Consider the following 57224-nt stretch of genomic DNA (forward strand, 5'->3'; position numbering starts at 1 on the left):
CGGATCATTCTTATACCTCCTGACAGCATTCGTCTTTTTATGTGGCGTTTATTTTGCTGCCCTGCAAACTAATGTCAGCGCCGCCGAACATTCAACCCACCCCCGACGATTTACCGCAGATGCCGCGCCCAATAAAAAGGCCGCCTGCCCGAGGGGGCGGCGGCCTTATATAATGTCTTGGCGCGGTCTCAGTCGTCGAGACTGTCGAGATAAGCGATAACGTCCGCCCGCTCAGCACTGTTTTTCAAAGCATAGCTCATGGCAGTGCCGGGTGCATAGGCACCGGGGTTCTCAAGAAACGCATAGATGTTCTCAGGCGACCATGCACCCTCAAGGTCGCCAAGAGCCGCCGTGTACGCATAATCAACCGCGGCACCCTTCTCACGGCCAACCACACCATAGAGATAGGGGCCAACACCGTTTTCGCCGGCGTCAAGCAGGTGGCACGCGCGGCATTTGTTGAAAACCCGCTCACCCTTGCTTGCTTCGCCCGCGGCCAAAATCACCTCGATCGGCACTCCTTCCTCAACCACTTCCTCTTCCGCGCCTGTGTCGATGATATAACCCTGCACGACCTCTTCGCCGTGATCGCCATGAGGAACGCTGGCCTTATAAACGGTCTCAGCCGCATATTTGCCCAGAAGAAAAACAAGCAGAGCCCCGCAAAATGCGCCGGTGATCTTGGTGAGAGTCATCGTGTCGAACATAAATTCCACATCCGTTTTGTGTTGAGTTGCCGCGTATCTATCCGCTTCCCCTCCCTTTGCGCAAGGTATAGTTTGCGCGACCAAACGCCCCTGATCGGGGAAATGCCGGGGAGCGCCGCATGACCAAATCCATTGCTTTTCAGGGCGAGCCGGGAGCCTATTCCCAACAGGCCTGTCTCAAGACCTATCCGGATCTGACCCCTCTTCCCTGCAAAACCTTCGAGGATGCGATTGAGGCCGTGCGCTCGGGTCAGGCCGAGCTTGCCATGCTGCCGGTGGAGAATTCGACCTTTGGGCGCGTGTCGGATGTCTATCATCTGCTGCCGGGATCGGGGCTTCATATCGTGAACGAAGCCTTCGTGCGGGTCTCTATAGCGCTGATGGCGCTGCCGGGGGTGGCGCTTGGGGATGTGACGCAGGCGATGAGCCACCCGATGCTTCTGGGCCAATGCCGCGCATTTCTGGCCGAGCATAGTATAAGGCGTGTCACAGGTGCCGATACCGCAGGCTCCGCGCGCATGGTCGCAGAGCTTGGCGATCCGGGCACTGCGGCTTTGGCCGCTGATCTTGCCGCCGAGATATACGGGCTGAACATTCTGGCAAGCGGGATCGAGGATGAGGGCAACAACACGACCCGCTTTCTCGTCATGGCCCGCAAACCCGACCTCAGCCGCCGGGGCCCGGACGGTATGATCACCAGTTTCGTCTTTCAGGTCCGCAACATTCCCGCCGCTCTCTATAAGGCGATGGGGGGCTTTGCGACCAATGGCGTCAACATGACCAAGCTCGAAAGCTACATGGTGGGCGGATCTTTTTCCGCCACACAGTTCTATGCGGACGTCGATGGGCACCCGGATGACCCTTCTGTTTCAAACGCACTTGAGGAATTGGACTACTTCACATCCGAAGTGAAACTTTTGGGCGTCTACCCGCGAGACCCCAGCAGGGACTGATTTCAATTTATATACAAAGCTTTGAGCGCCCGCGGCACCCTGCCTGCGGGCGTTTTGCGTCACGGAATCCTCTCATGTTAATCACGCGCCCGAGTGCTGGCGTGCACGCGTTTTCACAGGCACGCGAGGTCGGTATCATTGTCCGAAGCGCTCCCCTAAATATTGTTCATGAAGACGGGCAACACCGCCCACACAACATGAAAACAACTAGTTCCTGAAAGGACTTCACAATGCGCTCCATCAGCATCCTCGCCCTCATCGCCGCAACCGCAACACCGGCTCTGGCAACCCAACAAACCGCCATCACACTGGCCCCCACCCCCTACAGCGCGCCTGCAACTCTCGCCGAACTCAGCGTTCAAGAGCGCAACGGCAAACACGCAGAACTCAGCACGCAAGACCGCAAGCCAAACACATTCGCAGAGCTCAGCGTTGAAGAGCGCGCAGCAGGCAACGTCGCCGAATTGAGCGTCCAAGAGCGTAACGACACGTTCGCAGAGCTCAGCGTCGAAGAGCGCGCAGCAGGCAACGTCGCCGAATTGAGCGTCCAAGAGCGTGACAACACGTTCGCAGAGCTCAGCGTCGAAGAGCGCGCAGCAGGCAACGTCGCTGAATTGAGCGTCCAAGAGCGTAACAACACGTTCGCAGAGCTCAGCGTCGAAGAGCGCGCAGCAGGCAACGTCGCTGAATTGAGCGTCCAAGAGCGTAACAACACGTTCGCAGAGCTCAGCGTCGAAGAGCGCGCAGCAGGCAGCTTCGCTGAGCTGAGCGTCCAAGAGCGTAACAACACGTTCGCAGAGCTCAGCGTCGAAGAGCGCGCAGCAGGCAACGTCGCTGAACTGAGCGTCCAAGAGCGTGACACGCGTATCGGCTAAGATACCCCTCGGTTCCGCAGCCTCTTGGAGTGTCCCTCCCGAGGGGCTGCGGACCAAACAGAAAGGCGCGCGGGCCCTCCGGCCTGCGCGCCTTTCTCGTGTTCAGACGAAATCGAAGCGCTCAGCTGCGCTGTGAGTATCGATCCTCAAGTTCGCGCGCATAGGTGGCCATGCGCTGCTCAAACCGCCGGGTCACGCTGGATTTGGCCAGCTTCAGAGATTGCAGCACCAGGCGCGCCCCAAGGTTCTTGGCAGTCACATCCGCCGCAAAGCTCAGCCGCGTGCGCCCGCGCGAGAGCGCCACAAGCTCCACAATCGTGTCAATCGTGACATTCGGCGAGTTGGTGTGAAAGCGCATGATGTTGGGCGGATCGTAAGTGACCATCTCGATCTTCATCTTGCGCCGCTTACCTCGCAGGCTAAAGGACGTGCGCCACCCCATGCCGGGTCCCGGCTCCGTCAGGTCATCGCTGCGCTCCACTTCGGCCCCGCGCCGCAAGGCACGCCGCTCAAGCTGTTCAAAATCCGAAACCTGAGAAAACACGAACTCAATCGGGGCTTCGATATCTTCACGGGCAGAAAAGTTCATGGCTCGGCCTCTTTACGTGCTTTTGTGGGCATTGTCGCCTCAATCCAGCGTCCCCGCAAGCCAGTTGCGCAGCAAAAAATGCGCAATAGCGCCTTCTCGGGCTGGCGCGATCTCTGGATTCTGCCCGGCAAAGGCGTCAAGAATCTCCTCGCGCGTGACCCACATGGCCGCCTCGATCTCGGCCGGGTCGATGGTGATCTCATCACTCAAAGCTTGCCCCGCACATCCCAGCATCAAGGAGGCGGGGAACGGCCAAGGCTGACTGGCGAGATACGTGACCGCGCCCACACGGATACCCGCCTCCTCAAAAACCTCACGGCGCACGGCGGCCTCCATCGTCTCGCCCGGCTCCACAAACCCCGCAAGCAGGGAATACATGCGATCCGGCCACCCCGGTGAGCGGCCCATCAGCACCGAATTGCCCCGCGTGATCAGCATGATCACCACCGGATCGGTACGCGGGAAATGATGCCCGCCGCAGGCCGGGCAGGTTCGCTGCCAACCATCCATCGCAATATCGCTCGCAGCCCCGCACCGCGCGCAAAACCCATGGATGGAATGCCACGCAAAAAGCGCGCGCCCGGTGGCGGCCAGTTCCGCATCGCGCGGAGTGAGGACGACCATCACGCGGCGCAGCTCGGCAAAAACGGCATCAGGCGCGGCGGGATGCACCTGCTCTGTCGGATCAGCGAATTGCGCAAGCGCTACCTCGTCGACACCTTCGGGTGCCCAAAGGCTCAACTCGCGGGCGTAAATCAGCGTGCCCTCTTCGTCCCGGCCCAAAAGGATCGGCGCGCCGGGTGCATCCTCAAACACCCGGTGATCTATCGGCAGGCGTAGCACGGCGCTCAGATCCGCCGTGACCAAAGGCTTGCCCCGCCAAAACGCAATCGCCTGACCGCCTTTGGGATGCACGGTGCCGCGAAGCTCCGCCGCACGGTCAAGCGCCGAGCCGCCAAAAGTCACCGTTTCAGCTAGTTTCATATCCCGCCCCTCGCTTTTTACACCGCCTGACAGAAGCACGGCCCGGCTTCAAGCATGTGCCGCGACACCACAGTGCGGAAAATTCAATCATTCAACCTAGAGGCGATAAAAGTAACCTGATAAAGCCCAAGGACGTGCCAGCCTGTTGCTGCACTAAAATGGACCCGCCCTGCCAACATGACTTCTCAGCGCCCCATGACAAAAACCGTGACCCGCGCCCCAAATGTAACCGCCCATTTGCGGCTGCTTGAGACAACAGATCTACATGCCAACGTCATGCCGTTCGATTACTTTTCCGATACCGATGACAAGCCTTTTGGCCTTGCGCGCACCGCCACGTTGATCCGCGCCGCCCGCGCCGAGGCGCGCAATGTGATGCTTTTTGACAATGGTGATGCGCTTCAAGGCACGCCTCTGGCCGATATCACCGCCCAAGAGGGCAGCGGATGGGACGGCCCCAACCCGGTGATCACCGCGATGAACACCCTAGGATATGATGCGGCTACATTGGGCAATCACGAGTTCAACTTCGGGCTAGCATGGCTTGTGCGCGCGCTGGGGACGGCGCAATTTCCGATCACGTGCGCCAATATCAAACTGGGCATGGCAGAGAGAGCCCTTTTGCCGCCCTACCTCCTACTGAAACGGCAGATTTACGATAATCTGGGCGCGGCGCAGGACCTGACCGTGGGCGTCATCGGCCTTGTCCCTGCACAGATCACCACATGGGATCAGGGGCATCTTCAAGGGCGGCTGACCTCCCTCGATATGGTAGAGACCGCGCGCGATCTCGTCCCCCAACTGCGCGCGGAGGGGGCCGAGATCGTGGTTATGCTCGCCCATACCGGGATTTACGCCGGCCCGCACCACCGTTTCATGGAGAACGCAGCCCTGCCGCTGGCCGCCATCCCCGGCGTCACGGCCATCCTGACCGGGCACAGCCATTCGGTGTTTCCGCACACGGGCGGCGACTGTGATCCGCCGCAACCCACAGGCGCAGCCATCAATCACGCCGCTGGCACGCTCAGCGGCACACCCGCCGTCATGGCGGGCTCGCGCGGCTCGCATCTGGGAATCGTGGACCTCACACTGGAGCGCCGCGCGGGCATGTGGCACGTGAGCGCCCACAGGTCCGAAGCGCGCCCCGTACAGGAGGCCGCATGCTCGGTCCCAACGCCGCCCGATGCGCAAATGCTGCGCGCTGTGGCCCCGGCGCACCGGCTGACCCGCCAACTGATCAGTGCGCCGATTGGCAAGACGCCAACCCCATTGCACAGCTATCTTGCATTGGTGCGGCCCAACCCGGCGGTGCGTCTGATCAACCGTATTCAGCATGAGGTCGCGGCCCGCGCCCTGCACGGCACCGCTGATGCAGACCTACCCCTTTTATCGGCCACGCCCCCCTTCAAAACCGGGGGCCGGAGCGGGCCGCAAAACTACTTCGACATCCCTGCAGGCCCCATCGCCCTGCGCCACGCAGCGGACCTTTATCCCTTCCCTAACACGCTTTGCGCGCTGCGCGTCACGGGGGCGGAACTGCACGATTGGCTCGAACGCTCGGTCATTTGCTTTGCGCAGATCACGCCCGGTGCACAAGACGCGGTTCTGCATGACCCCGATATTCCCGGCCATGATTTCGATGTGATCGACGGGCTGACCTACGCGATCGACCTGACCCAACCCGCGCGTTACGACCGGTTTGGAGACCTGCGCAGCGCCGACCATAACCGCATCCAGAACCTGCGCTACAAGGGCCGCCCTCTTGCCCCCGACGCGCGGTTTATCCTGGCAACCAACAGCTACCGCGCCTTCGGTGGTGGCGCCTTTCCCAAGCCCAAATGTGGCACGGTTGCCTATCAAGGCAGCACGCTCATGCGCGACGAAATCGTAAGTTATCTGAGAAATTGCAACGATCTTGCCCCGCTGCTTGAGGATACGGGCGACCTGCCCACTTGGCGCTTCATCCCTCAACCCGGCACGAGCGTACTACACTGCACCGGCCCGGGCCTGCGCGCATATCGCGACGACATCGCCTCAGTCGACGGCCAGGATCTGGGCCTTTCGCCCGCTGGATTTCTGCGCCTGCGCATCCCGCTCTAGCCCGGTGCGCAGCCCTTGCCAAACGCGCCCGCCCCGCCTATGTAGCTCTCCGAGAGGTTGGCGCGGGCAGGCACCTCGCCAACCCGGTCAGATCCGGAAGGAAGCAGCCGTAACGAGCCCCGCTTGGGTCGTTGTCCAGCCTCTCACCCTATCCCCTCCTAGCGCTTTGCAATAAAACAAATGCCTTGCAAGCAAGGCATTATGTCCATTCTAAGGTTACAAACTTGGTTACAAACGGGGATGGGAATGGCTGGCAATGTTCGCAACATGACCAACCGCAATGGTCGCTATCATGCGCGCCTTGTGGTGCCAAAAGATCTGCGATCAATCATCGGGAAAACTGAGCTTCGCACTCCCTTGGGGGCCGATTGGCGCGAAGCCCTAAAGCTACTACCGGGAGCGATCGCGCAGCTTCAACACCGGATCGCTTTAGCGGAGCGCCAGGCCGGAAAAGGTAAGCCGCGCTATCCTCTTGCGCCCGATCAGATCGCGGCCAACCTCTACACCAGACGCTTGGTCCAAGATGAGCTAATGCGAGAGCACCCTGGCTATGCGTCTACGTCTATCGATGATCGCCTAGTAAGCCGACTGCGCGCGGGAATCGCCGGCAGCGCGACGAACCAGGAGCTTGCCGAACTCGTCGGTGCGCAAATTGAAGTTTTCCGCAATCTTGGTAATCTCGAGGCGGCCCTTGGCAGTAAAGAATGGCGCGATATCGCGCGCGCCCTATGCACCGCAGAACTGGAAGCCCTGGGTCGTGTGGCCGAGCGCGATGAGGGTGATTTTAGCGGCAAACCCACAGCTCCGTTGATCATCAACGCCCAGCCGCCAGAGGACGCCCCTGCCCCTGTAAGCCTCACAAAGCTCTGGAACAGCTATGTTCAGAGCCGGCAGGATCTTGGATACATGGGTGACGGGGGGCGCAGACAAGAACTTGCAGTGAGAAGCCTTCGAAAGTTTCTCCGCCACGACAACGCGGCGAAGATTACCAAGAAGGACATGACGGACTGGGTGGAAGACACCCTGAAGGAAAAGCAGCCCTCAACAATCAACAAGGTCTATTTGCCGACGATTCGCAGCCTGTTCCGATGGGCGACTGAGAAGGACATGATGATTGATAACCCTGCTGCTGGAACAAAGTTGGCGTCGAAACGTGCCGTCCAAAACCGCGAACGTGGGTATACCACAGACGAGGCCACGAAGCTGCTACAGGCTGTGCATTCTTACGAGCCTAAGGTCGGGCATCACGGAAAGGTCATGGAAGCAGTAAAAGTGACCGCCGCAAAGCGCTGGGTGCCTTGGCTCTGCGCTTTCACAGGAGCGCGCGTCGCAGAGATTACGCAGCTTCGACGCGAGGACATCCGCGAAGTGGATGGCGACCTCGTCATCAGAATCACTCCCGAAGCTGGTGGCACGAAATCGGGGCAGTGGCGTGATGTGCCCCTTCATCCTCAGATAGCAGCCCTAGGGTTTCCAACATATCTAGACACGATCAACAGCGGTCCGATCTTCCACAATGCTACAGAGCCGAAGCTCTACCAACGCCACGCCAAGAAACTCGCCAACCGCATCGGTGACTGGCTCAACGAGGAGAAGCTTGTGCCGGGAGGTGTTCAGCCGTCACACGGTTGGCGGCACAGGTTCAAGACGGTCGGCCGCGAGCTGGCAATACAGGATCGCGTTCTTGATGCGATCCAGGGCCATGCGGCCAGAACAGCCGGTGATGCGTATGGTGATGTGACGCTGGCTACAAAGAAGGCATCCATAAAACGCTTCCCCGACTATTCCGTCAAATAGACGGCTCTCTCATTTCTCAGACCACTTCTTCAAGTGCGTCCCGCCACAAATACCCATTCAGAGCGTAGCTATAACTGAAGCAAGCAGCACATGCTGTGTCATTTTAGGAGAGAGCGATGCCGAAGAAACCACATGAAGATACCAAGCTGGCGAAGTATATCGAGCACCGTGTGCTTGAGCTGAAATCGAAAAAGTCCCAGTTGGAGATCGCCAACGCAGCGGGATTCAAAAATCCGAACATGGTCACGATGATTAAACTTGGCTCGAGCAAACTGGCCCTCGATCGTGTGCCGTCGATGGCGCGCGCGCTCGAATGTGATCCCGCATTCCTGATGCAGCTCGCCCTTGAGCAGGCTGTCGGCGACACGGCGGCCCAGGCGATCCTTGATATCTTCGGCACCGCCGTGACGGCCAATGAACAGGTCTGGCTCGAAGAGATCCGCGAGGCGTCCGGGAATAGCGATCCACGTTTGACCAGCAGGTCAAGCGCGGTCCTCAGGGGCATCTTTCGGAGGTGAGTGCCGTGCGTGAGAGCGATGAACTTACAGCCAATGAGAGAGCCTGAATACGCTTCCTGCGGGACGTCAGCCATGATAGCGACCCCAGCCCCACCCTGCGCTGTGTGCAGCTGCTCAGGCGTCTATGTAAGCGGCGCTTTGAGTGAGAGGATTCTCGGTGAGATACCGGCTAGGAATGGCTGCGTTGGGGTGTCTCGCCGGGTCCCAGCCATCACTAGATCGCTGTTGACGGCTTCGACCATGTTGACGGATGTTTACATGACCACCGTTAATCCCATTTTTATGTAAACATCCAAAGGTCCGAGAACCTCTGAAAGGGGCAGAATTGCCCTCCGATGTTTACACTATGTTTACGCTATGTTTACGCTATGTTGACAAAATCCGCCTCAGAACGCGTTTTTTCCCGAGCGCAGGCAACATCAAAAGGTCTCACCGTCAACAATATAAGGCGTTTTGCGTCCAAGTCGGTCGTTGACGCCTCAGAAAAGCACGCTGGAATGTTGCGGATGGCATAAGCCTCGCGCGTTGGGGCCTCAATGAGGGTGTGCTATGCCGCCCATTTTGCACAGCGGATGCGTGGAGCGTAAGATGGAAGGGGGTGGTAATGTGATCCGCAGCGGTCGAGCCGGAAGTCGTCCATAGGAGTCTTCTTATTCGCAGCAAGCCAAGCACTGCGAGCCCTCAGCGTAGCGCCAATCCTCCTTGGCTTCCAAACCTTCGCCAAAGCCTTGACCGTCACCGACATCTGCCGACAGATGGCCACGGCTTGCGCCAACTGGCAGAACTCTTCCATTATCGCTCTGAAGCGTCCACGATGGCCTAAGGGACGTCAGCGCGATGCAGTGTTGCATCTCGCTGCGAGTGTGCAGTTTCGCCTCGCATTCGAAGGCCTCAGTTTAAAGGGCGGAAACCGGAAGTTCGCTGCATTCACGAATGTTGACTTCGTGGCGAGCACAGCGGACTTTCAGTTAAGCTCGATTTAGCGCTCAGAAACAAAGATCGATGTCGCGCCTCAACCAGGTGAATGGCGACTGGGAAATACAATTAGATAGGGGGCGCAATTTGGGAAGGTTCTCAAGCGAGAAACGTTCTTACTGGGAACGAAGGCTCCACGAACTTTTGCGGCCTGTTCCAGCTGAGGATCTTGTGGTTATGAGCTGGGCAATTGAAGCGATGCGAGACGGTTTCGAGGAAGCGGCGCGTCGGCATCTTCAGATGCCGGGCAGCCCGGCTGACCATCAAATTGGTGGCAAGTTTTTCGTGCCGCCTTGGTCGATCGATGCCACCATTCGCGAAAAACTCTTTCTTGGACCCTCAGAGGAAAACGTGAAACGCCTTAATCTGAGGTCGTGGAGTGGTGTAGCCAAGCTGCTCAACGTATATGCGGCATTGTCCAACACTGAGAGCGTCATGGATTATTCGCCGAGCGGTATCTTGGCAGCGATGCCGCGCTTGTTCTGGCCGCAATATGATTGGCAGCTTGGCACGTCGAATATGTTTCGTATCGGACGCGCGTGGCATGTGTATGCGACAGATAAAGGTAAGACTGCCTTCTCTTTAAAATACGGAATTGATTTAGAAGTTTTCTTGAAAATTGCCTTTGGGATCTATGCGGGTAGTGCAGAACACCTCGCTATACGCGCCAAATATCTTTCACCGCTTGGGACTACGAATACGCAATTGCATCAAGTTCGACAGATCATAGGCAATACGCTCGAAGGGCATTACGAATGGGTGAGAAATACCAGCAATCCTGACATCCCCCGAGACTTCCTTCGCAGCGTTACAAAAGAAAATCCCATTTTTGAAATATCTGATGCTAAAGGACGAGCTTATTTAGTTCCCTCGCGGTCTAATCTCATGCTTCGAATTACCGACGGGCTTTACTATGATATCGTATCCGATCCCAACGCGAGACGACGGTCTGGAGAAGCGTTTGAAGATCTCTGCTTGAAATTAGTTCGACATTATAATGGCGCGACCAGATCAGTTGAGCCTGAAAGGAAAACTACATATGGTATGAGTGCGGATATTCTCGTTGAAGACGAGCCAACTTCGACAGGCCTCATCATCGAATGCAAAGTTCGACGAATTCCGCAAAAGGTGTTGACATCACCGAACCCGTTCGGGGACTTTTCTGATGCGTTCGAGGATATTGTCAAAGGCATCGTTCAGATATGGCGAACATATCAAGAGCTCTACAGCACATCACATATGAAAATGGCAGGCATTGTGCTGCAATATGACCCTTGGACAATACTGGGAAGCGCTTTCGTCAGTAAATTATTTTACTACGCCAACGAAAAAGCGAATGCGATAGGTATTCCAGCTAGTGATCGCATACCGGTGGCCATGGTCGGCTATTTTGATTTCGAGAACTTGCTCCGACAGCACGAATACAGCGATATATTCCAAGCTGCCTGCGATTGGTGCCCCGAGAAATTATATGGCTCGGAGTTTGGCGGTGTTTTGAGCGTAAAAAAACAACCCAAGGGGATTAAATCAGCATTTGACTATGGAACGCTTGCCACAGCAGCGGTTCCTTGGTGGGGTAAAAGTCCGGACTGACGGACCGCAACGCAGCACTGCCTAGGTGCCGGAACGACAGCTCCGGGCCGTTCGCTTATTGTTTGAACGGGATGATGTTTGATCCACCCTTAGCGAACGTTGCCGCGCCTTCACTGCGGATTGTATTGAGGGCCTCTTCGAATGCTGCTTGGTCTTCTTCGAAGATATTGTCCCAAACGATGGATGTTCCGTCTTCAGTAACGACTTCAAGCGACCAGCCGTCCCCGCCTTCGAGTTTATAGATATCCACTTTGAATGGTATCCCAGCCTCTACGATGCGCTGCGAGGCGTTGGAAATGACAAGGTTCGGTTTGTGTTCCATCTGACTACCTCGCTGGTCTGCGGTAGATATTAGGAGCTCTGATTACAGAAGCCAATGCCCGCAAAGCGGAATGCGATCGAAATGTCTGATACGAGCAATGAGAGACGGCGACGTGCCGCTCCTGACGCTCCATCGCATGTGCTTTTGGAAGGCGCTTCGACGCGCCAGGGCACTTGCGCGCCTCCGTGGACTTCGATCTTTGGACTACCCACCGCTGATGGGTAGCCATTTAGCCAGATAGCACAAAAGCCACCTAGCTGCGCATTGACCTCTCGAATAGTGTTACTCCATCCGTGAGGTGGACTTGAACCGGCTGCTACATGGTCACGTTCCGGGGATAGGAATGGCTCGATTTCCCGGGAGCCACCGATGACCGCTCCCACGGATCAATCGAAGTCCTAGGTTTTTCAGAGTGATGTTATGGGGATGCGTTCCGGCGCCGCCGCTCTCCGGGTTTCAAAGCTCCTCTAGCCAGTTGCAACATCCAGACGATAAGGGTTGCATCAAGAAAACTGCAGCTCTGGTTTTGCCGTTATGTCGCCAGCCGCATCGCAGATGCTGTTCACCCTGCCGCGCCTCGCTCTTGATGCACAAGCTCCACAGCCGCCACAAGTTCCTGCATGCTAATGCGAAGCCCAGTGCTAAGCGCCTGCCGGGTTGAGAGCGAGGGTTGCCTTCGACCAGTCTCGAGGAACGAGATGAAACGCGCTTAGACATCCGCGCGCTCCGCCAGCTCCTCCTGGGTCAGGCCGGCCTTCTGGCGCGCTTCAAGCAGAGCGGTAGCAAAAGCAGCAATCAGGAGATCATTCTGGCGGTCCATGCGGATAGCCATTCCGCATGGCTTGACAACGGGCCACGAACAGTTGTTCTAGTTTTCGTATGGATGCTTCCAGCATGCCAAAATTCGAGAACCCAAGATCATTCGAGGGCAACGCATGTTGTTGGACGTTTGCTGACGATGACCGGTTCTTAAGGCGTCTCCAAATAAACGCAGGAAAGCTGCAAAATAGCCTCGACAGAGCTTCTCTGTCGAAGACTACCGCTGGCAAGAGAAAGTGCACTATGAGCTACGCTACGATGACGATTGGCGACCTTCTTGGGGATGTTAATGCTCGGTATTTTCTCCCAGCAATTCAGCGTCCTTTTGTCTGGAAGACAGAGCAGATTATCACGCTGATGGACTCCTTGATGAAAGGGTATCCGATAAGCTCGTTGATGTTCTGGGCCGTCGACGAGGATCTCAAGCAAGAGCTCAAGATCTACAACTTTGTAGAGCACTGGAAGCCGGGGATGCAGAACCCGGCTGCTGCGGTGAACGGCCGGGATGTTACGCTGGTGCTTGATGGCCAGCAAAGGATCACGTCACTACTGATCGCGTTACGTGGCAGCTATGCGGAGAAGGCCAAGCACAAGCGAAGCTCAAGCCTCGATGCTTGGTCCGATAAGTCCCTCTACATCGACCTCCTTACAGACCCTGAGTCGGATTACGACGAAGACGACGCTGAGTTCGGAGTGAGCTATGGGCTGAGATTTCATGCTTTGCCACCGCGCAGTGATCATCGGCACCAATGGTATCGCCTTGGTGATATCCTTAATCACCGCAGTCCGGAAAAGCTTGAGGCTTTGATCGAGACAACCTTGGGCAAGGTGCACCACGGCGTGACGCCCTATGAGCGGACACTTATCACATCTACGCTTCGACGTTTGCACGAAGTGATCTGGAAAGACGAGGTCGTCAATTATTATACGGAGGTCAGCACGTCGGTTGACCGTGTCCTTGATATCTTTGTTCGCGCCAATGACGGCGGCACAAAGCTGTCGAAGTCTGATCTGCTCATGTCCCTGATCACGTCCAAATGGGAAAACGGATCGGCGCGGGATGCGATCTTCAGCTTTGTCGATTTTATCAATACCAAATTGCCTCAGCCGAATAAAATCACCAAGGATTTCGTATTGAAATCCTGCCTCGTGCTCTGCGGCTTCGATGTCAAATACAACGTCTCGAACTTCACACTGCAATCCATCGCTGAGATCGAGCGCAACTGGCCTGACATCCGTGACGCGCTTGAGCGGACATTTCGCTACCTGAACGGCATCGGTCTCAACGCCGAGAACCTCAGCTCGCTCAATGCTGTGCTACCGATTGCATGGTTCCTCTATCACGCGCCTGGGGTAACTCTGCGGGGATCGTCGGAGTTTGATTGCAGTAACGGGCGAGCAGTTCAGCGCTGGCTCATCAATAGCCTTCTCATGGGTGTTTTCGCGGGCACTTCCGACCGAACAATTTCGACGGCACGAAAAACGCTGAAGGACGCCAGCTATGACAGTCGTAGTTTCCCCGAGGCCAAGCTCTACCATGACCTTGTCCAAGGTGGCCGGATGACGCAGGTAGACGAGCGTGCTGTCGAAGACCTTCTGGACCTGACCTACAACAAACCTCGAACTTTCCTCGCTCTGTCATTGCTCTATGGCGATCTTGACTTTAGCGGAGCGATGCATCACGTCGATCACATCATTCCACGTGCGCGCGCTGATCGCCGCGTGCTGATGAGCATGAACCTGACCGAAGCACGCATCCGCGAGATTGCAGGGGCAGTAGACAGGCTCGGCAATCTTCAGCTTTTGCCTGGTCAAGAAAATCGCGAGAAAGCTGATCTTCCATTCGAATCCTGGATCACTGGGCGAAGTGAGGCGTATCGCAAACGCCATCTCATCGCTTATGAACCGGACCTATGGACAGCATTGATGCTTCCGGAGTTTGTTCGGTCTCGTGAAAGGTTGATCCGCGAGCGCCTGCTCACCTTAACAAGGCCAGAGGTTTTGGCATGAATGCAGAGCAATTGAAGGCAGCCTGTTTGCAGCGCCTCGATCAGCGTGTCGCTGAACATCCGGCCGGCCACCAAGGAAAGCTGGCTGCGCGTTATCTGATCCGTGCGCGGGACGGAGATGCCATTGAGATCATGTTCGAAAAAGGACCTCGTGGCCCGGCGAACCTGTGGGTTGAGGCGAGCCGAGTGAGCGCGTTTCTCGAGCACACTGACCTTTGCCATCGACTGGCCCCGGCTGCCACGCTTTATGCGGTCAAAGGTGCGAACGGCAAGCCTGTTTACGGACGCCACTCTGCCTTGAAGTCTATGCGAGATCTAGCTCATGCCGACCTGGTCTGTATCCGGATAGAGGCGCTGACAGAGTTGGATCGTTTTCTGGACCACCTGCAGGCTTGAGCTGAGCACACTCCCCGAAAATTCAATACATAAACTGTGTGGAGCTCAGCACGGAGCAGGCTACGCCGTGTCCGCCAGTAGTCCATCCCCCCCCCCACGTTTCTCAGCGCACTTTCCTAGGTTTTGAAAGCAGAGGTCTTTGCTTCGAGGTCATGGATGTTGATGTCCGCCGGCATATTCAGCGAACTTCGAAACATATCCCACAAAAGTCTATTGACTCTCAGTGTGACTGTGACTATCTAAGTGTCACGGTCACAAGGGGGGGGGCTGCACAATGGCGATGACACCTGCTGAAAGAAAAAGACAACAGCGCGAACGCGAGAAGAAGGAGGCTGAGTTGGATCGTCGCAGTGGCGGAGATGCTGCGGCGGAACTCTTTACCATGCCATTTTCAGAGTGGGCGGAGCGGACAGATAGTCTGAGCGATCTGATCCAATATACTGCGCTCGCAGGGTTTGAGCTCCCAATGTTCGACAACGAGGATGACCCCGAGAGCTTCGTGATTGATCGGGAGTTATTCGGCGATGAGCCTCTCTTCGAGAACGCGAAGGGTGCACTTGGGCGCGCCGAGGTCACGATCGGCGTTTTGCAAGACGCCGCGTTGATATTGGCCGAGGCAGTCAATCGCTACAAGGAAGAGCAGATCAGGGCGCGGCTCTCGGAACTCGAAGTCTCTACCGAATTGGATCGCTCAGCTGCGATGAAAGAGGCGGTGCATCTGAACAAGATGCTGGAGCAACTCGACAAGCAGGTTCGCAGGAATTTTCCCCAGTGGAAGATACAGGGCGACTAACGCCCAAAGCCGCGGCCGGCCTGGTGATCAAACTTCCACACCTGACACCAAACCAGACCGCTCATTTCAACGTCTCATCCAGAGGAGAGACATCGTGGTTATCAATATCACTGAAACGCACCATGGCAACCATGCCGGCCAGTCAGGTCGGCTGACAGAAGCAGCGGGGCATGACGATCGTTTGGCAACGCTAGCCGATTATCTTCTCGAAGAACCTTTCAGGGAGAAATTGGACTTCATTGTTAGTGCTCAGAGCGATCAGATGTCGTTTCATCATAGCGACTTTGAAGATTTCGTTGCTGATCACCTGTTGAATGGTGACTGGGAAGAGCAGCGCTATACTCTCCTGGAGCTTGCAGGTCAGATGGAGGGTAATGGTCGGGAATTGCGCGAGATCGTGCTTGCAACACCGGAGTATGCAATCCCCCTGAGAATGGCGAAGGCACATGCGGCTGTGGTCGCAGAGGCTGAAGCTGCGAAGAAGGTAGCGATTGCAAATGCTTACGAAGAAATCGCCGACTTCTGGATAGCAGCGGATAAGCATGAGGGCAGTCTGGCAGATCGCGACGAGAGCTAATTTCAAAAGTTGGATTTGCCAAGCCTACCAGCCCGAGGCGTTCGGTGGTCGGTCAATATCCTTGGGTTTCGCAGAGTCTTTCACCGCTGCGAAACCCATAAGGGGATCGGATTGGGTATCACACTCAAAGCAACACTCCCCCTCTCCACCCACATAGCTATTCACCTATAAAGCTACATAAGGTTGCCGAAGACATGAGCAGGAAGAAGGAAGTCGCTGGATCTCCGCAGCGAGCTGTTCGCGGGCCCGCCTTCGGCTACATCCGCGTATCGACACAAAGTCAGGGCCAGACGGGTATCAGCCTTGAGGCGCAGCGTGGTGCGATCGAGACGTTCTCGCAAGCGATGGGCTACGATCTGATCGAGGTCTTGGATGATGTTGCTTCCGGCATGGGGCCTGAAAGTTTCTGTAGTCGTCGTGGCTTGAGGAGCGCGCTCGAAGCTGCAAACAGCAACAATGCTGTCGTCATTGTCTTGGCTTGGGATCGCCTCACCAGATATTCCAAATTTGAGAACCAACTTCGCAAGATTGCTTTCGACCCCAACAGAGTGGTCTGCATTGAAGAGGTGGAGCTGCGGCAGAATGGTTCGAAGGCAGCCATTCACAAATATAACGAGGTGATGGGCCAAAGGATCTCCTCCGGCACGAAGGCGGCGTTGGATCGGCTTCGATCAAATGGAGTTGTCCTTGGTAACCCTAGCATGAAGACTTCTGTCCAGCCCCTGGGTGCCCAAGCCTATTCGCGCAAATCCACCGATCTCGTTCGCCAGATTGCCGATATGCTGATGGAGTCCGATGATCCGTTTTCCGTGCCGAGTTCGACCGTCGTCATAAAATTGAAAGAAAGAGGCATCCGGACCATGCAAAGCAAAGAATGGACTGCTTCTCGTCTGCGCGAGCCTCTCAAGAAAGCCCGGCGGCTGATTGAAGAACGTGAGGCACCTGAACCGCCTCCCACTTTCGGCATGTTCTGATTGACGCCCGGTTTTGTGGATCCTCTACAGGAGCGCTGTAAGCGCTCAGGGTGAGCTGAAAAGTGTTTGATGAGTCTGTGCGTCAAAAGTCATGCTACGTGTGCCTGGTGCGCGCCCCAGCCAGCCTGGTGACATGTTTGATCAATGTGCGCAAAGGGCTCGTCGGTCGTCGTTCAAATAGGTGAGGTAGGTCGCGAGCGTCCCCGTAAAGGAGCGGCGCGCACCGGAGTGAACCGAACAGCTTTCGGTGCCTGATTTAGTAAGTTTGTCACTGCGGCGTAGGAATACGCAACTGCGACAAGTTGGAGTCGTCGAGATGATCCTCTTTCACGTCCTGATCACCTATGGGCCGAATAACCACAGCGCGTTCTCTCAGCACCCTCAATACAAGGCGCAGATGATTGCTCGCGAAGGTTTGCTTGAGAAATATCCGGGCAAAGATAGCAGGGTCATCTGTGATTATGCGCGTAGTGTCGCTCGGCTGAATGATCTGCCCAATCTTCAGCAGGTTCTTTGTGAGATGCGAGCGCGCGGCGTAGGATTGATCTTCGTCGATGATCTGGCTCGTATTCTTCGCATTGCACCGATCAGCCATCGTGGTCAGCTCATGTCGGAGCTTCAGTCGTTCGCCAAGCACCTCATCTCGCTGAAACATGGAATGCTATTGTCCGAATTTACAGGCACGCAGATTCGCGACCTGACATTGCACGCTGAGAAAATGAAGTTACCCCGCGCACCAACCTCGCCGCGTGATACGTCAGCCGCGCAACATGCATCTGCCGCGGCCAGGTCTCGCAAGGCTCAGCTACTCAATCAGAAGATCAACAATGTTCGGTCGGCAATGGCGAGCGCGGGGAGCAAGATAACGCTCCAAGCAGTAGCAGATGAAGCTAACGCGATCGGGCTGCGGACTTCGGTGGGAGGGGCGTGGACCAGGCAAGCTGTGAAGCGAGCATTGGATGGCCTCGATGAATTAGCAGGAGGCCGTGAGTCACCATCATCAGTGCAGCCACAATCAACTCGATCAAAGCAGGATCATGGGCCGAACGAGGGAAAATAGTTCTGGTGTCTTGTCCGTCTCCACAGGACATCAGCGACCGCTTCCTTCTTACGTCAACGAAATGGCTTTCTTTGCACATTACCCGCCTCTAATGTTAACGAAACACAGTTTCTTCAACATGAGGCAGCGGACATGTTAACCTCTTCCTACAATCTGCCTCCCCTTCCCCCTTCCGTTGACCTTGAGACTGTGCCTGTCCTGAAGGCGCTCGCAGCCGCGAACCGTGCCCTGGCAGAACTCAAAGGTCGCGCCGCCTCTATACCCAACCAGGGCATCCTCATTGACACCTTGGCGCTGCAGGAGGCAAAGGCCTCCTCGGAGATCGAGAACATCGTCACGACGCAAGACGAGCTCTTCCAGGCGGACCTCTTTCCCGAGGGTCCTCAATCTGGCGCCGCAAAGGAGGTGGCCCTCTACCGGGACGCAATCAAGCTTGGGTTCGAACGGCTTCACGCCACAGATGGCCTCATCACCAATGCCACCATCATTGATATGTTTCAGCTCCTGAAAGGGCGTTCTGACGGTTTTCGCTGCACTCCCGGCACCGCGCTGAAGAACGAGGCTACGAACGGCATCGTTTATGTGCCGCCCCAGGATCGGCGCGAGGTCGTGGATCAGATGACCGCGCTTGAACGCTTCGTGAATGACGACGAGATCAGCGATCTCGATCCGCTCATCAAGATGGCGATCATTCATCACCAGTTCGAAAGCATCCATCCCTTCCCGGATGGCAACGGCCGCGTCGGGCGTATTCTGAATGTGCTCTATCTGACCAAGTCCGGCTTGCTCGACATCCCGATCCTCTACCTCAGCCGATACATCACGTCGAACAAAGGCGACTACTATCATCACCTGCAAGCGGTGAGAGACGAAGACGCGTGGGAAGAGTGGATCCTCTACATGCTGAATGCCGTGACCGAGACCTCGAAAGAGACACTATTCTTGATCGAGGCGATCCGCGGCCAGATGTCGGATTACAAGCAGCGCCTGAGAAACGAGCTGCCAAAAATCTACAGCCAGGACCTGCTGAACAATCTCTTCCGGCACCCCTATACCCGGATCGAGTTCATGGTGACGGATCTCGGTATCACCCGGCAGACTGCATCGAAATATCTTGAGACGCTCGCGGCGCATGGTTTCGTCGAAAAGCACCAGGCCGGTCGCAGCAACTACTACATCAACGTGCCTCTGGTTTCGCTCTTCATGGATGGGAACAAATAGCGTCAATCGCCTCTTGCGAGTGCCACCTAGCTGACCCATCCTGCACAGAGAAATATGGGGCAGTCATGAACAACAGCGACATCAAGAACTTGGGTAGCTTCGTCTGGTCAGTGGCGGAACTCCTCCGGGGCGACTTCAAGCAGTCCGAGTATGGCAAGGTGGTGCTGCCCTTCGTGGTGCTGCGGCGGCTCGATTGCATTCTGGAGAAAACCAAGCCCGCCGTTCTAGAGATGGCGGGTTCCCTGCCCAAGGACATGGATGACGAGGCACGCGATGCGCTTTTGTCCGGCGTCGTGGGTGAGAATATCCGGCTCTACAACGAGTCGCGGTTCTCCTTCGCGGCGCTCAAAGGCCAGGACCCCAAGGACATCCACCGCAACCTGCTGGACTACATCACCAAGTTCTCCAGCAACGTGCGTGACGTCTTTCTCGACAAGTTCCTCTTCACCGACCAGCTCAAGCGGCTGAGCGATGTCGGGTTGCTCTACCAAGTCTTCGACCGGTTCACGCAGATCGATCTCCACCCGGATACCGTCTCCAACCTCGAGATGGGCTATCTCTTTGAGGATCTGATCCGCCGCTTCTCGGAAATCTCCAACGAGACGGCAGGCGAGCATTACACGCCGCGCGAGGTGATCCGGCTCATCGTGTCGCTCCTGCTGATCAACGACCGTGAGGCGCTGACCGGCAGCGGTGTCATTCGCCAGGTCTATGACCCCGCGGCGGGCACGGGCGGCATGCTCTCCATCGCGGAGATGGAGATGAAGGCGCTCAACGAGCGCATTCGCGTCGAGCTCTTCGGGCAGGAGCTGAACCCCGAGTCCTTCGCGATCTGCAAGTCCGACATGCTGGTCACCGGCCACAACCCCGAGAACATCGCCTATGGCAACACGCTGACCCAGGACGCGCACAAGGACCGCCGATTCCACTACATGCTCTCAAATCCACCCTATGGCGTCGACTGGAAGAAATACGCCGACCCGATCAAGGACGAGGCCGCCGAGCAGGGCATGTCCGGGCGCTTCGGGGCCGGGCTGCCGCGTATCTCGGACGGGCAGCTCCTGTTCCTCCAGCACATGATCTCCAAGATGCGCCATGACGAGCAAGGCTCGCGCATCGGTATCGTCATGAACGGCTCGCCCCTCTTCACGGGCGGTGCCGGGTCCGGCGAGAGCGAGATCCGTCGCTGGATGCTGGAGAACGACTGGGTCGAGGCGATCATCGCCCTGCCGACCGATCTCTTCTACAACACCGGCATTCAGACCTATGTCTGGCTGCTGACAAACCGCAAGGACCAGGTGCGACGCGGCAAGGTGCAGCTGATCGACGCCAGCGGCGAGCGGTTCTGGAAATCCATGCGAAAGTCGCTCGGCTCCAAGCGCCGCGAGATCACGCCCGAGGCCTGCGATCAGATCGCGCAGATCTATGCCAAGATGTTGAACGGCGATGGTGACTGGGGTGACGTCTCCAAGATCTTCGCCACGACCGATTTCGGCTATCGCGAGATCCGGGTCGAGCGCCCCCTGAAACTGGCCTTCGAGGTCACGCAAGAGGGGCTGGAGGCCCTGCGCGAGGCGAAGCCCTTTGCCAAGCTCGACGAGGACGCGCGCAGCGCCATTCTGGAGTCGCTGGAGAGCCATCTAGCCGGTGAGCGGTGGGTGAGCCGCCCCGCCTTCGATAAGGCGCTCAGCGACTCGCTCCGGGCCTCTGGTGCGAAGATAGCTGCCCCGGTGCGCAAGGCGATCCTGAGCGCGCTATCGGAGCGTGACGAGGAGGCGGAGGTCTGCACTGATGCCAAGGGCAATCCCGAACCCGATACCGATCTGCGCGATCACGAGCTGGTGCCGCTGGACCAGGACTGGCGAGACTACGTGAAGCGCGAGGTGCTGCCCTTCGTCCCCGACGCCTGGGTGGACGAGAGCCATACCGACGCCCAGGATGGCGGCGTTGGGCGTGTCGGGTATGAGATCAACTTCAACCGCTACTTCTACAAATACGTGCCGCCCCGACCGCTGGAAGAAATCGACTCCGAGTTGAAGGCGCTGGAAGCGGAGATCGCTGGCCTGTTGCAGGAGGTGGTGGAGTGACAGACATAATGACACTCGCGAGCCCTCCTGACTGGCAACTCTATCGCCTAGGTCAGCTGTTCCGCGAGCGCAAAGAAAAGGGCAGTGACAAAGACTTCCCACCACTCTCTGTCACGATGAGCGGGATCGTTCCGCAATTGGAAACCGCCGCGAAGAGCGACGATGGCGAGAATCGCAAAGTAGTCCGCGTCGGTGACTATGTGATCAATAGTCGCTCTGACCGCAAAGGCTCAGGTGGTGTATCCGCGCATGAGGGCTCGGTCTCGCTGATCAGCATCGTTCTTGAGCCGCGAAATATCGACCCTCGCTTTGCACACCATTTATTGCGTTCGCCCGCGTTCCAAGAAGAGTTCTATCGCTGGGGACATGGTATTGTCGCAGACCTTTGGACGACGCGCTACGGCGATATGAAAAACATTAGGTTGCGAATACCCGACCTCGCGACCCAACGCCAGATTGCCGACTTTCTGGACCGTGAGACCGCAAGGATAGACCTGCTGGTCGAGAAAAAGCAGCGGTTGGTGGGGTTGCTGGGGGAGCGTTTCAACGCAAGAAGGAATAGCGTATTTCGGCAGATACCTAATTCACAATATCGCCCACTACGCTGGTTACTCACTCGAATATGCGATGGTCCATTTGGTTCCGGTCTGACATCAGCTCACTATACAGACACTGGAGTTAGGGTTGTCCGCCTGCAAAATATCAAGGACGGCGGGTTCGCGGACGGAGACGCCGCCTTCATCTCAGAAGAACACTACACGACGTTAGGCGACCACGATGTCAAAGCTGGCGATTTGCTAGTCGCAGGATTAGGCGACGAGAAGAACAAAGTTGGTCGCGCCTGCATCGCTCCGGATGGACTTGGTCCGGCGATGGTCAAAGCAGATTGCTACAGGGTTCGTTTGAAAAGAAATCTGATCTCTCATCATTTCGTCGCTGAATACTTGTCCTCCGATGAGAGTTGGCCACAAATCGATGCACTTGCCAAAGGTGTAACGCGAAGCCGCCTGAACCTAGAGTTGGTTCGCCGCATCCGCGTGCCAGTTCCACAAATGGAACAGCAAAACAAAATCATCGAGCAGGTAGCTTGTGAGAGAAGTGTGTTCTCATCGGCGTCGGCACGCATCATAGCGTCCATCGCCCGCCTCAAAGAATACCGCTCCGCCTTGATCACAGCCGCTGTCACGGGGCAAATCGACGTATCGACCCACGCCAAATCCGGCACCTTCGACCGCCGCCTCGACGCCATCCAAGAGAAGATAGGCGCATGACTGACACAAGGCTGCGACATGGAGTGGCGCAATGAAAAAGCGTGGCGGATATATTGGCGGGTCTACGCTTATCCAAGGCGGTTCGGACTGGTTCGGACGGGATCAAATTGGTGTTGACCCGGAATCTGGTGAAACTGCTGAAGAAAGAAGAAAGCGCAAATTTATAGAAGCGAAGCGTGAGATCGCAAAGAAGAGACGGGATGCTGAAAAAGAACGAAAAATTCGAGAGTTTGAGCGCCTCAACTTCTCCGTGGGCGGCCCGAAGAAAACAGAGTGTCAGAAACGAAAAGATGCTCTGCTCAGGCAGCAACTGCTGGAAAACTATGTCCGCGATGATGAAGAGCGGCAACGAAAGAAGGAAGAGAGAGATGCGCGGATGGAGCGTGTCGCCTTTGAGGTTCGGAAGATGAAACCCGCAATAGACCCTTCCAAATCCACGCGCGGCGTAGTGAAGGGAAAAAAATGACCACCACCCACACCTCCGCCGATATCCACCAGGAGAAAGTCTTCGAGGCGCACATCGTCGCCTGCCTGACCGCCGACCAAGGATACGTCCAACGCGACTGCGTGGCGCACTACGACGTGGCCCACGCGCTCGACACCGAGCTGCTGTTCCGCTTCCTCAAGACCACGCAGCCAGAGGCATGGCAGACCCTTGAAGACCACTACAGCGCCCAGTCCGAGGCTGAAGTGCTCAAGAGGCTCGACAAGGCGCTGAAGGAGAACCCCACCCATGTTGTGCTGCGCGAGGGCATCAAGCTGGTGCCCAACATCCGCTTCGCGCTCTGCTTCTTCAAGCCCGCCTCGAACCTGAACCCCGACCTCACCCGGCTCTTTGAGGCGAACATCCTCTCGGTGATGCGCCAGGTGCATTACAGCGCCAAGGACCCGAAGAAATCCATCGACATCGTCACCTTCGTCAACGGCATCCCCGTCGCGACACTGGAGGTGAAGAACCTGCTAACGAAGCAGAACGTCAAGCACGCCGAGAAGCAGTATCGACAGGACCGCTCCCCGGCGGGCGAGCCGCTCTTGACCTTCAAGCGCGGTGCCATCGTGCATTTCGCGTTGGACCAGGACAACGTGTCGATGACCACCCGGCTAATGAACGGCAAGACGCGCTTCCTGCCTTTCAACCGAGGCCGGGATGGCGGTGCCGGCAACCCTGATGTGCCGAATGAGAACCGGGTCGCCTATCTCTACAAGGATCTGCCCGAGGGTCGTGCGGTCTTCTCGCGCGAGGTGCTGCTCGACCTGATCGGGCGCTTCATCCACCTCGAACGCTCGGATGGCAAAGAGGTGCTGATCTTCCCGCGCTTCCAGCAGTTCGATGCCGTGAGGAAAGTTCTGGCCGACGCGCGGATGCAGGGCGCCGGGCAGAACTACCTCATTCAGCACAGCGCTGGGTCGGGCAAGTCTAACACCATCGCCTGGACTGCGCATCAGATCATCAACCTGCATGATGAGGAAGACCAGCCGCTCTTCGACACCGCGATCATCGTGACCGACCGCTTGGTCCTGGACCGGCAGTTGCAGAACACGATCGGCGGCTTCGCTCAGACCGAAGGCGTGGTGAAGAAGATCGACGGCACATCCCGTGATCTCAAGGACGCGATCCTGAAGGGTGCGCGCATTATCATCACGACGATCCAGAAGTTTGGCACCGAGCACTTGGCGACGATCTCGGGCCAGGCCGGGCGCAATTTCGCGGTGATAATCGACGAGGCACACTCCTCGCAATCCGGTAAGGCCGCCCAGGCGATGAGCGACGCGCTGACGCGCGACCCTACCAGCTCCGACGAAATCGAGGACATGGTGCTGGCCTTCCAGAAGGCACGGGGACCGCAGAAGAACATCTCCTTCCTCGCGTTCACTGCGACGCCTCGCAACGTGACGCTGGAAAGGTTCGGGCGCATCGGCGCGGACGGTAAGCCCCACCCGTTCCACCTCTACTCGATGCGCCAGGCGATCGAGGAAGAGTTCATCGTCGACGTGCTCAAGAACTACATGACCTACAAGGCGTATTATCAGCTCGAGAAGACCATCGAGGACGATCCGGCTTTCAAGGGGCGCAAGGCGCAGTCGCGTGTCGCGCGCTACGCCTCACTGCACCCCACGGCTATCGATCAGAAGGTCGAGGTGATTGTCGAGCATTTCCGTCGCCACGTCGCTAGGGAGCTGGCCGGACAGGCGAAGGCGATGATTGTCACGCAGAGCCGCGAACACGCGCTGCGATATTGGCAGCAGCTGACCCGTTACATTGAAGACAAGGGGTATAGCGGACTGAAGGCGCTGGTGGCCTTCTCGGGCGATCTGACCGTCGATGGCAATGTCTGGACCGAAGCGACAGCCAATGGCTTCGCTGAGACCGAACTTCCCAAAAAGTTCGATAGGGGCGAATACCAGGTCCTCGTCGTTGCCGAGAAGTATCAGACCGGGTTTGACCAGCCCAAGCTCGTAGCGATGTATGTCGACAAGAAGCTCGCCGGACTGCAGGCCGTGCAGACGCTTGCCCGGCTGAACCGCAGCTATGGGAAAGACAAGCCCACCTACGTGCTCGACTTCCAGAACACGATGGAGGACATCCGGGAGGCGTTTGCCCCGTTCTTCGAGACGACCGCTCTGGAGGAGCGCACCGACCTCAATCAGATCTACGATCTGGAGCAGCGCATCACGAATGCCACCTATCTCCATCAGGACGAGGTAGAGCGCTTCGCGGATCAGTTCTTCAAAGGTGATTTGACGACGCAGGACCGGCTGGCGCTCGAAGGCACCGTGCGCCTCGCTGTAGAGCGCTTTAAGCTTGATGAAGACGAGGCGCAGCAGGAAGAGTTCCGGCAGCTCTTGAAGAGCTTCCTGCGCTTCTACGCGTTCGTAGCGCAGGTGGTGTCGCTTAACGATGCTTGGCTGGAAAAGCTCTACGCATACTCGGCTTGGCTCTCGCGCCTGCTGCCGTCACGTGATGTGCCGGCTGACATTACCATTACAGATGATATGCTGACCCTGTCGGCCTTCAAGCTCCAGAAAGGAGAAGAAGGCAGTGCCTCCCTCGTCGCCGGGCAAGTCACCGCGCTCAGCCCTATCACTGAGTTCGGCGCCAACCCCTATACCGAGGAGGAAGAGCGGTCACTTTCGGAAATCATCGACTCTTTCAACGAGCGGCATGGGACAAGCTTCTCGCGCGAGGACTTTCTCCGCTTCGAGCGCGTCACGCGTGACATCATGGATGAGGATATGACTGAGATGGTCCGCAACAACCCGGCCGACGTCGTCTACAACGCCTTCTCGCAGGCGTTCTTCCAGGGCATGGTCAAAATGTTCCAGAACGACAATGAGATGCGCAACATCGTCATGACCGACAAAGACGCGCGTGAGCAGGCAACACGGCACTTCTTCAAGAGGGCGCAGAGAACGGCTCGGAAGGGATGACCGCCCCTGTCGTCAAAGTCCTTAGCGTTGTCATATGAGAAGCTGCCAGCCGTGCAAGCTAAACTCTTTTCGAGGTATACTAATGTTCCAGATTGACCGCTCCACCAACCGCCTGCGCAAGCTTGAACGCCCCAACTTCTCGGAGGTTGGCGTCCGTGAACGCGACCACCTGCAGGAATGGCTCGCCTCCATGCCTGAGGCGCTTTGCGAGGCTATGGGTGAGGATGAAGGCGGCCTCCTGATCATTCAAAAAGAGTTTGACGGGTTCCAGGACACTCGAGAGCGGCTCGACTTACTGGCGCTCGATAAGAACGGGCAACTGGTGGTCATCGAGAACAAGCTGGATGACTCGGGCCGCGATGTCGTTTGGCAAGCTTTGAAGTATGCAGCCTACTGCTCGCAGCTGAACAAAGAGAACATCATCGAGATCTTCCAGCGATATCTGGATCGCCACGGTGACGGCCGCAACGCATCTGAAGCGATATGCGAATTTCTCGAGGTAGACACGCTGTCTGACGTCGCTGTGAACGAGGATAATAATCAGAGGATCGTCTTCATCGCAGCGAAGTTCCGCAAGGAGGTAACATCAACGGTCCTCTGGCTGTGCGGTCATAAGATCGACGCGCGGTGCATCAAGGTGGTGCCCTACAAGTTCAGTGGCGAGCTTCTTGTAGACATTCAACAGGTGATCCCGCCGCCTGAAGCAGCTGATTACATGGTTCGCATGGCCGAAAAAGCGACCGAAGAAAAATCCATGAAAGGCGCACAAAGGAAAAGCCACCAGATCCGGTTGGCGTTCTGGGCTCAAGCTCTTGAGCAACTGAGTAGTCGAGGCTCCCAGCGGTTCCAGAAAGTGAGTGCGTCCAAGGACCACTGGATCAGCTGCGGCACTGGTATCGGGGGCTGCGCTATGGCACTCGTCTTGGCGCAGACGGAAATCCGGGCGGAGTTCGTGATGCAGCGGTCCGATGCCGAGCAGAACAAGTGGCTTTTCGATCAGCTCCTGGCCATGCGTGAGGAGATCGAGGGCAGTGCCAACATGTCGCTGAACTGGGATCGGAAAGAAAACGTAAAGCGCTGTTTCATCCGCACATCGCTGCCCATCGATACATCCAATGAGGAAAATTGGCCGGAGATGATACGCTGGGCTTGTGAAACCTACGAAGCTATCGAGAGCGCTGTCGTGCCACACCTAAATAGTTTGAATGTCCGTTTGCAAGCCGGTGAGGCATCAACCTGATGGCCTGGGTCTCGGAGTCGGATCTCGAAGATCTCATGATGGAGAAACTGGCAGGGCTCGGTTATGCCCGTGATCCTCCATCCGGGTGACTATGAGCAATGGCTGGAGGGCGACGCCAACGAGGCACATGATCTCTTGCGGCCCTACCCGGCAGAGGCCATGCGGGTGATCAAGAGCGGCGAGACTGAGCTACAAGATAACCTCTTGTGATCGGCGCATCGGTGAGTTTTGTGCTTGGCAGGCTATCAATCCCTTTCAAGTAGAAACTTGAACAGCCGAGCGGCAGGGCCGTTTTGTGCCTTTGATGTGACCTGCGCGATGAACAGCTGCTTTTCCAGATGCATTCCTTCGAGCCTCGCTATTGCCAGAGAGCCAGACGCGATTTCGCTGCGCACCGCTGTTTCTAGGACGATTGACGCTCCAAGTCCGGCGGCGACGCCGCGCTTCACCGCCTCGGTCGAGCCTACATTGCCGATGGTGTCGAGATCTTCTGCTTGGGGCCCGAGTGCTTCTGTCAGAAGGGTGCCGGTCCCGCTTCCGCGTTCGCCGCCCAGTATCCTGAGCGTTTTGAGTTCGGCAAAGGTGATAGCGTCGCGCGCGGCAAATGGGTGATTGGGTGGCAGGATGACGATCATTTCATCGCTGATCCAAGGCGCCACCGTGACGGCGGGGTGAGAAATTGGCCACTCCATCGCGGCGATGTCGATCTCTCCGGCTAGCAGCATTTGCGCAACGCGGGGGTTGGGCGCCGCGATGACTTCCCATTGCATCTGCGATGATGTCTGTTTGAGAAAGGATGCCAGCGCATCCGGCATGAAGTATGATGCGATGTTGCCGCTGCATCCGATCTTGAGCGACTCGGATAAAACGGCAGCCTGCGCCCTTTGGGTGGATGTAAGAACCTGCTGTGCATGTGGAAGCAGTCGCAGCCCTGCGTCTGTCAGGCGGCTGCCGCTATGGCTGCGCTGGATCAGGGGGGCGCCCAGGGCCTCTTCCAGTTTCTTGATATGTTGAGACAGGGTAGACTGCGCAATGTCGATCCGGGCGGCGGCAGCCTGGAAGCTGCCGAGCTCGGCCAGCGCGACGAAGCTTTTGAGAAAAGTCGGGTTCACGTCTACAGCACCATGGGATTTACGGCGTTGCGAGGCCGGTTGCCGGAAAGAAAGGCGATGATCTCATCGGCGGCCTCGGCTGCGATCTGGCGGCGCACCTCGCTGACTGCTGATCCGATATGCGGTGTCAGAACCGTGCGGTCGCTCGTGAGGAGCGCTGGATGAACCTGCCTTGGCCGATCCGGGCGGTGCCAATCCTCCATCTCGAAGGTGTCTGCGGCATAGCCGGCGAGCTGGCCTGTGTTCAGCGCCTCCACGACGGCAGCCTCATCCACCAACGATCCGCGCGCGGGATTGACCAGATAGGCACCTTGTTTCATCGCCGCGAGAAAAGATGCATTCACGATGTGCTTGGTCTGGTCAGTCAGTGGCAGCGCCAGGATGATGAAATCAGACATGTGAGTGAGCTCTTCTAGCGGCGCATACTGAGCCACGAGAGCCTTCTCCATCGTGGGATCGAGGCGGTTTTCGTCGAAGTAGATGCGCCGCCCCCGAAAGCCCGAGAGGAGGCGCATCGTCTCGCGGCCCACAGCACCGCCACCTATGATACCCACGGTCGCGCCTTGCAGGCTGCCACCGTAAAAATTGGGCCGCCACCCGGCGAAGGTTCCTGAGCGCAGATGCGCGTCCCCCGCACGCATGTTCCGTGCGAGCGCAATGCTGAGGCCGATGGCCAACTCGGCCGTCGGCTCGGTCAAAAGGTTCGGAACATAGGTCAACAGCACCCCGGCGTCCGTGCAGGCCCGCTGATCAAGATTGTCGAAACCTTTCAGGGCGCCAGCAATGATCTTCAATTTGGGGCAGGCGTCCAGAAATGGACGGTCGACGCATTCGGTCATGAAGGCCATCAACGCCGATGCATCCGCGCAAGCCTTGCGCAGGGCATCGCCGGCAAGGGGATCGCGCCCCACGCTTGTCACAACATCCCCGTGCTCTGAAAGACGTGCCAGCGTCTCATCCTCGATCCAGTTGGGCACTACGATTTTGACCATCATCCAGCATCCTCAATTGCAATGTCCTGATCGGCTAGCAGTAAAAAACGCTTATCGCAATATGTAATAAAATTGTCTTAATTATTGCGTATCACGATGCAAACAGAGGGGGAATCGGCGCCATGGATGGATCAACGCGTGTTGTGGGACGAGATATTCTGAGCGTCGACAATGTGGAAGTCGTCTACCCGAACGGCACACGCGCACTCAATCGGACCGCCTGCCAGTTCGCTGACGGGGAAGTGACCGTCCTTCTTGGTCCGTCTGGCGCCGGCAAGTCTACGCTTCTGCGCACTCTCAACCTGCTGACCCGGCCAAGCGCGGGATACATCGTGACATCGGCAGGTCAGCAGTTGAAGTCGCGCCACGATATCCGCTCTCACCGGCGCGATACCGCCATGATCTTTCAGCAGCACCAATTGATCGGCCGGCTCAGCGCACTGCGTAATGTCCTCATGGCGCGCCTCGGGCGCCATGAGGTCTGGACTAGTTTGGTGGGTTTTTCACGTGCCGAAAAACTTCTCGCGCTGGAATCGCTCAGCCGCGTGGGCCTCTTTGATAAGGCACTGACACGCTGTGACAGCCTCTCGGGCGGCCAGCAGCAGCGCGTCGGCATTGCGCGCGCGCTCACGCAGGAGCCAAAGCTGATCCTCGCGGACGAGCCTATCGCATCGCTCGATCCGGCATCTTCGGACCGGGTGATGAAAATCCTGCGCGACGTATGCCGCGAAGACCGAATTCCCGTCATCGTCAGCCTCCACCAGCTCGATTTTGCCAAGGCCTATGCCGACCGCATCATCGGTCTGTCTGATGGCGACATCGTTTTCGACGGACCGCCCTCGGCGCTGGACGGCGCCGCGCTGGCGCGCATTTACGGCGCGCCGACCGACACGACCACCTGATCTTTCAACTCTTGGAGACTGCCATGAAGACTTTTGCAACTCTCACAGCCATGCTGCTTGCCACAACCGCCGCGTTCGCTGCGGGCGATCATGATCCGGACACTTTGCGCGTCGCGCTGCTTCCTGATGAAAACGCCTCGACCGTGATCCAGGATAACAAGCCCCTGGCCGCGTATCTCGAAGAGAAGCTCGGCAAGGATATCGAGCTGATCGTCACGACCGACTACTCCTCGATGATCGAGGCGATGCGCTTCGGCCGCGTGGATGTCGCGTATTTCGGGCCCGCCTCCTACACGATCGCCAAGGCCAAGATGGCGGGTGGCGACCTGGATATCGAACCCTTCGCCGCGCGCATGACGGATGGCAGCACCACCTACCAGTCTGTCCTCATCGCCAATGTCGAAAGTGGTATCGATTCGATCGACGATATCGAAGGGTCGGGTATTGATGTGGCTTTCGGCGATCAGGCCTCCACCTCGAGCCACTTCGCGCCGAAATATACGATGATGCTCGAAGGCGTGACGGAGGGCGATGACTATACCCAGAACTTCACGGGCGCGCATGACGCGGTCGCGCGCAACGTCGAACTGGGCAATGCAGCTGTCGGCGGTCTCAGCCGTCCGATCTACGAGAGCCTGCTGGCCAAGGGGTCGGTCGATGAATCAAAGTTGGTGGTCATCGGTTACTCCGCCGATATTCCGCAATATCCTTGGGTTCTTCGCACCGACATGACCGAGGAGCTCGAAGGCTCGATCAAAGACGCTTTCCTGACGCTGGAGCGGGGGACCGAAGTGGGCGACGCGGTGCTGAAGCCCTTCAAGGCTGATGCCTTCGCTCCGATCACGGATGCCGACTACGACATCATTCGTGATATCCGCAAGAAGCTGCAAGCCGACTGAGACTGCCCGGACTAGGAGACCGCCATGACCCGCCTCTTGACTGCCCAGCCTGCGCTGGCCAACGCTGAAGATGTGCTGGCCGAGGACAGCAAGGGGCGGCGAAAGCTGCTCCTGCAAATCGCCGTTGTCGCCGCGATCGTCATTGCATCGCTCTGGATGACCGGGATGCTGGATCGGAGCCGGCTGGCCAACGGCCTGCCGGCCATCGGCATCCTCGGCACCGAAATGTTCCCGCCGGATTTCGGCCGTTGGCGCGATTGGGTAGGGCCTCTCGTCGAGACGCTGGCTATGTCCATAGCAGGCACAGCGCTCGCCGTAGCACTTTCTCTGCCACTTGGGTTTCTGGCCGCAAGAAATACGTCGCCCAACAAGGTCGTCTACCAGGTCGCGCGGGTCATCCTGAACACGCTCCGCTCGATCCCTGAATTGATCATGGGTATCATTTTCGTGGCGGCTGTCGGGTTTGGCATGTTGCCGGGTGTCCTCGCGCTTGGCCTTCATTCGGTCGGAATGGTCGGGAAATTCTTTGCAGAGGCCATCGAGCATGCGCATCCCGCACCGATCGAAGCGACCGAGGCGTCGGGAGCCACGTCAATGCAGGTCATCCTGCACGGCGTCCTGCCGCAGGTGTTCCCGCAATTCGCAGACGTCAGCATGTATCGCTGGGAATACAATTTCCGTGCGTCAACCGTTATGGGGATGGTCGGTGCAGGTGGTATCGGCACCGAGCTCGTCGGCTCGCTCCGCCTCTTGGACTACCCTCAGGTATCCGCGGTTCTACTGGTGATACTCGCCTGCGTTACCGTCGTGGATATGCTCAGCAACATGCTCCGCGCGAAGTTCAGGTGATGGCCGCAGATTCGAAGGCGATGTGCTCGAATAATGAGCCTTCACCTTGGCGGTTCAGTTTTGCCGAGTGCCTAGGCAAAACCTTGCCCAGTCCTCCATGATCTCCCTGCGCTTCTCGATCATGTCTGGGGCTTTCGCACGACCAAGACCAGCAAAAAGACGGGCAAGACCCTCCGGGCTGCCGCATGGAACAACGCCCGTGACGACAAGGTGCGCACCTCCGGGCTTTGGAAGGAGAGTTTTCATAAACGCCGCTGCTTGATTCCGGCCTCTTCGTTTTGCGAAGCCAAGGGCAGAGCTCCAGCAACCTATTACTGGTTTGGCTTACGTGGTGACAAACCTCGACCACCATTCGCCTTCGCAGGCCTACGGACGCATTCATGCTTCGAAGGTCCACAAGGCGCAGAGGAGCCTGAGACCTATACGATGATCACCACCACCGCGAACGACCTGGTTCGGCCGGTGCATCCCGAGCATATGCCGGTGATCCTGCATCCCGATGACCACGAGCGATGGCTGGAGGGCGACGTCGTGGATTCGCACGAGCTCCTCCGCCCCTTCCCCTCAGAAAAGATGCGAGTGATCAAGAGCGGTGAAGACGAGCGCGAGGATAAAGTGATCGCCTAGCTAGGCTGACGCAACGTCATAAAGAACATTTCGAGGTCGGTAACACGGTTACAAATGGATGTGTAAGCTATTGTTTTATATGGCGTGTAGCAGTTGTCCAGCCTCTCACCTTACCCACTTTGACGCGCCACCTATTGCTACGCTCTGGCACAAGATCACCGGGGCCTCTCCAGCAAAGCACCAAAGCCTTTCACAGGCTCCCCAATACCAAGCGCCAAAAGCGTCTCGAACATCATCGCCTGATTCGAGCTGATCACAGGCTTCCCGACTTTTTGCTCAAGCCGGTCCAGTGTCTCAACGCTGCGCATTTCGGTGCATGAAAGCACAATCGCCTCGACCTCAGGCCCATCCGCCCGAAGCCCAAGCGCATAGACCGCTTCGGGGGCCAAAGCGCCTTGTTCGTGATTGCCCAGCGCCGCGTCCACCTCAGCCTGCGCCACGATCTCAAACCCCATCTCAGAAAGAAACCCCACCGCGAGCGCGTTGATCGCAGGCATGTAAGGCGACGCAAAGCCGATCCGTTTGCGCGCACGTGTGACGTTGTTGGGGTTCATCACCTTGCGTATTTCACCGCGCAAGGCGCTGGGGAAGAGGCCCCAACCCACCCGGTATCCCGCCATCCCGTAAGCCTTGGAAAACGTCCGCAACACGGCGCAATTGCCCACATCCACCATATCCCAGCACCGCTCGCCCAGATGATCGGCAAACTCGCCATAGGCTTCATCAAGCACCAGAAGGATATCCGCACGAAGCCCGGCCCGCAGGCGGGTCAGCTCGGATTTCGGGATGCGCGTGCCCGTGGGGTTTTCAGGGTTCGCAACAAACACAACGCGTGTATCGGGCTGCACCGCGTCCAGCAAAGCATCAACCGAGACGGTGCAACCCTGCTCCGGCCCAGTGTCAAACCGGGCATTGGCGATCTGGGCCGCCGTTTTGAAAAACGGATAGGCATGGGCGGAACTCAGGACCGCGCGCCCCGACCCCGCGACCGCCCGCATCAGACATCCGATCAGATCGAGCGAGCCTGTGCCGCATAAAATACCCTCAGCCGTAATCGCGTGCAGGTCTCCGAGGGCCGCGCGCAGATCCGTCCAATCCGGGTCGGGGTATCCAGCATCCGCAAGGCTCTGGGTTGCGGCGCGGACCGCCTCGGGGCTTGGGGGCCGCAGGCTTTCGTTTTGCGATAGCGAAATCAGCTCTATCCCCGGCGGTGCCACCATATCGGCGAGTGCATAGGGCGTCATTGCAGCGATATGCGGTAATGCGTGGGTCATGACGTGCCTCCATAGACTGTCTCGGCCACAGCGTTGCTGACCATCCCGCTACCTACGTCGCGCATCACGGCCTCACGAGACCTCCTCTCAGGCGGGCCAAACCCGCCGCCACCCCGCGTCTCAAAAATCAGCACCTTGCCCGTCGGGATCCGAAACTCCCCCTTGCTGGGTAAATCCGGGCCGTCCATGCCGATGCGGATGCGCCCCTTGGCACCGTCCAAGCCGCCATGCCGCCCCTTGGCAGGGTTGTCCACATGCTCCACCGACAGAAACAACAAGATATCCTCATCAATGGCCGAGCTGATCTCGATATGCTGCCCAAGCCCACCGCGATACTGCCCCACCCCGCCAGAATCCGCACGCAGCTCACGGGCATGGATGAGCACGGGTGCCGCAGCCTCGGTCGTCTCGACCTGACTGCCCCAGACACCGCTGGGAAAGGCCGTAGCCGACAGCCCGTCCAGCGTCGGGCGCGCTCCGGTACCACCGCTGAACACCAGCTCTGCCGCAAATTGCCGATGCCCCAGATCGACGGCCTCAGGCGCGTGGCGCAGGGGCAGATCAGGCAATTCCGTCGCCAGAAGCGCGCGCAACCGCTGCTCATGCGCCGGGTTCGCGTAGGCGTGCATCAGGCAAATCGCAAGCGCCTCGATATCCTCACCGCGCAACGCCTCCGCAAGGGCGACCGCACTCGCCTCATCAAGTGGCGCAATCTCGCCGCCTTGCGCATTCATGCGCCCGCCAATCGTCAGCGCGTGTTTGCGCGGCACAATGAGGTCGGGCTTTTCGATATTGATCGCATATTGGCTGTAGCGGCGCTCATAAGCGATTTCCAAAATGTCGCGAAACCCTGCCGTGGTGATCGTCGCCACGCGCGCCCCGCGCCGCTCAATCAAGGCGTTGGTGGCCAGCGTCGTGCCATGGATAAAGGTCGAGACCTGCTCCCAGCCTACCCCGCTGGTGGCCAGAACGCTCTGCGCGCCGTCAAGAGCCGCGAGCGCCGGGGCCTCGGGCGTTGTGGGGGTCTTGGTCGTGGCCAGCACGTGGCTCGCCGCGTCCATAAAACCCTTAAAACCGTGTCTGTAAATGTGCCGCCAATATCAATGGCCAGCCGGAATCCGTCTTTGGGTATCATGGATATTTGCCAGTCTGAAAAGTACGGGAAACAGCAATCGCATCGCCCTGAGGGCAGCACAGTAAAGCCCTGTTAGGGCGTATCGCGTTTAACTGAATTCAATTGAACGCGACACGCTCTAAACGACGAGATCACATCCGGTGCCCCGGCGCAGCGTTGGATGGCAAAGTCCCAAGATCATGGCGCGGTGGATTTCCTAATACGGCCTTTTGCCGTTTCCACACGCGTGGCCTTTGTGTCAATGCAGAACTCGGGTACCGCGCGGCCGACCGCACTCTCCTTTGACCACAGCCACCAATCGGGGGCTGTTGCGTGGAGACGCAATCAGGCACAAATGCGCAGACGACATCTCAGGCGGAGCCCCATGACGCAAAACACTTTGAACATCGTCCGGCTCGCGGATCTCAAACCTACACCGTGGAAAAACGGCGGCGGGATCACACGCGATATTGCGGCTGCGCGCGATGGAGCGGGGCTTTTGTGGCGGCTCAGCATGGCCGATGTGGACCGTGACGGGGATTTCTCCAGCTTTGCGGGGCTCACCCGCGTGCTGACCGTGATTGAGGGCAGCGGCATGATCCTGCATGGCCCCAGCGGCGGGGTGGCGGCTGACTTCGCCGCTCCCGTGACCTTCGAGGGTGGTGCGGCTGTGCGTGCGGAGCTGACCCAAGGACCGATCCGCGATTTTAACCTGATGTTTGATACCGCGCGTTATGATGGGTCAGCTGTGCGGGTCGCGGGGGGGCCGCTTGATCTGGGCGGCGCGGGCCAGATTGCCGTGCTGCATTTGATCACCGGCGGGGCCACGATTGGCGCGCATGCTATGGCCCCCGGCGATACCGCGATTTGCGAAGGCTCCGCCCTGAACGCCACCTTGGCCGAGGATGCCTGCGCCCTCGCAATCACCCTCGCGCCCCGCCCCTAGAGCGTAGCGAGAAGCGCACCCACAGCCCCGCGATACCGCGCCACAATCGCATCGCGCGCAACATGGCGTCCGCCGCTCACGCAATGCCGCCCGGCGGACCACTGATCCGTGACCACATCATCCTTGGCGGCAAAGGCCAGCCCATCGAGGATTTGATCCTGCGCCAAGGCACAAAGCGCCGGGGCCTGCGCGTCAATCGCCACCAGATCAGCCAGACATCCCACGGCGATCTCCCCCGCATCCCGGCCAAGCGCCTGCGCCCCACCGCGCGCAGCGCCAAGATAAAGCGTCTGCCCCACAGACCCCTCACCCACCACCATCACATTACGCGCCAGATCGCGCAGGCGCTGGGAATATTCCATCGTCCTGAGTTCCTCGGTCAGTGAGATATTCACGTTTGAGTCCGATCCAAGTCCAAACGCGCCGCCCGCCTCCAGATAGACCTGCCCGTTGAACGGGCCGTCGCCCAGATTGGCCTCGGTGATGGGGCACAGCCCCGCGACAGCCCCCGTGGCGGCCATGGCTTTCGTCTCATCATCGGTCATATGCGTGGCGTGGATAAGACACCACTCAGGCCCAACGGGTGCATTGGCCAAGAGCCATTCGACAGGTCGCGCACCGAGCCATGCCTCGATATCGCGCACCTCTTTGGGCTGCTCCGCGATGTGGATATGGATGGGGCCCGCGCCATGCCAGCCCAGAACCCGCGCCAGATCATCCGGCGATGTGGCGCGCAGGGAATGGGGCGCGATGCCCACACGCGCATCGCCGGGCAAATCCGCAAGCCCTGCCCCCGCCGCATCGACCAAGGTGCAGAACCGATCCACATCATTGCCGAACCTGAGTTGTCCCTCAGCCAAAGCCACCTGCCCCGCTCCACCATAGCTATAAAGCACAGGCAGATGCGTGAGGCCGATCCCGGTCTCGGATGCCGCTGCCATAACGCGCAAAGACAGCTCGGCCAGCGCATCATAGGGCACGCCGCCGCGCTGGTGGTGGACGTAATGAAACTCGCCCACGCTGGCATATCCGGCCTCCTGCATCTCCATAAAGACAAGCGCCGCAATCGCCTCAATCTGCTCGGGCGTCAGGTGGTCCATGAAGCGATACATCAATTCCCGCCACGTCCAGAAGCTGTCACGCCCCGCCTTGCGCACCTCCGTCATGCCCGCCATCGCGCGTTGAAAACTATGGGAGTGCAGATTGCCCAAAGCGGGCAGAAGCGTATCGACGCATGTGTCATCGGGCTGAGCCGTCACGCCGGTCTCGATACTCGCGATGCGCCCCTCGGCCTGCGTGATCCGAACCCCGGTGACCCAGCCTGTGCCGAGCAGCGCTTGTCTTGCAAAGATCATCTCGTTCCCTCACCGCTTGAATTTTTATGTATAGACATATCGCATATTGATTTATACTAGAAAAGACGAATCTGCATGAGCAAAGGAGCGCCCACATGACCGCATCGGTGACCGCAGCCCAGAGCGCAACATCCCGGCTTCTGGTCGATCTTGATGCCGCCACGCTCACCGAAACAGGCGCAGCTTACGGGATGATCCCGGATGCCGCTATCGTCCTTGAGGGGGACCGTATCGCATGGGTCGGTGCGCGAAACGCCCTCCCGCAGGAGTATCAGCACCTTGAGATGCAAAGCCTCGGCGGACGCATCGTCACCCCCGGTCTGATTGATTGCCACACCCATATCGTGCATGGCGGCAACCGCGCAGCGGAGTTCGAGATGCGTTTGAACGGCGCGAGCTATGAGGAGGTCGCACGCGCAGGCGGCGGCATCGTCTCCACCGTCACGGCCACCCGCGCCGCAAGCGAGGCAGAGCTTCTGGCAAGCGCCCTGCGGCGCGTCGATGTGCTGATCGCCGAGGGGGTCACGAGCATTGAGATTAAGTCCGGCTACGGCCTTGATATCGAGACAGAGCTGCGGATGTTGCGCGCCGCGCGCGCCGTAGCCACGCACCGCCCCATCCACGTGAAAACCACCTTCCTCGGCGCCCACGCCACCCCGGCGGAGTATAAAGGCCGCGATGATGCCTATATTGACGAGGTCTGCATCCCCGCCCTGCATGCAGCCCATGCGGAGGGGCTGGTCGATGCGGTGGACGGGTTCTGCGAGGGTATCGCGTTTCAGCCTGCTCAGATCGCGCGCGTCTTTGATGTGGCGCAGGAATTGGGCCTGCCAGTAAAGCTTCATGCGGAGCAATTGTCGAACCTTGGTGGGGCAAAACTGGCTGCGCAATACGGCGCACTCAGCGCCGATCATATCGAATATCTCGACGAGACGGGCGTCATTGCCATGGCCGAGGCGGGCACGGTCGCCGTGATCCTGCCCGGCGCGTTCTACACCCTGCGCGAAACCCAAGCGCCCCCGATTGATCTCTTGCGCAAACATGCCGTGCCGATGGCGCTGGCCACAGACATCAATCCCGGTTCCTCGCCGCTGAACTCGCTCCTGCTGACGCTCAACATGGGCTGCACGCTCTTTCGCATGACGCCGGAGGAGGCGCTGCGCGGGGCCACGCAAAACGCCGCCCGTGCGCTGAGTCTGGCGGATGCGGGCACCATCGCGCCGGGGATGCGCGCCGATCTAGCCGTGTGGGACATCACGCACCCGGCAGAGCTGAGCTACAGGATCGGATTCAATCCTCTTCACACCCGCATTTTCGGAGGCCTGCTATGACCGTCCTGACCCTCACCCCCGGTGCCGTGACACTGAAGGATCTGGGCCGCATTTTCTGGGAGGATACGGCCATCGCGCTTGACCCGTCCTGCCATGCGGGCATCCACGCCGCACAGGCACGGATCGCGGAGGCGGCAAATGGGACCGAGGCCGTTTATGGCGTAAACACCGGCTTCGGCAAGCTCGCCTCGGTCAAGATCGCGGCCAAGGACACCGCCACATTGCAACGCAATCTGATCCTGTCGCATTGCTGCGGCGTGGGCGAGCCGATCCCCGAGGGGCATGCGCGGCTGATGATGGCGCTGAAACTTCTGAGCCTTGGGCGCGGGGCGTCGGGCGTGCGGATGGAGTTGATCACGCTTCTGGAGCAGATGCTCGCGCGCGGCGTGACGCCGGTGATCCCTGTGCAAGGCTCCGTGGGTGCGTCTGGCGATCTGGCCCCTCTGGCGCATATGGCCGCCGCGATGATGGGCGAGGCGCAAGCGACATTTGAGGGCGAGACCCTTGGCGGCGGGGAGGCATTGCGGCGCGCAGGCCTGAACCCTGTGACCTTGGGGGCCAAAGAGGGCCTTGCGCTCATCAACGGCACGCAATTCAGCACCGCGTTTGCGCTCGCCGGACTCTTTGGGGCATGGCGCGCCATGTCCTCGGCGCTGGTGACATCGGCGATGAGTACGGATGCGATCATGGGGTCCACCGCCCCTTTGCATCCCGAAATTCACGCGCTGCGCGGCCATGTGGGACAGATTGAGGCCGCAGCCACCATGCGCGCCCTGCTGGACGGATCGGTGATCCGCGAGAGCCATGTGGAGGGCGATACACGGGTCCAAGACCCCTATTGCATCCGCTGTCAGCCGCAAGTGACGGGCGCCGCGATAGACGTGCTGCGCATGGCCGCCCGCACGCTTGAGATTGAAGCGAACGCGGCCACGGACAATCCCTTGGTGCTGACGGATGCGGGCTTGATCGTGTCAGGCGGGAATTTCCACGCCGAGCCGGTGGGCTTTGCCGTGGATATGATAGCACTCGCTGTGGCGGAGATCGGCGCGATTGCGCAGCGGAGGATCGCGCTGATCGTCGATCCGGTGCTGAGCCATGATCTGCCGCCATTCCTCACGCCTGATCCCGGCCTCAATTCAGGCTACATGATCGCCGAGGTGACGACAGCGGCGCTGATGAGCGAGAACAAGCATCTGGCCAATCCGTGCGTGACCGACAGCACGCCCACTTCCGCCAACCAAGAGGACCATGTGAGCATGGCCGCCCATGGTGCTGTGCGGCTGGCGCGGATGGTGGCCAATCTGGAGCGTATCTTGGGCGTTGAATTGCTCTGCGCCGCACAAGGGATCGAGTTCCGCGCGCCGCTCACCACAAGCACACCTCTGGCCGCCGCCATCAACGCCTTGCGCGCCGATGTGCCCAGCCTTGGGGCAGACAGGTATCTGGCCCCCGATCTGGAGCAGGCCGCCGAGCTGATCCGCAGCGGCGCGATTGCCCGCGCCACGGGCCTGGCCCTCCCGGAGGTAAGCGCATGACCCCTTTTGAAGTGACGCGCGGCGACAGTCCTATCGTGCTGGGCCTGCCCCATACGGGGACGTATGTCCCCGAGGATATCATGGCGCGGCTGAACCCGCGCGGGCGGGGCCTTGATGATACCGACTGGCATATTCACACGCTCTACGACGGGCTGCTGCCCGGTGCAACAACCGTGCGTGCCACGCATCATCGCTATGTGATCGACGCCAACCGCGACCCCGACGGCGCATCGCTTTACCCCGGTCAAAATACCACGGGGCTTGTGCCGCTCACTGATTTTGACGGGCACGATATCTGGGACACGCCGCCAACTGAGGCTGAAATCGAGGCCCGCCGCATCGCATACCACGCGCCCTATCACGCTGCATTGATGGCCGAGATGGAGCGCGTGCGCGCCCTCCACGGCATGGCGATCTTGTATGATTGCCACTCGATCCGCTCGCATATTCCGTTTCTCTTCGACGGCACCCTGCCCGATTTCAACATCGGCACCAACATCGGCACAACATGCGCACCCGAAATTGAACACGCCGTCCAGGAAATTTGCGACCGCGCAAATGGCTACAGCACGGTGAACAATGCCCGCTTCAAAGGCGGCTGGACCACCCGGTATTATGGCCACCCCGAGGAGGGGTTTCACGCCATTCAGATGGAGCTGTCGCAGAGCACCTACCTGAGCAATGAGGCCGCGCCATGGGCCTATGACGCCGATAAATCCGCGCGCCTGCGCGCCCATCTGACAGAAATTCTCACAACTTTGGCCGCTTTGGCCCCGAAGCTAACTTTGAAAGGCACGACATGAGCGATCCGCGCAAAAACACCCGTGATATTTATCCCGCAACCGGCACCGAGATCAGCGCGAAAAGCTGGATGACCGAGGCGCCCCTGCGGATGCTGATGAACAACCTGCACCCCGATGTGGCCGAGAACCCGCATGAATTGGTCGTCTATGGCGGTATCGGCCGGGCCGCCCGCACGTGGCAGGACTTTGACAAGATCGTCGACAGCCTGCGCGCGCTGGAAGAGGATCAGACCCTTCTGGTGCAATCGGGCAAGCCCGTAGGCGTATTCCAGACCCACAAGGACGCGCCCCGCGTCCTCATCGCCAACTCCAACCTCGTGCCCCATTGGGCCACATGGGACCATTTTAACGAGCTCGATAAAAAAGGCCTAGCGATGTATGGTCAGATGACCGCTGGCTCGTGGATTTATATCGGTAGCCAAGGCATTGTGCAGGGCACCTACGAGACCTTTGTGGAGGCCGGGCGGCAGCATTATGGCGGCTCGCTCAAGGGCAAATGGATTCTGACAGGTGGGCTTGGTGGTATGGGCGGCGCGCAGCCTTTGGCGGCTGTGATGGCGGGAGCCTGCTGTCTCGCGGTGGAGTGTAACCCCGACAGCATCGATTTCCGCCTGCGCACGCGCTATGTGGACGCGCGCGCCGAAACGCTGGACGAGGCGTTGGAGATGATTGACCGATGGACCAAGGCAGGCGAGGCGAAATCGGTTGGCCTTTTGGGCAATGCCGCCGATATTTTCCCCGAGCTAGTGCGGCGCGGCATCCACCCCGATATCGTCACCGATCAGACATCGGCGCATGACCCCATCAACGGCTACCTGCCCCAGGGCTGGACCATGGCGCAGTGGCGCGAGAAGCGCGAGAGCGACCCCAAAGCGGTGGAGAAGGCCGCGCGCGCCTCAATGAAGACCCATGTGGCCGCGATGGTGGATTTCTGGAACGCGGGCGTGCCGACGCTGGATTACGGCAACAACATCCGTCAGGTGGCGCTGGAGGAAGGGCTGGAGAACGCGTTTGCCTTCCCCGGTTTTGTGCCCGCCTATATCCGCCCGCTCTTTTGCCGGGGCATCGGGCCGTTCCGCTGGGCCGCTTTGTCGGGTGACCCGGAGGATATCTACAAGACCGATGCGAAGGTCAAAGAGATCCTCGCGGATGACACACATCTGCACAATTGGCTCGATATGGCGCGCGAGCGGATCGCGTTTCAGGGCCTGCCCGCGCGCATCTGCTGGGTCGGTCTGGGCGTGCGCCACAAGCTAGGGTTGGCGTTCAACGAGATGGTGCGCACTGGCGAGCTCAAGGCACCCATCGTGATCGGGCGCGACCATCTGGACTCGGGCTCCGTCGCCTCGCCCAACCGCGAGACGGAGGCGATGAAAGACGGCTCGGACGCGGTCAGCGATTGGCCGCTGCTCAACGCGCTTTTGAACACCGCTTCGGGGGCCACTTGGGTGTCGCTGCACCATGGCGGCGGCGTCGGCATGGGCTTCTCGCAACATTCGGGCATGGTGATCTGTTGTGACGGGTCCGAGGACGCAGACCGCCGTATCGCGCGCGTTTTGTGGAATGATCCGGCCACTGGGGTCATGCGCCATGCGGATGCGGGATATGAGGATGCGCAGGACTGCGCCCGCGAGAACGGTCTGAACCTGCCGGGGATTTTGTAAGTGTTAATACTGGGTCGTCATCCTGTGCCCGCGCCGATGGGTCAGGCGCACAAAGGTGACGGCCCGCCCCTCCCACCATGTCATCCGCTCGACCTGGAAAAGCGCCTCGCCCGTGCCACAGCCAAGATATTCGGCCAGCGCCGCATCCGCTGTGACCGCCTGAAAGCTGATCTCGGCATTTGAGAAGGGCACGGCGGCGACGAGCCATTCATTGGGGCCGGTCTCGGCAAAATCATTATACTCCGCATCCGGATTGACCGCGAGGTTGATCCAGCGATCTTCATGCTGGTAGGGCATGCCATCGGCGTAATGCATGCACGTGAGGTGCAATGCGCGCGCCTTTGGCTCAAGCGCAAGCCGCGCGCGAAGCCAGTCGGGAGCCGCCAAAGCGGCGCGGGCCACCAGAGCATAGCGATAGGTCGCGCCCAGAGTCTCGATCTCTTGGCGGACCAGAGGGATGCCAAACCGCGCCTGCCGCACCGGGGCCATGCGCACGCGGGTGCCCGCCTTGCGCCGCCGCTCGATGATGCCGTCATCGGCCAGCTCGCGCATCGCCCGGTTCACCGTCGCGCGCGCGCAGCCGTAATCCACAGCAAGATCCACCTCATTGGGCATGGCGCTGCCGGGGGGTAGCTCCCCTTGGGTGATCTTGGCAAGGATATCCGCCTTCACATCACGGTAGGTCACAGACATTGAGCACTCCTTCTCGGGGTCGGCGTCAGGCGACTAAACTATAGACATAACCCACATAAATCCAGACGAGATGCCCCGCTAGAAAAGCATTGAGGGCAGCCATGTGGCCAAACCCGGCAGCGACCAGATCAGGATAATGCCGATGATCTGAAGCCCGATAAACGGGATCACGCCCGCATATATCTGCCCCGTCGTGACGGATTTCGGCGCGGCCCCACGCAAGTAAAAGAGCGAGAAACCAAAGGGCGGTGTCAGGAAGCTGGTTTGCAAATTGATCGCGATCAGCACGCCAAGCCAAATGGGGTCATGGCCCATCACAATCAGCGACGGTGTGATGAGCGGGAGAACGATCACCGAGATTTCCACGAAATCGAGGAAAAACCCAAGGATGAAGATCACGATCATGCAAAACACCAGCGCGCCCGTGGCTCCGCCCGGCATGTTGCCGAGGATGTCCGCCACACGCTCTTCCCCGCCAAGCCCGATGAAGACGAGGCTGAACACCCCCGCAGCGAGGATGGTGGCAAAGATCATCGACGTCATGGTGAGGGTGGAGCCGATCGCCTCCTGCACCACATTTTTGCTGAGCGCTGCGCGCAAAGCCAAGAGCACAGCAAGACCACCGAGGATCGCAAGACCCACATAGAACAGGCCCAAAGCGTAGGCCTCACTGCTCACATCGTTACGCTGAAACCGCACCGGAAAGGCCCCTGCAAGAAGGCCAAGCGCGATCAGCGCGCCCGTCCCGAGCAAGATCAGCCGCGGGGCGACCCCAATCCGGTGCCCGGTCATCAAAAGCGCGCCGATGGCCCCCACGGAGGCCGCCTCGGTCGGGGTCGCCACCCCGCCAAGGATCGCGCCCAGCACGGCGAAGATCAAGAGCACCGGCGGGATCACCGCGCCCAGCACTTCGGCGCGCGTGGGCCGCGCCATATCCGCCGGTGCGGGCGGCATATCCTCTGGCCGCAGCCAGCCGCGCAGCAGGATATAGACGAGATACAGCCCCACCAAAACAAAGCCGGGGATCATGGCAGCGGCAAAGAACTGCCCCACCGAGAGGGCCTGAACCGAGAAGAGACCCTGCTCATATTGCGCCTGTTGAAAGGCGTTGGACATCACATCGGCCAGAATGATCAACAAGGTGGAGGGCGGGATGATCTGGCCCAACGTGCCCGCCGTACAGACAATCCCCGACGCCACGCGTGCATCATAGCCCGCGCGCAGCATCGTCGGCAGCGCGATCATCCCCATCGCCACCACAGTCGCCCCCACGATGCCCGTGGAGGCCGCCAGAAGCGCGCCCACAAGAACCACCGAGATGCCAAGCCCCCCGCGCAACTGTCCAAAAAGCCGCCCCATCGTATCGAGCAACTCCTCCGCGATGCGGCTTTTCTCCAGAAGCGCGCCCATGAGGACAAATAGCGGAATGGCGATCAGCACCTGATTGGTCAAAAGGCCAAACGCGCGCTGGCCCAGCGCGCCCATCAGCGAGATATCCATCTTGCCCAGAGACCAGCCAAGATAGGCAAAAATCACCGCCACGCCCGCGATGGAGAACGCGACCGGAAAACCCAGAAGGATCGCGCCCATGAGGGCGGCAAACATGATCAGATCAAGGTATTCGATCATCGCGGCGCCCGCATGAAAAGCCGCAACAGACAGGCCAGAGATTGCAGCATCACAAGAATGCAAAAGGCCGGGATCAGCGATTTGAGCAAGAACACCGCCTCGATCCCCCCCACGGAGAGCGGCCCTTCAAGGATGCGCCACGAATTGCGCACCGAGGGCCATGACCAATAGATAAGGGCCACCATCGACGGCATAAGGAAAAAGAGGTGCCCGAAAATGTCGATCCGCCGCCGCACAGTGTCGCTGGCGCGCGCATAGAACACATCGACCCGCACATGCTTGTCCACCAAAAGCGTATAGCCCGCCCCGAGCATGAAAAACGTGGCGTGCATGTAAAGAACGCTCTCCTGCGCGGCGATGGAATTCAGGCCGAACGCATAGCGCCCCACCACAATGGCAAACTGCACCAGAACCATGAGGATCGCGAGCCAGCGCACCATGGAAACCACGCCCGCGTTGAGACCGTCCAGCGTGTTCGCAATCCGCTCCATCGCACCGCCCTTTGGATGAGACGGGTGCGCGAGGGCATCAATCCCCCGCGCGCCCCGATTGGATCAGTAGCCTCAGTAGCCCATGACCGCCGCGCGGGCGTTCATCTGCCCGTTATCGGCATAGACCATGTATTGCCCGATGGAGTCGCGATAGGCCACGAAGCTCTCGGTGATCCGGCGGGTCAGCTCGTCTTCGCCCTCGCGCAGCTCGGCGATCACTTCGCCTGCCGCTTTGCCCATGGCAGTGATGACATCCTCGGGGAACATCTTGACCTGTACGCCATGCTCTTCGACCATCGCCTTGAGGGCGAGGGCGTGCTTGGTCGTGTATTCGGTCCAGACGGGGTTGTAGAGGCTTTCGCACGCGAGGGTGACCACCTGTTTGAGGTCATCAGGCAGCGCGTTGAACACCTCGGCGTTAACGCCGCATTCCTCGGCAGACGATGGCTCGCCCACACCGGGCCAATAGTAGTTCTTGGCCACTTGGTAGTAACCCAGCGCGCTATCAGTCCACGGACCGATGAATTCGCCCGCGTCCAATGCGCCCGTTTGCAGCGCCTGGAACATCGCAGGGCCGCCCATCGCCTCGGACGCCATGCCCATCTTTGTCGCCATTTCCGAGGCCAGACCCGTGGTGCGGAATTTCAGTCCTTTGAGGTCTTCGGCCGAGTTGATTTCATTACGGAACCACCCACCCCATTGCGGGCCGGAATTGCCGCAGAGGAATGGCTTGATGCCGAAACGGCCATACATCTCATCATAGAGCGCCTGACCGCCGCCATGGTAAAGCCAGCCGAATTGCTCATCCGCGCGCAGGCCGAAGGGCTGCGATCCGAACAGAAGGATGCCCTTGGACTTGGAACCCCAATAGGCCGGGACCGCGTGATAAAGCTCTGCCGTGCCCTCGCTCACCGCGTCAAAGACGCCGCGTCCGGGGACCAATTCTCCAGCCGGGAAAAGCCGCACTTCGATGCGCCCTCCCGAAAGCGTGGTGATCCGGTCGGCGAGCATTTGCGCCGCGACACCGGGGCCGGGCAGGTTCTTTGGCCACGCCGTGACCAGTTTCCATTGCCGTATGTCCTGCGCGATGGCCGGGCTTGCCAATGTGGCCGCTGCCGTGCCGATGGCGCCAGTTGTCAGAAATGTGCGTCTTTGCATGGGCCTCTCCTTTGTTCAGACTGTGATAATTCAAAATCAACCATGTGGCTCCCGAAGCCGTAAGGCCGTTTTGCGCAGCCGTCTGGAAATGCCTCGAAAGACCAATGGCGGCGCAAGGAGCTGAGTTAATAAACCACGCTTAATCAAAATATGTAAATACATAATATCGCGCGCCCTGGTTTTCCCTTGGGGTCGCGGGCGGCACGGTCCAGACCAGAGCAAGATCCAAGCGGAAGCGACGCCATCATGACCCTCAGCCTACAGATCACACTCGGCACTAGCCTTTTGCTCATTTGCGCCGTTTTGCATATCTCCGCGCTGGTCATCGGCCTCCCGCTTCTGCAAGCTTTGGCCAACCGCCTCAAGACAGCCCGTAAAAAATACCGGGGCACCGCGCTTTTGGTCTTTGGGGTTCTGGTGATCGTGGTGGCGCATACGTTGCAAATCTGGATCTGGGCGGCGGCGATCTTTGCCACGGGCGCGTTTCCAGATTTCGCGACAAGCTTTTACTTCCCCACCACGACCTACACCACGCTGGGCTATGGCGATATGGTTCTGACCGAAGGGTGGCGCAGTTTCGGCACCTTCGCCGCGATCACTGGGCTTTTAACGTTCGGCATCAGCACCGCTTTTTTGATCAACCTGATCGGGCGGATCATGCCCGCCCTGACAGACCACAAACATTAGGTCACACACTCAGGAATCAAAGCCCACGCCGAACCGATCAAGCATACGCAGCATCACGGGCCGCTGCCCGGTGCGGTCCTCATGGGCGAGGCCTTTTTGCGCCATCCGCACAGCAATGCTGCGCAACGGCTCGGGCGGGAAGGGCACGGGGAAACGGCGGTGCATGGAAAGTTCCGACGCCTCGGTCTTCTTGCCCTCCAGCTGATCGAGCATCGCCCCCGCTGCAAACCGCGTGGCCGACACGCCCTGCCCAGTAAAGCCAAGCGCATAGGCCAGCCGCCCGCCCAGCGCGGTGCCAGTGAAAAACGTGATCCGCGCCGAGGTGTCGATGATCCCGCCCCACGCATAGTCGAACCGGACACCCGCAAGGCTCGGGAAGGCCTCATTGAATTGCGTGGCCAGCCGGTCAAAGCTTTCCTCGCGGTGATACATCTCGGCGTCGCGTCCGCTGCCCTTGTGGTAGATCGCGTCATAACCCGCCCAGAGGATGCGATTGTCAGCCGTTTTGCGCAGGTAATGAAACTGGTTCCCGCTATCCGCGATGCCATGCGGCCCGGTCCAGCCGATGCTGGCCAGTTGTGCAGCGCTCAGCGGCTCGGTCACCAGAGAATAGTCAAAAATTGGGATAATCGCGGTCCGGAACCGTTTCAAAAGCGGCTCCGCGGCGTTGGTCGCCATGATCGCGCGGGCGGCAGCCACGGTGCCGCCGGGCGTGGTGAGGCGCAGCGCGGATTTGGATTTCTTGAGCGCCGTCACACGGGTGCCCTCATGAAGTTCCACGCCCCGCGCAAGGCACGCAGCGCGCAGCCCTTCCACCAGCTTTGAGGGGTTCACGAGCGCATAGGTCGGATCGAACACACCTGCCGAATAGACCGGGCTGTCGAGCTTGGCACGCAGGGCATCCCCCTCCAGATACGTGCTTGGCAGGCCATGTGCGGCAAAGCCCTCGGCCATGCTGCGCAGACCTTCGGCCTGCCAAGGAGTCGCGGCCACGTTGAGCTTGCCCGCGCGCTGGAACTCCGCGTCGATCTCGAAGTGTTCCAGATCGCGCTCCAACCCTTCAACATTCTCCACGCCCAGCCGGATCAGGCGATCCGCCTCGCGGGGATATCTTTCCATCGCATTGGAAATACCATGGCTGATCGAGGGCGCGCAAAATCCGCCGTTGCGCCCCGAGGCCTCCCCGCCGCAGCGCCCGCCCTCCAGCACCACAATCCGCGCATCCGGCATCCGTTCGCGCGCCTTGAGCGCGCTCCACAGCCCTGTGAAACCGCCGCCGATAATCGCCAGATCACAGGTGATATCCGTCGCCAATGCCGCATCCATCGGGCGGGGTGCAATTGTGCTGAACCAATAGGGATCGGGGCTTGCGCCCGCGTAGGGCTTGCCGGGTATCGCGATTGCAAATGGCGCAGTCATAGCAGCCTCCTTCACTTCAGCTTGCGGCCCCCGGAGCCCAGAAACCAATCATCGGGATAGGGGTACCACCAGTCCTGACGGACGGGCTTGTGATCCAATATCACCATTTTCGTGCGGCGGAAGGCATCAAGTCCTTGCCGCCCCAACTCGCGCCCAAGGCCTGAGGCTTTCCAGCCACCAAAGGGCAGCGCATCATTATCAATCAGCGGGTTATTGATCCACACCATCCCCGCCTCAAGCTGCGCATGGGCTTCATGCGCCTCCTCCAGAGACGTGGTGAAGACGGACGCACCAAGGCCGAACCTAGAGGCATTTGCCATGCGCAGGCCCGTGTCAAAGTCGCGCACCCGCGTGATAGCCACAACGGGGCCGAAACACTCCTCCTGCATCAGGGCCATGTCAGGGGTGCACTCGGTCAGGATCGTCGGCGCATAGAACCAGCCCACTGGGTGCTCGGCGGGGATACATCCCCCGCAAACCACGGTCGCGCCCTTCGCCACCGCATCGGCCACCAGACGCTCCACCTTCTGCCGGGCGGCCTCGGACACCATCGGCCCGATCTCGGACTTGTCCAACCCGTTGCCAATGCGCAGTCGAGCGGTTTCCGCCGCAAACACCGCGACGAAAGCGTCATGCACCTCTTCGACCACAAACATCCGCTCGGTCGAGGTGCAGACCTGCCCGCTCATGTGAAACGCGCCTGTGACGGCCCCGGCGGCGGCCACGTCGATGGGCGCGTGGGCCGAGATGATCATCGGGTCCGATCCGCCCGCCTCGATCACGGCGGGCTTCATCCGGCGCGCGGCCTCGGCGGCCACGGTTTGCGCCGCTTTGACCGACCCGGTGAAGGCCACGGCGTGCGTTTGCTCGCTCGCCACCAGCGCTGCCCCCGTATCGGCCCCACCGGGCAGGCAGGCGATCAAGCCTTCGGGCAACCCATCAAACACTTTCATAAATTCCAGCGTCGACAGCGTGGTCAGCTCCGCAGGTTTCACCACACACCCATTGCCCGCCGCGAGCGACGCGGCCACAGTCCAGCACATCAGCAGAATGGGAAAGTTGAACGGCATGATATGGGCCGAGACACCCAGCGGCTCATATTTGGCGAATTGCAGCGATCCGGCTTGGGTCGTCCCGGCGAGCTTGCCCGCCTCATCGCGGGCCATTTCGGCATAATAACGGAAGATCGGCGCACAATTGGCGAGTTCGCCTATCGCCTCGGGGTAGGGCTTGCCCATCTCGCGGCTCATCAGGATGGCGCAGTCTGTGTGGTCCGTGGTCTCGATCCGGTTGGCCAGCGCATGCAAAACGCCCGCGCGGGATTTAGCATCCACCTGCGCCCATTCTTTTTGAGCCGTGCCGACAGTGGCCAAGGCCCTGTCCATCTCCGCCGCAGTCACCTCGCCGCGTTGGCCAACCACCGCCAAAGTGGCGGGGTCGATCACATCATGCGCGTCCCCGGAACTGGCGTGAAAGCCGGGCGAGATATAGAAGCGAGGGGTCAGGGGGGCGGCCATGGCAGGCTCCTTTTCACGCCGCGATCAGCGGATCATGTAAACCTTTTTGATGGTGTCGTGCACGGTGCAGACGCCCTTCCAATCCTTGGGAAAAAACGCCGCCGTGTCGGGGGTGATTTCGATCACATCGCCACCCATGTGCACATAGGTGCAGCGCCCCTCCAAGAAATGGCAAAACTCGTCGCTGGTCACGTGGCAGTCCCATTTGCCCGGCGTGCAGATCCACAAGCCACATTCGGATTGCCCATCCGGCCCCTTGTGCAGCACGCGGCCCGAGACATGGCTGGTGCCTTCGATCATCGTGGGGATGGTGCCCCAATCGACCACATCGGTGATCTCAAGGGGGTTTCTCATAACGGGAGTTTTCATCGGATATCCTCAGCTCAGCATGTAAATGTTGCGGATGGTCTCGTGCACTTCGGCCTCGCCGGACCACCCTTCGGGGAAGAGAACGCAGGTGCCGGGGGTGACTTCGATCGCCTCTCCGTCATCCGAACGATAGGTGGCGCGGCCACTCACGAAATGACAAAACTCATCGCGCGGCAGGCTGAGGCGCCAGCGGCCCGGCGTGCAATCCCAGATGCCCGTTTCGGGAATATTGCCCGGCCCTTTGTGCAAAAGCCGCCCGGTGGAATGGGACGCCCCCGCCAGCGCATCGGGCTGCACCCCCCAATCCATGAGATCATCATAGGTCGTGGCCCCGTGAATATGCGGCGCAGAGGATTTGAGATCAGTCACCCCACCAACCCCGCCAGAAGGCGCGCGGCCTTTGCCGGGCCATTGCTGCCCTGCATATGAAGCGAGATTTTATCCAAGCGCGCCTGCATCCGGTCATCATTCAGGCAGGTCTCGATCTTGGCAATCAGCTCCTCCGGCGTCCATTCATAGCGGTCCGAGCGGAAGCCATAGCCCGTCTCCTGCACGCGCATCGCGTTGTCATGCCCGTCCCAGACATAGGGCATGATGATCGCGGGCTTGCCGAAATAGAGACATTCGGTGAAGGAGTTGTTGCCACCGTGATGGATCACCGCATCGACCTGCGGAATGACAGAGGGCTGCGGATACCAGCTTTGGATCACCACATTGTCAGGAATATCGTCATAGGCGTCCATATAATCGCCCACATTGACCAGCGCGCGGTAGCGCGATTTGCCGATCAGCGTGATCAGGCGCTTGAGCAGATCGGTGTCGCCCGCCCCAAGGCTGCCGAAGGAGATGTAGAGCAGCGGGCCGTCATTATTGGCCTTGAAAATGGGCACCTCGTAAGGCTCATCTTGGCGCACGCAGCCTTCCAGATATTGGAACCGTGCCGGGTCCAGAGGATGTTCGCGGGTGTAGGTCAGCGGCTCAGGATAGAGCATCAGGTTGAGATGCGGGGAGGCCTCGAAAAACTCGCCCAGCTTGTAGGGCGCCTCGTTATTCTCGGCCAGAAAGCTGTTGAAATCGGCGTGGATGGGCGCAATCACCTCCTCGAACCTGGCGCGGAAGGCGGCGTGGCCGGCGCGGTCCTCCTCGCCCATGCCCGACAGATGCGGCGGGATCGCGGGGTCCTCAATCTCGTTCTCCGAGCAACTGATGATGCGCACCCACGGCACGCCGAATTGCTTGATCGCGGGGAAAAGGATCACGTTGTCCACGGCGATCACATCGGGCTTGATGCGTGCCAGAACACCGGGCAAATCCTTTTGCGCCCATTTAGCGCTGTCCACGATCGCCTCCCAACATTCCTTCACGTAATTGTCGATCTGATCAATCGGCGCCTTGGCAAAGTTGGGGATATGCCCGTTGATGAAATCCTCCCAGAATTTCGCCATCTCCTCGGGCGGCATCGGCTCCGAGAGGGCCACGGGATGCGCCTCGAACCCGTATCCCTCGTAGATCTCGACGAAGCCGGGGTCCGACAGGAAGACCGCCTTATGCCCCATCTTGGTGATCGCCTGCGCGATGCCCACGGAATTGAGCGCGGGGCCAAAGGCGGCCTCGGGGAAGAAGGCGAATGTCTTGGGGGTCATGGGTCTCTCCTTATCTGTGGGTCAATTGGGGAAAATTCGCGTGTCTTTCGCGGCCCAGTTGAGGGTGATCTCGGCGCCAATTTGGGGACGCAGCGTATCAGCCTGATCGGCAGTCATGCGCGCGATCACGGGCGTGTCACTCAAGCTTGTGGATATGTGCAGCAGAAGGTCCAGCCCGTGATAGGCGATCTGCGCAATTTCGCCGCTCATAGCATTCTCGCCCGGCCCGTTCACATGCAAACGCTCAGGGCGGATGGCGGCCACGGCATGACCATCTGGCAGCGTATGGTTTGCATGGATCTTGGTGTCCTGCGCCATGATGACCCCTTGCGCGATCACCACCGGCAGAAAGTTCATCACCCCGATGAACCCGGCGGCGAAGCGGCTCGCGGGGCGCTCATAGATTTCCTGAGGCGTGCCCACCTGCAAAAGGCCGCCATCTTGCATAATTGCCACCCGGTCGGCCATGACAAGCGCCTCTTCTTGGTCATGGGTGACCATGATGAAGGTGATCCCGAACTCGGCCTGAAGGCGCTTCAACTCAAGCTGCATCTCGCTGCGCAGCTTTTTATCCAGCGCGCCCAGAGGCTCGTCCAGCAGGAGAACCTTGGGGCGTTTCACCAAAGCACGGGCCAGCGCCACGCGTTGCTGTTGCCCACCCGAAAGCTGCGCAGGCTTGCGCGCCGCAAGGTGGCCCAGCTGAATCACTTCAAGGATATCCGTCACCCGCGCTTTCACCTGAGCCTTGGGCAGACCATCCATCTCAAGGCCATAGGCGATGTTCTGCATCACGCTCATATGCGGGAAAAGCGCGTAGGATTGGAACATGAGATTCACCGGACGCTTGTCCGGCGGTATGGCGGAAATCGACCGGCCCTCCAACAGGATATCACCCGCGCTCAGCCCCTCGAACCCGGCGAGCATCCGCAATAACGTGGTCTTGCCCGAGCCAGACGCACCCAACAAAGCGAAGAACTCATTCTCAAGGATATCGAGCGTCACGCCCTCCACCGCGCGCACGTCGCCAAAACGTTTGCTGACTGATTGCAGGGATAAAAGCACGCTCATTGTCCGGGCAAGCCCCCTTTGTTGAGCCGCTGCGACAGGGCCAGCGCCACGACTGACACGGCCATGACAAGCGTGGCCAGTGCGTTGATCTCGGGCGTCACGCCAAAGCGGATCATCGCAAAAATCTGCATCGGCAGGGTGATGGACGCACGCCCGGCACCAGCGGTGAAAAACGCGATGATGAACTCATCCACCGACAGGGTGAAGGCCAAAAGCGCGCCCGCCATGATCGCAGGCGCCAGCACCGGAAGGACCACGCGGCGCAGGGTTGTCGCCATGCTCGCGCCCAGATCGACGGAGGCCTCCACGATGGACCAATCAAACCCTTTGAGCCGCGCGCGCACCACGGCGCAAACGAAGGCGAGGTTGAAAACCACATGCGCCATGATGATCGTATGCAGCCCCATCTGCACCCCCAAGAGCGAGAAAAAGCTCAGTAAAGCAATGGCCAGCACGATATCGGGGATGATCATCGGGGCAAAAATCACCGTCTCCAGCCACTTGCCATTGCGGCGGCGCAGCTCCACCCCCACGGCCAGAAGGGTGCCGAGCACGGTAGCCAGCACCGTGGAGATCAGGGCGACAAATAGCGTATTGCCCGCTGCCCTCAGGATATCGCTGTTCTGCCAAAGCGCGCTATACCATTTGGTGGAAAATCCCGTCCACGCAGTGGGCAATCCACCCTCGTTGAACGACAGGCCAACCAACACCGAAATCGGCACATAAAGAAACGCGAACACCACACCGAGGATGAGCAGCATCAGCCGGAAGGTGCCCCGCTCAACCACGGCCCACACCCCCGCCCGCCGCACGCTCGGCCACTGTGGCCTGCACCATCAAAAGGCCCAGCATGATCGCAATGAGCACCATCGAGAGCGCCGCGCCAAAGGGCCAATCATTCGCGGTCAAGAACTGTGCGTAGACCAGATTGCCGATCATCTGAAACTGCCCACCGCCCAAGAGCGCGGGCGTCACAAAGTTCCCGATCGAGAGGACGAACACGAAGACAAAGCCAACCGCGATCCCCGGCACCGTCATCGGCAAGGTGATGCGCCGGAACGTGGTCCAGCCCGACGCACCAAGATCGCGCGACGCTTCCGTCACCTCGGGGTTGAGACGCGAAAGCGGCGCATAACAGCTCAGGATCACGAAAGGCAGGTAATTGTAGACAAGACCGATCACCACGGCACTTTCGGTATAGAGCATCTGGGGCAACTCACCCTCATACCCCACCCAGCGGGCGAGATTGACGATCAGGCCCTCGCGGTTCAAAAGCACGATCCACGCATAGGTCCGCACGAGATAATTGGACCAAAACGGCAGCACCGCGAAGAAGAGAAGCATCGGCTGATGCCGTCTCGGCATGGCCGCAATCGCATAGGCCGCAGCGTAGCCCAGAACCACAGCAATGCCCGCCGAAAGCCCCGCAATCCCTGCGGATTTGAGGAATATCTGTGCATAGAGCGGATCAAACACCAGCGCGATATTCTCAAGCGTCCATGTATATTCGATCCCGCCGTAAATCCCACGCCGGAAGAAGGCGAGCACGAGGATCAGCCCGCAAGGAATGACCATCAACCCGGTCAGCCACAAGAGCGCCGGGGTCATCAGAAGGAGTGGCTTGCGATCAGGGGTCATGCGCGCGGTGGGACCAGTGCATTTGGGTATTTGGACCAAGAAAAAGCCCCCGGCAGGGAGAGCGCCGGGGGTAAGTCACTCAGGGTCGCCTCAGTTGGCCGCTTTGATCTCGGAGACGAGGCGGGAGTAGTCCCGCTGCGCCACACCGACATCGCGAAGCTGCTCAAATTTCAGCATGTCCGCAGGAGCAATACCCATGTTGGGGAAGGCAGCGATCAGATCCTCACCAATGCCCGCCATGGCGGCCTCGTTGGGCACTTTGTAGAGGATGTTATTTGCGGCCCAGCGGTGATTATCCGCATCCAGCACGTAGTTGACGAACGCATAGGCCGCATCCTTGTTCTCGGACGCACTCAGGATCACCATCGTGTCCACCCAAAGGTCAGAGCCCTCCGACGGGATCATGTATTTGATATCTGCATTCTCGGCGATGCCGTAGTTGCACCAGCCATCCCAGGCCTGCACCAGTTCGGCCTCACCCGAGACAAGCTTGGAAAAGAAGGTCGTGTCGTCATAGGCCAGAAGCGTGCCCTTGGCCTCGACCAGCAAGTCGCGCACCTCGGCCATCTTATCCGCGTCCGTTTCATTCACCGAATAGCCCAGCGCCAGCTGCCCGGCGGCCAGAAGCCAGCGATCGGTGGCGAGCATGGTTGTCTTGCCAGCCACGTCCTCGGACGGCTTCAAAAGGTCATTCCATGACGTGGGGCTATCAACCAGATCGGAGCGATAGCAAAGCCCCGTGGTCCCCCACGCATAGGGGACAGAGAACGTGTTGGCCGGATCATGCGGAAGCTGCATCGCCTCGGCGTAAAGATTGGCCATGTTGGGCAGCTTGGCCGGGTCGAGCGTTTCGGCCAGGCCGAGATTGTTGAGCACCTCGGCGAAGGGCGACGAGACGAACACCACGTCATAGCCCACGCCCTTGGACGCGATCAGCTTGCCCATGATCTCTTCATTGGTGCCGTGCAGAACCAACTCTGCCGAGGCACCCGTTTGGGCATTGAAATTGTCGATGGCGTCTGGGGCCATGTAGCCATCCCAGTTTGAGATAACGAGATCCTGCGCAAGCGCAGGCGTGGCGGTGAGAAGCAGCGCGGCGCCAAGGGCGCGGGCGGCTGAACAGTGTGATATCATAGGGGCGATCTCCGTGTTGGGCTCTGCGGCACCCCACATAAGGGCCCGCTTGCTTTGATCTTGCGCGACTCTGCGTTCGCTGTAAGATTAGTATTGTTGATGCAAAAAAAACTTCAATTTGTTTTTGATGTTCTTTTTGCACGCGCTTTTGGGCGCGCAAAAGCGTGGAGGCATTTGCATGGCGCGGCTGCGCGGAAATACTCGACAGAACCACGTAACGCTGGCCAGGCGGATTGTCGAGGTTGCGCTGGAGCGCGGCTTACGTAACGGCGACCACCTGCCCGAGCAAGTGCTGTCACAGGCCTGCAGCGTGTCGCGGACACCGATTCGATCTGCACTCAAGATACTGGAAGAAAACAATATTGTCATACGGCAGGAGGAGCGCGGGTTCTTTCTTAGGGTGGACCCCAGCGAGGGTCTTCCCGGCGGAGGCGCCGCATTGGAGGAGGTGGAGGACACGCTTGCGGCGCGTATCCTCAAGGACCGTGCGGAGCGGCGGATTGCCGACGTCCAATCTGTGAGCGCCCTTGTACGCCGCTATGGCGCCCCACGGTCTGCTGTATTAATAGCGCTAAAAATACTCTCATCAGATGGAATCGTGACACAGCTTCCTGGCCGCGCATGGGCATTTCAGCCAATGCTCGACACGCCCAACGCCCAGAGTGAGGGCCTCGCCTTTCGTCTCGCGCTGGAGCCGCAAGCCATCCTCGCCCCCGGTTTTGCCATGGACGGGCAGCGCGCAAGGCTGATGCGCGACCAGATGGCAGAGCTTGGCGCGCGGCCAGAAGGGCGCATCGGGCAAACCACGTTTCATAGGCTTGATTGCGATTTCCATACCATGATCGCCGATAGCGCGGGCAACCGGTTTCTGCGCGGTGCACTTCTGGCCCATCAAAAGCTGCGCGGTGCCACACAAACTGATCAAGCGCTGCCCGATTTTCGGATGCGCCAAGCACTGGAAGATCATCTCGGTATCCTCGACAGCCTTGAGCGGAGCGAGCTTGATCTCGCCGCCGATCAGATGGTGCTGCACTTGCGCCGTGCCCAGATCCGCCGTCCCAAAGCGGCCAATCGCGGCCTGCCGCC

Annotated in this window: 52 protein-coding genes, 1 other RNA gene and 1 pseudogene (1 of these 54 running past the window's edge); 31 read left to right on the forward strand and 23 right to left on the reverse strand. The window is 59.3% G+C overall.

Features of this window, described 5'->3' with window-relative positions:
- Window positions 1-188: 188 nt before the first annotated feature.
- Window positions 189-707 carry a c-type cytochrome gene (locus KUD11_RS01730; RefSeq protein WP_109387149.1) on the reverse strand — a complete coding sequence of 173 codons (519 nt, stop codon included), beginning with the start codon at window positions 705-707 and terminating at the stop codon, window positions 189-191.
- 119 nt (window positions 708-826) lie between these two features.
- On the opposite strand from KUD11_RS01730, the gene KUD11_RS01735 reads away from it, so the two are divergent.
- Window positions 827-1660: a prephenate dehydratase gene (locus tag KUD11_RS01735; RefSeq protein WP_109387148.1), complete on the forward strand. Its 834-nt coding sequence runs from the start codon at window positions 827-829 to the stop codon at window positions 1658-1660.
- 230 nt (window positions 1661-1890) lie between these two features.
- Entirely contained in the window at window positions 1891-2535 is a 645-nt protein-coding gene (locus tag KUD11_RS01740) for a hypothetical protein (RefSeq protein ID WP_224380130.1), read from the forward strand.
- A 121-nt stretch (window positions 2536-2656) separates the two neighbouring features.
- Here KUD11_RS01740 and KUD11_RS01745 read toward each other — a convergent pair whose 3' ends face one another.
- A complete protein-coding gene (locus tag KUD11_RS01745) occupies window positions 2657-3124 on the reverse strand; it encodes an SRPBCC family protein (protein WP_109387144.1) in 468 nt (155 codons plus the stop codon).
- A 39-nt stretch (window positions 3125-3163) separates the two neighbouring features.
- A complete protein-coding gene (gene nudC / locus KUD11_RS01750; protein WP_109388367.1) occupies window positions 3164-4108 on the reverse strand; it encodes an NAD(+) diphosphatase in 945 nt (314 codons plus the stop codon).
- 195 nt (window positions 4109-4303) lie between these two features.
- Between nudC and KUD11_RS01755 the strand changes: the two genes are divergently transcribed.
- From KUD11_RS01755 to KUD11_RS01775, 5 genes are all read left to right on the forward strand, one after another.
- Entirely contained in the window at window positions 4304-6208 is a 1905-nt protein-coding gene (locus tag KUD11_RS01755; RefSeq protein WP_181375326.1) for a bifunctional 2',3'-cyclic-nucleotide 2'-phosphodiesterase/3'-nucleotidase, read from the forward strand.
- Window positions 6209-6259: 51 nt separating this feature from the next.
- An RNA gene (ffs, locus tag KUD11_RS01760) (signal recognition particle sRNA small type) lies at window positions 6260-6356 on the forward strand.
- A gap of 98 nt (window positions 6357-6454) precedes the next feature.
- A complete protein-coding gene (locus tag KUD11_RS01765) occupies window positions 6455-8005 on the forward strand; it encodes a site-specific integrase (RefSeq protein WP_224380131.1) in 1551 nt (516 codons plus the stop codon).
- 116 nt (window positions 8006-8121) lie between these two features.
- Window positions 8122-8523, forward strand: a complete 402-nt coding sequence (locus tag KUD11_RS01770; RefSeq protein WP_109387140.1) for a transcriptional regulator — start codon at window positions 8122-8124, stop codon at window positions 8521-8523.
- A gap of 1152 nt (window positions 8524-9675) precedes the next feature.
- On the forward strand, window positions 9676-11091 hold the full coding sequence (locus KUD11_RS01775) for a hypothetical protein (RefSeq protein WP_109387136.1): 1416 nt from the start codon (window positions 9676-9678) through the stop codon (window positions 11089-11091).
- A gap of 55 nt (window positions 11092-11146) precedes the next feature.
- On the opposite strand, the gene KUD11_RS01780 is transcribed toward KUD11_RS01775, so the two are convergent.
- Both KUD11_RS01780 and KUD11_RS15150 read right to left on the reverse strand, forming a co-directional pair.
- The gene (locus KUD11_RS01780; RefSeq protein WP_109387134.1) at window positions 11147-11413 is read right to left on the reverse strand and encodes a hypothetical protein; all 267 of its coding nucleotides are present in this window, start codon (window positions 11411-11413) and stop codon (window positions 11147-11149) included.
- A 709-nt stretch (window positions 11414-12122) separates the two neighbouring features.
- A complete protein-coding gene (locus KUD11_RS15150; RefSeq protein ID WP_258305395.1) occupies window positions 12123-12245 on the reverse strand; it encodes a helix-turn-helix domain-containing protein in 123 nt (40 codons plus the stop codon).
- Window positions 12246-12475: 230 nt separating this feature from the next.
- Here KUD11_RS15150 and KUD11_RS01785 point away from each other — a divergent pair, with 230 nt between their 5' ends.
- The 13 genes from KUD11_RS01785 (at window position 12476) to KUD11_RS01845 (ending at window position 27499) form a co-directional block, all read left to right on the forward strand.
- Window positions 12476-14242, forward strand: coding sequence for a DUF262 domain-containing protein (locus KUD11_RS01785; RefSeq protein WP_181375325.1), 1767 nt, complete (start codon window positions 12476-12478; stop codon window positions 14240-14242).
- A complete protein-coding gene (locus KUD11_RS01790; protein WP_109387130.1) occupies window positions 14239-14637 on the forward strand; it encodes a hypothetical protein in 399 nt (132 codons plus the stop codon). The genes KUD11_RS01785 and KUD11_RS01790 overlap by 4 nt, the downstream gene beginning before the upstream one ends.
- A 274-nt stretch (window positions 14638-14911) precedes the next feature.
- Complete coding sequence (locus KUD11_RS01795) at window positions 14912-15430, forward strand: hypothetical protein (protein ID WP_146190872.1); 519 nt, start codon at window positions 14912-14914, stop codon at window positions 15428-15430.
- Between the two features lie 94 nt (window positions 15431-15524).
- Entirely contained in the window at window positions 15525-16007 is a 483-nt protein-coding gene (locus KUD11_RS01800; RefSeq protein WP_109387126.1) for a hypothetical protein, read from the forward strand.
- Between the two features lie 194 nt (window positions 16008-16201).
- Window positions 16202-16981 (forward strand): recombinase family protein, encoded by a 780-nt coding sequence (locus KUD11_RS01805; protein WP_109387124.1) that lies wholly within the window; start codon window positions 16202-16204, stop codon window positions 16979-16981.
- Window positions 16982-17297: 316 nt separating this feature from the next.
- Entirely contained in the window at window positions 17298-18041 is a 744-nt protein-coding gene (locus KUD11_RS01810) for a hypothetical protein (protein ID WP_146190871.1), read from the forward strand.
- A 132-nt stretch (window positions 18042-18173) separates the two neighbouring features.
- A complete protein-coding gene (locus KUD11_RS01815; protein WP_109387120.1) occupies window positions 18174-19262 on the forward strand; it encodes a Fic family protein in 1089 nt (362 codons plus the stop codon).
- Window positions 19263-19327: 65 nt separating this feature from the next.
- On the forward strand, window positions 19328-21349 hold the full coding sequence (locus tag KUD11_RS01820) for a type I restriction-modification system subunit M (RefSeq protein WP_109387118.1): 2022 nt from the start codon (window positions 19328-19330) through the stop codon (window positions 21347-21349).
- 8 nt (window positions 21350-21357) lie between these two features.
- Window positions 21358-22620 (forward strand): restriction endonuclease subunit S, encoded by a 1263-nt coding sequence (locus KUD11_RS01825; protein ID WP_109387117.1) that lies wholly within the window; start codon window positions 21358-21360, stop codon window positions 22618-22620.
- A gap of 31 nt (window positions 22621-22651) precedes the next feature.
- On the forward strand, window positions 22652-23086 hold the full coding sequence (locus KUD11_RS01830; RefSeq protein ID WP_109387115.1) for a hypothetical protein: 435 nt from the start codon (window positions 22652-22654) through the stop codon (window positions 23084-23086).
- Entirely contained in the window at window positions 23083-26049 is a 2967-nt protein-coding gene (locus KUD11_RS01835) for a type I restriction endonuclease subunit R (protein ID WP_109387113.1), read from the forward strand. Before KUD11_RS01830 ends, KUD11_RS01835 begins: the two co-directional genes overlap by 4 nt.
- An 82-nt stretch (window positions 26050-26131) precedes the next feature.
- Entirely contained in the window at window positions 26132-27289 is a 1158-nt protein-coding gene (locus KUD11_RS01840; RefSeq protein WP_181375324.1) for a DUF4268 domain-containing protein, read from the forward strand.
- A gap of 63 nt (window positions 27290-27352) precedes the next feature.
- Window positions 27353-27499: an SOS response-associated peptidase gene (locus tag KUD11_RS01845; RefSeq protein WP_146190870.1), complete on the forward strand. Its 147-nt coding sequence runs from the start codon at window positions 27353-27355 to the stop codon at window positions 27497-27499.
- 35 nt (window positions 27500-27534) lie between these two features.
- On the opposite strand, the gene KUD11_RS01850 is transcribed toward KUD11_RS01845, so the two are convergent.
- Window positions 27535-28401, reverse strand: a complete 867-nt coding sequence (locus KUD11_RS01850) for a LysR family transcriptional regulator (RefSeq protein WP_109387109.1) — start codon at window positions 28399-28401, stop codon at window positions 27535-27537.
- Between the two features lie 2 nt (window positions 28402-28403).
- Window positions 28404-29396, reverse strand: coding sequence for an NAD(P)-dependent oxidoreductase (locus tag KUD11_RS01855; protein ID WP_109387107.1), 993 nt, complete (start codon window positions 29394-29396; stop codon window positions 28404-28406).
- Window positions 29397-29515: 119 nt separating this feature from the next.
- On the opposite strand from KUD11_RS01855, the gene phnC reads away from it, so the two are divergent.
- The 4 genes and pseudogenes from phnC to KUD11_RS01875 form a co-directional block, all read left to right on the forward strand.
- Window positions 29516-30295 carry a phosphonate ABC transporter ATP-binding protein gene (gene phnC, locus KUD11_RS01860; protein WP_109387105.1) on the forward strand — a complete coding sequence of 260 codons (780 nt, stop codon included), beginning with the start codon at window positions 29516-29518 and terminating at the stop codon, window positions 30293-30295.
- 23 nt (window positions 30296-30318) lie between these two features.
- Window positions 30319-31194, forward strand: a complete 876-nt coding sequence (gene phnD, locus KUD11_RS01865; RefSeq protein ID WP_109387103.1) for a phosphate/phosphite/phosphonate ABC transporter substrate-binding protein — start codon at window positions 30319-30321, stop codon at window positions 31192-31194.
- A 24-nt stretch (window positions 31195-31218) separates the two neighbouring features.
- Window positions 31219-32043: a phosphonate ABC transporter, permease protein PhnE gene (phnE, locus tag KUD11_RS01870; RefSeq protein ID WP_109387101.1), complete on the forward strand. Its 825-nt coding sequence runs from the start codon at window positions 31219-31221 to the stop codon at window positions 32041-32043.
- Between the two features lie 138 nt (window positions 32044-32181).
- A pseudogene (locus tag KUD11_RS01875) lies at window positions 32182-32670 on the forward strand (SOS response-associated peptidase family protein); the annotation flags it as partial.
- A 155-nt stretch (window positions 32671-32825) separates the two neighbouring features.
- Here the strand turns inward: KUD11_RS01875 and KUD11_RS01880 are convergent.
- Entirely contained in the window at window positions 32826-33944 is a 1119-nt protein-coding gene (locus KUD11_RS01880) for an aminotransferase class I/II-fold pyridoxal phosphate-dependent enzyme (protein WP_224380132.1), read from the reverse strand.
- A complete protein-coding gene (locus KUD11_RS01885) occupies window positions 33941-35005 on the reverse strand; it encodes a hydantoinase/oxoprolinase N-terminal domain-containing protein (protein ID WP_224380133.1) in 1065 nt (354 codons plus the stop codon). The genes KUD11_RS01880 and KUD11_RS01885 overlap by 4 nt, the downstream gene beginning before the upstream one ends.
- 438 nt (window positions 35006-35443) lie before the next feature.
- On the opposite strand from KUD11_RS01885, the gene KUD11_RS01890 reads away from it, so the two are divergent.
- The gene (locus KUD11_RS01890) at window positions 35444-36004 is read left to right on the forward strand and encodes a HutD/Ves family protein (RefSeq protein WP_181375323.1); all 561 of its coding nucleotides are present in this window, start codon (window positions 35444-35446) and stop codon (window positions 36002-36004) included.
- On the opposite strand, the gene KUD11_RS01895 is transcribed toward KUD11_RS01890, so the two are convergent.
- The gene (locus KUD11_RS01895) at window positions 36001-37359 is read right to left on the reverse strand and encodes a formimidoylglutamate deiminase (protein ID WP_109387099.1); all 1359 of its coding nucleotides are present in this window, start codon (window positions 37357-37359) and stop codon (window positions 36001-36003) included. The two genes, KUD11_RS01890 and KUD11_RS01895, sit on opposite strands and share 4 nt — an antisense overlap.
- Before the next feature lie 95 nt (window positions 37360-37454).
- Here KUD11_RS01895 and hutI point away from each other — a divergent pair, with 95 nt between their 5' ends.
- From hutI to hutU, 4 genes are read left to right on the forward strand one after another with little or no spacing between them, the layout of a single operon-like run.
- A complete protein-coding gene (gene hutI, locus KUD11_RS01900) occupies window positions 37455-38690 on the forward strand; it encodes an imidazolonepropionase (protein WP_109387097.1) in 1236 nt (411 codons plus the stop codon).
- A complete protein-coding gene (gene hutH, locus KUD11_RS01905) occupies window positions 38687-40225 on the forward strand; it encodes a histidine ammonia-lyase (protein WP_109387095.1) in 1539 nt (512 codons plus the stop codon). The genes hutI and hutH overlap by 4 nt, the downstream gene beginning before the upstream one ends.
- Window positions 40222-41028: an N-formylglutamate deformylase gene (gene hutG, locus KUD11_RS01910; protein WP_109387093.1), complete on the forward strand. Its 807-nt coding sequence runs from the start codon at window positions 40222-40224 to the stop codon at window positions 41026-41028. The genes hutH and hutG overlap by 4 nt, the downstream gene beginning before the upstream one ends.
- Entirely contained in the window at window positions 41025-42692 is a 1668-nt protein-coding gene (hutU, locus tag KUD11_RS01915; RefSeq protein ID WP_109387091.1) for a urocanate hydratase, read from the forward strand. Before hutG ends, hutU begins: the two co-directional genes overlap by 4 nt.
- A 3-nt stretch (window positions 42693-42695) precedes the next feature.
- Here hutU and KUD11_RS01920 read toward each other — a convergent pair whose 3' ends face one another.
- From KUD11_RS01920 to KUD11_RS01935, 4 genes are all read right to left on the reverse strand, one after another.
- Window positions 42696-43385 (reverse strand): GntR family transcriptional regulator, encoded by a 690-nt coding sequence (locus KUD11_RS01920; RefSeq protein WP_109387089.1) that lies wholly within the window; start codon window positions 43383-43385, stop codon window positions 42696-42698.
- Between the two features lie 78 nt (window positions 43386-43463).
- Window positions 43464-45014, reverse strand: a complete 1551-nt coding sequence (locus tag KUD11_RS01925) for a TRAP transporter large permease (RefSeq protein ID WP_181375322.1) — start codon at window positions 45012-45014, stop codon at window positions 43464-43466.
- Window positions 45011-45505 (reverse strand): TRAP transporter small permease subunit, encoded by a 495-nt coding sequence (locus KUD11_RS01930; protein WP_109387087.1) that lies wholly within the window; start codon window positions 45503-45505, stop codon window positions 45011-45013. The genes KUD11_RS01925 and KUD11_RS01930 overlap by 4 nt, the downstream gene beginning before the upstream one ends.
- A 72-nt stretch (window positions 45506-45577) precedes the next feature.
- A complete protein-coding gene (locus KUD11_RS01935; RefSeq protein WP_109387085.1) occupies window positions 45578-46663 on the reverse strand; it encodes a TRAP transporter substrate-binding protein in 1086 nt (361 codons plus the stop codon).
- Between the two features lie 246 nt (window positions 46664-46909).
- On the opposite strand from KUD11_RS01935, the gene KUD11_RS01940 reads away from it, so the two are divergent.
- Window positions 46910-47350, forward strand: coding sequence for an ion channel (locus tag KUD11_RS01940; RefSeq protein WP_109387083.1), 441 nt, complete (start codon window positions 46910-46912; stop codon window positions 47348-47350).
- 9 nt (window positions 47351-47359) lie between these two features.
- Here the strand turns inward: KUD11_RS01940 and KUD11_RS01945 are convergent, their stop codons facing one another.
- From KUD11_RS01945 to KUD11_RS01985, 9 genes are all read right to left on the reverse strand, one after another.
- A complete protein-coding gene (locus KUD11_RS01945) occupies window positions 47360-48769 on the reverse strand; it encodes an NAD(P)/FAD-dependent oxidoreductase (RefSeq protein WP_109388359.1) in 1410 nt (469 codons plus the stop codon).
- Between the two features lie 11 nt (window positions 48770-48780).
- Complete coding sequence (locus KUD11_RS01950; RefSeq protein ID WP_109387081.1) at window positions 48781-50286, reverse strand: aldehyde dehydrogenase family protein; 1506 nt, start codon at window positions 50284-50286, stop codon at window positions 48781-48783.
- 24 nt (window positions 50287-50310) lie between these two features.
- Complete coding sequence (locus tag KUD11_RS01955; protein WP_109387079.1) at window positions 50311-50655, reverse strand: cupin domain-containing protein; 345 nt, start codon at window positions 50653-50655, stop codon at window positions 50311-50313.
- A gap of 9 nt (window positions 50656-50664) precedes the next feature.
- A complete protein-coding gene (locus KUD11_RS01960; protein ID WP_224380135.1) occupies window positions 50665-51024 on the reverse strand; it encodes a cupin domain-containing protein in 360 nt (119 codons plus the stop codon).
- On the reverse strand, window positions 51021-52298 hold the full coding sequence (locus tag KUD11_RS01965; RefSeq protein ID WP_109387077.1) for a glycosyltransferase: 1278 nt from the start codon (window positions 52296-52298) through the stop codon (window positions 51021-51023). Before KUD11_RS01965 ends, KUD11_RS01960 begins: the two co-directional genes overlap by 4 nt.
- 21 nt (window positions 52299-52319) lie before the next feature.
- Window positions 52320-53366, reverse strand: a complete 1047-nt coding sequence (locus KUD11_RS01970; RefSeq protein WP_109387075.1) for an ABC transporter ATP-binding protein — start codon at window positions 53364-53366, stop codon at window positions 52320-52322.
- A complete protein-coding gene (locus tag KUD11_RS01975; protein ID WP_109388356.1) occupies window positions 53363-54154 on the reverse strand; it encodes an ABC transporter permease in 792 nt (263 codons plus the stop codon). Before KUD11_RS01975 ends, KUD11_RS01970 begins: the two co-directional genes overlap by 4 nt.
- Window positions 54147-55004, reverse strand: a complete 858-nt coding sequence (locus tag KUD11_RS01980; protein ID WP_219930180.1) for an ABC transporter permease — start codon at window positions 55002-55004, stop codon at window positions 54147-54149. Before KUD11_RS01980 ends, KUD11_RS01975 begins: the two co-directional genes overlap by 8 nt.
- A 90-nt stretch (window positions 55005-55094) precedes the next feature.
- Window positions 55095-56138: a polyamine ABC transporter substrate-binding protein gene (locus tag KUD11_RS01985; protein WP_109388352.1), complete on the reverse strand. Its 1044-nt coding sequence runs from the start codon at window positions 56136-56138 to the stop codon at window positions 55095-55097.
- A 127-nt stretch (window positions 56139-56265) separates the two neighbouring features.
- On the opposite strand from KUD11_RS01985, the gene KUD11_RS01990 reads away from it, so the two are divergent.
- Window positions 56266-57224: the 5' portion of a GntR family transcriptional regulator gene (locus tag KUD11_RS01990; RefSeq protein ID WP_224380136.1), read on the forward strand. It continues 25 nt past the right edge of the window; only the first 959 of its 984 coding nucleotides appear in the window; it begins with the start codon at window positions 56266-56268; the stop codon falls past the right edge of the window.

This window comes from Roseovarius carneus (assembly GCF_020141465.1).
GTDB classification, from domain to species: Bacteria; Pseudomonadota; Alphaproteobacteria; order Rhodobacterales; family Rhodobacteraceae; genus Roseovarius; species Roseovarius carneus.

Bases quoted from the DNA above. Each gene is read 5' to 3' on its own strand.
- KUD11_RS01730 (WP_109387149.1), bottom strand. From the start codon at position 707: ATGTTCGACACGATGACTCTCACCAAGATCACCGGCGCATTTTGCGGG.
- KUD11_RS01735 (WP_109387148.1), top strand. From the start codon at position 827: ATGACCAAATCCATTGCTTTTCAGGGCGAGCCGGGAGCCTATTCCCAA.
- KUD11_RS01740 (WP_224380130.1), top strand. From the start codon at position 1,891: ATGCGCTCCATCAGCATCCTCGCCCTCATCGCCGCAACCGCAACACCG.
- KUD11_RS01745 (WP_109387144.1), bottom strand. From the start codon at position 3,124: ATGAACTTTTCTGCCCGTGAAGATATCGAAGCCCCGATTGAGTTCGTG.
- nudC (WP_109388367.1), bottom strand. From the start codon at position 4,108: ATGAAACTAGCTGAAACGGTGACTTTTGGCGGCTCGGCGCTTGACCGT.
- KUD11_RS01755 (WP_181375326.1), top strand. From the start codon at position 4,304: ATGACAAAAACCGTGACCCGCGCCCCAAATGTAACCGCCCATTTGCGG.
- KUD11_RS01765 (WP_224380131.1), top strand. From the start codon at position 6,455: ATGGCTGGCAATGTTCGCAACATGACCAACCGCAATGGTCGCTATCAT.
- KUD11_RS01770 (WP_109387140.1), top strand. From the start codon at position 8,122: ATGCCGAAGAAACCACATGAAGATACCAAGCTGGCGAAGTATATCGAG.
- KUD11_RS01775 (WP_109387136.1), top strand. From the start codon at position 9,676: ATGAGCTGGGCAATTGAAGCGATGCGAGACGGTTTCGAGGAAGCGGCG.
- KUD11_RS01780 (WP_109387134.1), bottom strand. From the start codon at position 11,413: ATGGAACACAAACCGAACCTTGTCATTTCCAACGCCTCGCAGCGCATC.
- KUD11_RS15150 (WP_258305395.1), bottom strand. From the start codon at position 12,245: ATGGCTATCCGCATGGACCGCCAGAATGATCTCCTGATTGCTGCTTTT.
- KUD11_RS01785 (WP_181375325.1), top strand. From the start codon at position 12,476: ATGAGCTACGCTACGATGACGATTGGCGACCTTCTTGGGGATGTTAAT.
- KUD11_RS01790 (WP_109387130.1), top strand. From the start codon at position 14,239: ATGAATGCAGAGCAATTGAAGGCAGCCTGTTTGCAGCGCCTCGATCAG.
- KUD11_RS01795 (WP_146190872.1), top strand. From the start codon at position 14,912: ATGGCGATGACACCTGCTGAAAGAAAAAGACAACAGCGCGAACGCGAG.
- KUD11_RS01805 (WP_109387124.1), top strand. From the start codon at position 16,202: ATGAGCAGGAAGAAGGAAGTCGCTGGATCTCCGCAGCGAGCTGTTCGC.
- KUD11_RS01810 (WP_146190871.1), top strand. From the start codon at position 17,298: ATGATCCTCTTTCACGTCCTGATCACCTATGGGCCGAATAACCACAGC.
- KUD11_RS01815 (WP_109387120.1), top strand. From the start codon at position 18,174: ATGTTAACCTCTTCCTACAATCTGCCTCCCCTTCCCCCTTCCGTTGAC.
- KUD11_RS01820 (WP_109387118.1), top strand. From the start codon at position 19,328: ATGAACAACAGCGACATCAAGAACTTGGGTAGCTTCGTCTGGTCAGTG.
- KUD11_RS01825 (WP_109387117.1), top strand. From the start codon at position 21,358: ATGACACTCGCGAGCCCTCCTGACTGGCAACTCTATCGCCTAGGTCAG.
- KUD11_RS01830 (WP_109387115.1), top strand. From the start codon at position 22,652: ATGAAAAAGCGTGGCGGATATATTGGCGGGTCTACGCTTATCCAAGGC.
- KUD11_RS01835 (WP_109387113.1), top strand. From the start codon at position 23,083: ATGACCACCACCCACACCTCCGCCGATATCCACCAGGAGAAAGTCTTC.
- KUD11_RS01840 (WP_181375324.1), top strand. From the start codon at position 26,132: ATGTTCCAGATTGACCGCTCCACCAACCGCCTGCGCAAGCTTGAACGC.
- KUD11_RS01845 (WP_146190870.1), top strand. From the start codon at position 27,353: ATGCCCGTGATCCTCCATCCGGGTGACTATGAGCAATGGCTGGAGGGC.
- KUD11_RS01855 (WP_109387107.1), bottom strand. From the start codon at position 29,396: ATGATGGTCAAAATCGTAGTGCCCAACTGGATCGAGGATGAGACGCTG.
- phnC (WP_109387105.1), top strand. From the start codon at position 29,516: ATGGATGGATCAACGCGTGTTGTGGGACGAGATATTCTGAGCGTCGAC.
- phnD (WP_109387103.1), top strand. From the start codon at position 30,319: ATGAAGACTTTTGCAACTCTCACAGCCATGCTGCTTGCCACAACCGCC.
- phnE (WP_109387101.1), top strand. From the start codon at position 31,219: ATGACCCGCCTCTTGACTGCCCAGCCTGCGCTGGCCAACGCTGAAGAT.
- KUD11_RS01880 (WP_224380132.1), bottom strand. From the start codon at position 33,944: ATGACCCACGCATTACCGCATATCGCTGCAATGACGCCCTATGCACTC.
- KUD11_RS01885 (WP_224380133.1), bottom strand. From the start codon at position 35,005: ATGGACGCGGCGAGCCACGTGCTGGCCACGACCAAGACCCCCACAACG.
- KUD11_RS01890 (WP_181375323.1), top strand. From the start codon at position 35,444: ATGACGCAAAACACTTTGAACATCGTCCGGCTCGCGGATCTCAAACCT.
- KUD11_RS01895 (WP_109387099.1), bottom strand. From the start codon at position 37,359: ATGATCTTTGCAAGACAAGCGCTGCTCGGCACAGGCTGGGTCACCGGG.
- hutI (WP_109387097.1), top strand. From the start codon at position 37,455: ATGACCGCATCGGTGACCGCAGCCCAGAGCGCAACATCCCGGCTTCTG.
- hutH (WP_109387095.1), top strand. From the start codon at position 38,687: ATGACCGTCCTGACCCTCACCCCCGGTGCCGTGACACTGAAGGATCTG.
- hutG (WP_109387093.1), top strand. From the start codon at position 40,222: ATGACCCCTTTTGAAGTGACGCGCGGCGACAGTCCTATCGTGCTGGGC.
- hutU (WP_109387091.1), top strand. From the start codon at position 41,025: ATGAGCGATCCGCGCAAAAACACCCGTGATATTTATCCCGCAACCGGC.
- KUD11_RS01920 (WP_109387089.1), bottom strand. From the start codon at position 43,385: ATGTCTGTGACCTACCGTGATGTGAAGGCGGATATCCTTGCCAAGATC.
- KUD11_RS01925 (WP_181375322.1), bottom strand. From the start codon at position 45,014: ATGATCGAATACCTTGATCTGATCATGTTTGCCGCCCTCATGGGCGCG.
- KUD11_RS01930 (WP_109387087.1), bottom strand. From the start codon at position 45,505: ATGGAGCGGATTGCGAACACGCTGGACGGTCTCAACGCGGGCGTGGTT.
- KUD11_RS01935 (WP_109387085.1), bottom strand. From the start codon at position 46,663: ATGCAAAGACGCACATTTCTGACAACTGGCGCCATCGGCACGGCAGCG.
- KUD11_RS01940 (WP_109387083.1), top strand. From the start codon at position 46,910: ATGACCCTCAGCCTACAGATCACACTCGGCACTAGCCTTTTGCTCATT.
- KUD11_RS01945 (WP_109388359.1), bottom strand. From the start codon at position 48,769: ATGACTGCGCCATTTGCAATCGCGATACCCGGCAAGCCCTACGCGGGC.
- KUD11_RS01950 (WP_109387081.1), bottom strand. From the start codon at position 50,286: ATGGCCGCCCCCCTGACCCCTCGCTTCTATATCTCGCCCGGCTTTCAC.
- KUD11_RS01955 (WP_109387079.1), bottom strand. From the start codon at position 50,655: ATGAAAACTCCCGTTATGAGAAACCCCCTTGAGATCACCGATGTGGTC.
- KUD11_RS01965 (WP_109387077.1), bottom strand. From the start codon at position 52,298: ATGACCCCCAAGACATTCGCCTTCTTCCCCGAGGCCGCCTTTGGCCCC.
- KUD11_RS01970 (WP_109387075.1), bottom strand. From the start codon at position 53,366: ATGAGCGTGCTTTTATCCCTGCAATCAGTCAGCAAACGTTTTGGCGAC.
- KUD11_RS01980 (WP_219930180.1), bottom strand. From the start codon at position 55,004: ATGACCCCTGATCGCAAGCCACTCCTTCTGATGACCCCGGCGCTCTTG.
- KUD11_RS01985 (WP_109388352.1), bottom strand. From the start codon at position 56,138: ATGATATCACACTGTTCAGCCGCCCGCGCCCTTGGCGCCGCGCTGCTT.